Origin of the sequence: Allohahella marinimesophila, assembly GCF_039538005.1 — a bacterium.
Classification (GTDB): Bacteria; Pseudomonadota; Gammaproteobacteria; order Pseudomonadales; family Oleiphilaceae; genus Allohahella; species Allohahella marinimesophila.
In genome coordinates, this window is record NZ_BAABBO010000005.1 from 57,672 (window position 1) to 99,867 (window position 42,196).

Below are 42,196 nucleotides of genomic sequence, written 5' to 3' on the forward strand. Positions count from 1 at the left end.
TCGTCCTGCCCTGCTCGGAGAAGAGACCAGCAACATCCTCTGGATAGGCCGTCAGCTTCTCGCTGAACTTGCTGCTATTGAATTCGAGCAGACCGGTGGTGGCGTTGGTCGACACACCGATTTCGGCCAGTGACCGCACGTTGGCTTTCTCGAGGCCAGGCACCATGTTGCCGATGACGCTACGCATGTCTGCAGCGATGGAGCGAACCGCCGAGTTGCCCAGCAGCGAACCTTTCTCACCACTGCTGGCATTGAAGGCGGTCACTTCATTGATGATTTCTTTCAGCGCATTGTATTTGTCGACAAAGTCCTGCATCCGCTCGGTCGCTTTTTCGCTATCAGCGCGGATGGTCACGGTGGCCGGTGCGGTAGTGACGTCTGTCAGCTTCAATGTCGAGCCGGGGATAACGTCGTCGAAACTGTTGGTCGGACGCGTCAATGCCAGGCCGTTCACCCTGAACTCGGCATCCTGACCAGGCATGGTCTCGGTCATGTTCGGGTTGGTAGCATTGGAATTGAACTGTGACAGCCCGGCAGTGTCAGCGCTATTGCCATCACTGTCTGTCGCGGTAATCGTTACAGCATTGGCCAGTCCGGTCTCTTTCGAAGCGATAACGAGCTGATAGCCGGTACCATTGAACAACACAGAGGCGTTCGCACCACTATTTGAATCGTTGATAGCTTTTGCCAGTCCGTCCAGGGTATTGCTGCTGCTATCGATCGTGACATTGGTCAGCTTGTCGCCAACCTGTATCTGCAGCGTACCTGCACCTACGGGTGTTGTATCCTTGTCAGTGAATGAGGCAGATGCGAGCGACTGTGCGGTCGCCAGCTTGCTCACTTCGATCTGATAAGAGCCCGGCTTGGCTGCAGAACCCGCTGTCAGTGCGACTGCATCGGAAGTCGACTCGCCCACAGCAGCGCCGAAGGCATCCGCAGTAGCCAGCGTTCTGGCGCTGAGACGGAGGTCCGAGACTGCGCTCTTGATGCGACCGAAGTCGCTGAGCTGGGTTTCAGCTTTTTCAGTTTTGACATCGAGTCGTAATTCGGTGGGCTCACGCTCGGCAGACGCCAACTTGTCTATCAAATCACTGGTGAGTACACCAGATCCTATACCGACTGAAGAAATTGCCATTGTGCTACCCACTCAATTGCTATTGGTTAACTATCTCTGCTGCGCTTGCGGCGCCTTTCTGCGTTAGTGCTTTTTTTAGTTTTGGCGATCTTTTTTAGTATTTCTTGCTGCTAGGAACTGTATCGGCAAAAAGGGGCAAAACTTTGCCCCTTTTGTGTTACTGATCGTAAGATGACTCTTCCGCTTCAGTCTGTAGCCACACTGCCGGGGCCCCGCTCAGGCCTTATGGTTCCTGATGAGGCCGTCGGGCCGGTATGGTGTGCAGCGCTTTGGCTACATCAGATTCTGGCGTCGAGCAGTCTCATCGATTCGTTATTCTGCAAATTGCGCGCCAGCTCCAGAGCGAGATCATCTGGCAGCTGCCTGACGACTTCCTTGGTGTTGCGGTCGATGACGGTAATCACGGAATGGCCGGATTCTTCGTCGAAGGAAAATTCGAGGTCACGCTGCACTGACTGGACGTAGTCGTTCAATCGTGTCACTGCGCTTCTTAGCGGATTCTGCTCCTGCGCAGAGCTTGCAACTGCACTCTCGTCTGCCGGGCCCGCGACCTGCTCTATCGAAGCTGCGGCGGCTGATGCTGCTGCACTGATTTCAGTGACAACAGAGGGCACGGAGGCTCGCGCTGCGGTCGGTGTGGCGATCACGCCGTCACGTTGATTCACCTGTTGACCAGAACGCGCAAAAGCCGGCGCCGAACTGGCCCGACCTGTCTGTCCTGCATCAAATGCTGGTCTGTCACTCATACGTTACCTCACTGCCTCTATTCACAACTTCAAGCGGTAACTTGATTAGTACGTTCTGTGTTTGTAGCCGCGGCTCGCATGACCGCTTATACCTCGAAAGCACCCTCGCGGTTGCCCGCAGGGTGCTGTGGAAGTACTTGAGGGTTCCGCCAACCCTGCCCTGAGGCAGAGAAGGCGTATCCCGTTGGGTTATTAGCCCAGGAGTGACAGAGCCTGCTGTGGACGGGCGTTGGCCTGGGCCAGGATGGAAATACCAGCCTGCTGCAGTACCTGAGTCCGTGACAGTTCAGCTGTCTCTTTCGCGAAGTCCGCATCCTTGATTCGTGAGTTGGCAGCTGAGAGGTTCTCGCTACGTGACTCAAGATTCGAGATGGTCGCTGTGAAGCGGTTTTGAATCGCACCCAGCTCAGCCCGCTTTGAAGAGATCGTCTGTACTGCGTTGTCTACAGCCTTGATCGCCTTGTTGGCACCTTCGACAGTCGAGATATCGATGTCTGACAGCTTGGTGCCGGATTCTGCGCCACCGAACTTGCCTACGCTGAGGCCAGCCTTGTCATTCGCGCCAGTTTGCGTACCGATTTCAAACTGACCAGCAGATTGTAGCGATACCGAACCAAATTGGGTTCCCGCAGTGATCGCTGCAGCGAAACCGCTGTCACCACCCGTGCCAGTAATGGTTATATTTCGGCCATCGGCAGCAACCAATGAAAGTTTGTCGCCTTCCAGAGCTTCCGCCGTAACCCCAGTCTGGCCTGACTTTGCGTTGATCGCATCGATAAGCGAAGTCTGGTTTGCACCCTGATCGCTAGCTACCGTTGAACCAGTAATAGCTGTACCGTTGATGCTGAAGGCCATCGCTCCACCAGTAGTACCGATGGCTGCGCTGTTCACTGTGTTCACGTTCGCTTTAGCGGTAACGCCAGTCTGCTCAGAGATTCTGTTAATTGCAGCAGCTTTGGCTATGCCGCTTGACTCAGCCAGCAAGGTGGAAGATGTATCGTCCGAAGCCTTGGAGACGCCTACACTGACTCCGTTGATAGTGACGTCGCCAGCAGCAAGTGCACCAGTAGCGACGTTGTCGCCAACAACTCCACCTTGTGAACCGCTGAAAGTACCGACTTCAAAACCGGCGTTGTCGATATCGCCTGTTGTAGTGCTCAGCTTAATATCGCTACCGTCATTGCTCTGCAGTGTATAGTCGCCTACGAAAGTAGTTGCCGTGGTGCCTGCAGCGGCAAGACCGAAAGTGTTCGCGTCTGATGATGCAGCAGTGAGCTGGATATTTCGACCATCTTCAGCCGTCAAGTCGATGCGCGCACCGCCGTCAGTTTTGACGACTGCGGCTGAAACTCCAGTCGCTCCAGTTTTAGCATTGAGCGCATCGGCAACACCGGCTAGGTCAACTTCAGCATCACCGGTACCAGATTTGGTGAGCGCTATAGCTACACCATTTACTGTCACGTTAATCGCAGTGCCTATTGCAGCCGCGCTGTTCGCAACTGTGGTACCTTCTACCGTATTCGCATTTGCAGTCGCAGTGACTCCCGTCTGGGCGGAAACAGCATTGATAGCAGCCGCTTTTGATATAGCACTTGAAGACTGTTTCGCTGTTGAAGCTGTATCTGACGCTGCTGCGCTCGCTGCAATTGCGACTCCGTTGATAACCAGGTCGCCAGCAACCAACGCATCATCTCCGGTAGTCAGGCCGGTCTTGCTCACATTGGAGGACAGACCGGCGGTGAGCGCAGTACCCAGTGAATCCTGGTCAAGCTTACCAATGCTGACCTTTACAGTGTCACCAACGTTGGCACCAGTCTGGAACTGCGCGCTTGAGAAAGAGCCGTCGAGCAGGTTCTTGCCGTTGAACGAAGTGGTCTTCGCAACGTTTTCAATTTCCGAGACCAGCTGGCTGACTTCTTCCTGAAGGGCCTGACGGTCAATGGCAGAGTTCGTGTCGTTAGCTGACTGCAGTGACAGTTCACGAATACGCTGGAGTGAAGTGTTGATGGAGTCCATCGCGCCTTCAGCTGTTTGCGCCAGAGAGATACCGTCGCCTGCGTTACGGATGGCAACGTTGGTACCACGGATCTGTGAATCAAAACGGGTGGAGATGGCCAGACCAGCAGCGTCGTCTTTGGCGCTGTTGATACGCAGACCTGATGACAGACGCTGAAGAGCTGTATCAGAAGCACGCTGTGTCTGGTTCAGGTTACGCTGAGCGTTCAGCGAGGCAATGTTGGTGTTGACGATTGAAGGCATAATATTCTCCGTTACTTCTACTACGAGTTGCAGGTCACCTGCTTGTGTGTTCAGACCGAACCAAGACTGAATCTTGTATGCTTGTCTGTTGAATAGGTTATCGGTGCGGCGAAAACTTTCTTTATGGTGTTTTTGAGAGTGTTGTGTAAAACAATGTAAGCCTTTCGGATGATGTCGCTGTCTTGCCGCTTCGTCCCTTCATCTATGGCTTCTATCGGCAGAAAAGCGGCAAGACTTGAGCGCCAGTTCCGCCAACTGCTTCATATATCCCACCCTCCCCTTGCCGCTTTTTTGACGCCAGCGAACGCCACATTCCCTTAACCCTCTCCAGGAATAAGTTTACTTTCAGTGACTTGCCGCACGCCCCAGGACATGCCGATAGAGTTGGCATCATCTGTGCTTTACCCCTTCCCAACAGGCCTCCTTTGAGGTCACGGCTTAACGACCAGCGCTACAGAGCGTCAAAGGGGAACAACATGCCACAGATCATCAACACCAACTCGGCTTCCATCAACGCCCAGCGCAACCTGAACCAGTCGCAGAGTGGATTCCAGACTGCACTGGAAAGGCTGTCTTCTGGCTTGCGTATAAACAGTGCGAAAGACGACGCCGCTGGTCTGGCCATTTCAACCCGCTTCACCTCACAGGTTCGGGGTCTTGAAGTGGCCATTCGAAATTCAGGCGATGCCATCTCCCTGGCACAAACCGCTGAGGGTGCACTGGGTGCAATGACCGAAAACCTGCAGCGGATTCGTGAACTGGCACTGCAGTCGGCCAACGCCACCAACTCTTCAGTTGATCGCCAGGCACTGAATACAGAAGTGAATCAGCTGCTGGAAGAAATCGAGCGCGTGTCGACTCAGACCAACTTCAACGGCACCAACCTGCTCGACGGCACTTTCTCTGCAGTAACCTTTCAGATCGGTGCCAACGAAGGTGAATCTGTCAGTTTTGGTATTGACGGTGCCACAGTCGACAAGCTCGGTGCTGCCAACACAGACGGCATTTCATCCGAACCTGAAGCGGCTGCCATGCTGCCAGGCGACCTGAAGATAAATGGCTTTGCCATTGATGGCTCTGCGGCGAGTGATGACACGATTTCTCGATTTGATCAGGCGCAGAGTGCGATCGCTAAAGTAGCGGCTATTAACAAGTCAACCGAGCAGACGGGCGTCGAGGCTGTGGTCAACGGCACCTTCGTGGACGGTACTGCTTATCCGCCTGCGCCAGCCACTGCACCGGCGGATGCTGCCAGCGCTGTGACGATCAATGGCGTCGCTGTTGCGCTCGAAACCAGGGGCGCGCTGAGTGCCCAGGTCAACCTCGAAAACGTTGTCTCGGCGATTAACGAGAAAACAGGCCAGACTGGTGTCACAGCCGTGTTCAGTGGCAACCCCGCATTGGGCGTGCAGCTGACGGCGGCCGATGGCCGAAATATCACACTGGGAACAGCTGGCACGAATACTGATGATTTTGGCCTCGCGACTTCAAGCGCAGCGGTACCGCCAAGTGGCGGTACAACCTATGCCGGCACCTTCACACTTGTGTCAACAGACGGCTCGGCCATCGATGTAGATACCGATACCGGCAATATCGGCAACGCAGGCCTGACGGTCGGCAACTTCAGCGGCAATAATAGTGGCGCCGTCAGTGCTACTGTCGCAGAGGCGGCTTTCGCTGCGGGCGATCTGGTCATTAACGGCGTGCCAGTGGGCCCAACACAACCGAACTTCGATACGGCTTCTGATGTCAATCCATCCTTCAGCGCGATCGCCAAAGCCAAGGCAATTAACGAGCTCTCTGAACAAACCGGCGTAACCGCCACCGCAAATCCGACCGTACAGAACGGTGGTGCGATTACAGCTGGCGGCGCCCTCGCTGCGACCTTTTCATTGAATGGTGTGGCCTACGCGGTGTCCACAACGGCGACTGACACGGTCGCCGACATTCAGCGCGCGGTAGTCTCTGCCGTCAATAACAAGTCGGGACAAACTGGCATTCGCGCAGAAGCGTTCAATGACTCCTACCGGCTGCTGGCCGATGACGGCCGAAATATCAGCATTACGGCCCAGAATGGAGATGCGGCCACGATGGGCCTGCCAGCCGACGACACCTACTACAGCACACTGTCGCTGGAATCAGCTGGCCAGATCGAACTGGGCTCACTGACCGGCAACATTGCGAATAGCGGCTTTACCGCCGGCACCTTCGGCTCAAATGAACAAGGCGGCCTGGTTCGGGACCTCGACATATCAACAGTAGAAGGCGCCGTCAAAGCGCTGAACACCGTCGAAAATGCATTGAACACCATCAACTTCCAGCGCGCCAATCTGGGCGCCATCCAGAACCGATTCGAGTCCACCATAACGAATCAGCGAATCACTTCTGAAAACCTGGAAGTGGCGAACTCGAGAATCCGCGACGCAGATTTTGCTGCAGAGACAGCCAGGCTGTCCAAGGAGCAGGTGCTTCAGCAGGCGGGTCTTTCGATTCTGGCTCAGGCCAACGCCCAGCCACAGCAGGTGCTTCAGCTGCTACAGGGTTAATTTCTCAACTGATCAGACTAGCAGTACCAGTTAACGAGGTGTCGAATGTACGTTGAACAAGCCAGGTCAGAATCTACAGCCATGCCAGCCGCAAGCCAGGTGCTTGCGGCCAACCAGCACTACTCGGCGGGCAACCGTCCGGGCATCGATGCTGAGGTGAAGCGTGACTGCTTTGCCAGGGCTGAACAGTTGCTGGCCGATGTGCTGCGGCAGTCGCCCGAGCATTCGCAGGCCCTTGGCCTGCTGGGCAGAATCCGCCTGGACAATCGCCGCCTCGAACAGGCGCGTGAGCTCTTCACCAAAGCGGTCGAGCTGGCGCCGGAAGATCCGCAGCTGCTGTGCAACCTTGGCTACCTGGCACTTATCGAGCAGCGCTTCGGCGATGCAGAAGGTCATTTTCGTACGGCATTGAAGCTGGACAATCGCAACGCGTCGGCATTTCTGGGTATTGCACACGTGCTGGCTGGTCAGGAACGCTTCGACCAGGCCTACATGCACTATCGCAGAATGATCGAGCTCGGTTACGTGTGGCCCAGCATATTCGCTGGCATCACCCACTGCTGTGAACACCTCGCCATCGACCATTACAACACCATGATTGCCGACGACCTGCTATTCCTGCTTCAGCATGAGCAGATCACGCCGCAGCGCCTGGCCACCGTCGTCGCCGATATTCTTGAGCACAAATATGCAGCCTTACCAGCGGATACCGAGCTGCTCGAGGTCGCAAGAATCGATCAACTGCTACTGATAGCCTGCGATCGCATCCTGTTACCATCAACCGAACTCGAGACCCTGCTGGTCTATCTTCGAAGCCGGATATTCGAGGCTGTCTGCCAGAGCGGCACACTGGCCGACGATCACCAGCAGCTGGCGCTGGCGCTGGCCAGCTACCAGGTGCGCAGTGGCTGTCTACTCGAGACCAGCGAACAGGAACGCCTGCAACTCGACATCATTCATCAGCAAATCGCTCGTGCGGCTACTGCCGGATCGATTGCGAATGGCTCTATGGCTGAAGAGCTGGCCGGTGCGTGCATCGTTGTGTCGATGTTCGACATACTCTGGCGTCAGCCCTATTCACTGTTGCTGGCCGCGCTCGATGTGACTGACTGGCCATTGCAGTGCCGCGACCTGTTACAGCGCAGCTTCTACGATTTCATGACTGACGAGAACTTCAAGCAGCAGTTTGCCGAGAAGAAGTCTGAGCTGCTGCTCGCGGCGAACGATATTCCATTGCCCTACCCGACCTGGCAATCACTGCCGGTGCAGGACGAAGGCTTGCTGACTGAAGCCCTACAGCACCGTTTCGATGTCGATCTCAAGACTGACACTGTGATGGTGGCCATTATCGGTGCCGCAGCCGATCCGCAGACGCTGGCCTTTGCCAAGAGCTTTACCGACAGCACTGTGCTCGTCGTGGACTTCGATCTGTGCGATCTCGCCTATGGTGCCCGGAAGGCGCAAGAGCATGGGCTGGACAATATCGTATTCTGGCCGCTGTCGATGTTCAGCCAGTATATCGAAGACGGACATCGCTTCGACTTTCTGCGGATAGATCAGTGGTCTGCCAACACCGAAACTAACGAAATTTTACTCGGCTTGTTGCGTGATGCCCTGCGTACCGAAGGGGTGCTCAATATCAGGCTGAATCATGCGCATGACGCCTTGAATGCCTTCGGTGCTGATCACTCGACGGGGCATGCGATCTGGCAGGAAGAATCTCCCGGCCACAATACTCTGCAACAGATTCGCGCAGGTTATCTGGCTGCCATTGCGCAGGGCGACTGTCAGGCACTGGCGCGGACACCCGAATTCTACAGCCTGCACGGCTTCAGAAAGCTGCTGAGCGCACGGGCTGTGGCGGAAGATCTGCCACGCCTGCTCGGGGCGCTAGCCAACGAAGTACAGTGGAAAACGCTGGAAGCCCAGAATATACAGGGACACTCGACCCATCGACGCAACAGTGCCCAGGCCTGGCAGCGAATGACGCATCTCGAATGGGATGCGCAGACTGGCTCGAGCTGGTATTTCAGGAAGCGCTAGGCGATGTGTCGGTCGCTGCAGCCTGCCAACGCTGCAGCGCCGGCCATTCATCAATATCCTCTAGGGGCGGCAGTTCTGCCCAGCGAACGCCTGCCTGACTCAGACGCTCACGGGTCGCAGCCATCAACTCCGGTGTGCTCCACGGCATGCCGCCAAACACATCGCAACCCGATGTCATAAAATGCCTGTTCACGCCAATCAGTACATAGCCGCCATCCAGCGCGGGCACCAAGGCACAATCTACTTCATCAAGAGCGGCTTCAGCTGCAGCGAGTACCTGCTCATCCAGATAGGGGCAGTCACTGCCCACGATGATCAGACGGTCACCAGCTCTACGTTCCGAACTGAAATGCTGACCCATGACCAGCCCCATTCGGTCACCAATCGATCCCGCGCCCTGTTTGCCATCCACCAGCCAGCCACGCTCTTCCACCGTACGCGAACCGTTCGCGCTGGGCGCATCCCAGTCGATACGAACATGTCTGTGCGGCGCCGCTCGGGCATAGCGACGGGCATGATCAATCTGAAGCTGCAGTAACTGTTGATAGATCGCCAGGGCCTCGACCGGCCCCGTGTCTGCGGCAAGTCGGGTTTTGACAGCGCCAAGCTTTGGTCGCTTGGCGAGAATGACCAGTTGGGTGGATGATTCAGCGGGCATAGCGGCGCGCGAGCGTTTCAGGTGAAGCGCCAAAGAAATACGCCAGACGTAGCCGCCACATCAACAGAATGGTTCGCCAGACACCATGCTCCTCCCATCGACGGCTCGAGGTGTGCGCGATCAGTGGCAGACGTTTTGGCCAGGCAAGGCGTCGAAGCCGCTTGCTGATAGCAACGTCTTCCATCAAGGGGATGGCGTCGTAGCCTCCGAGGTGTTCAAAGACCTCGCGCCTGATCACGAGTACCTGATCGCCTGTGCAGACGCCACTGATTCTGGATCGCCATTCCATCATGGTTTCGATCACCCGGAAGATCCGGCGGCTTCCAGAGAGCTGAACGCGACACCGACCCCAGCTTGCCCCTGTGCGGGCGAAGAGGTCGAGTTCATGCAGGTTCCCGGTCAGTTCGGTATCAGCATGCAGGAATACCAGCAGCTCGCCTCGGGCGGCAGCGGCCCCCAAGTTCATCTGTCGGCTACGCCCCCGATGCTCTGGCGGCGCCACGATGACCTGACTGGAAAATTCAGCTGCCAGTGCTCTGGTTTGATCACGACTCGCGGCATCTACGGTGATGATTTCGAACCGCTCCTCTGGCCAGGCCTGCCTGATGGCATTGAGACTGCGACCTGGCCGCCCCCTGAAAGCCGCTTCCTCATTCAGTGTCGGCACGATGAGGGAGATCAATTCGAGCCTACTGCCAATGGATGATCGGCTCACCATTGCGGGCTCTGAGAATCTGCAGGTCTATCTGACGCAAACCCCGTGGCGGCTCAGACACCAAGCCGTTGGTATCTACCAGACGAACCATCTGCAGGCGCGCCGTGGCAGACATATTGTCACCTGCCATCTGAAAACGCTCACCTTCCACCTTGCTCGAAGCAAAGCTTTCGATAAGATAGTTCAAGTAGGTATGCCGACGCTCACTCAACAGCGCAATCCGATTGATCGACCCGGCATCAAGTGTCTCGAGCGAATTACGAAAGCGGCGAAGAATGGCTTCGACCTCAGCCCGCTGCAAGGGTGTCTGACTCAAATTAGGGCCCTGATAGGCAGCTTCGCCAACCTGCTCGGAGATCTCGGATGATTCCTGCTGCGTTCTGTCCTCGAGACGCTGAAGCTCCTCCTGGCGCCTCGTATCGATATCCTGCTCCGGGGCAATCACGCCATCAGGCGCCGTCACAGTCTCCGGCTCGGATCCACCCACTTCATCCACGGGAAAGCCGCTGTCGCGGTCGATACTGCCAGTATTGCCAGTGCCTAATGGCTGTTCAGGCTCAACCGGATCGCTGAACTGAATATTGTCAGGCAGCGCATTCTCTTCCTGCACCGGCGCTACTGGGGGCTCGGGTTCGATGAGACCAGCCTCGCGCTTGATGATCTCGACGCCTTCGGTGATGGAGATATCATTGACGAACATGATACCTACGCCAAGCGCCACAATCAGCAGCAGCGCACTGGCCACCACAGCAAGCCAGCCACCCTCTTCTTCACTATCACGCCGTACGCGACCGCGGCTGCGGGCAGCCTGATTGAAGCGTGAGGAGTTCTCAGACATCCGCTCGGCATAGAGATCCTCATCGCTGCCATGATCATCTTCGGCGAAAAAGCCCTGATCGTGGTCAGCGTATCGAGGGGCTGGCGGTGGTGAGGGACGTGACTGTTGCTGAGGTGCCGGTTTTCGGGCCGCAGGCTGCTGCGCGGTTTTTTTCGGGCCAGGCTGGTGTGTCGCAGGCTTCTGCGAAGTCGGCTTTTTCTGCGCAGCACTGGCCGGGCTGACGCGCTCGCGCATCTGGGGCACACTCGGCAAGGCGTCGGCATGCCGCGCCTCATAGTCCTCATCATCGACTTCAGCAGCGGGCGTCGCTGCGGGCTTTCGCTTGACAGGTTGATCGGCCTGCCCGGCCGTCGAGCGTTTGACGACTGGGGGTGCTTCCGATCTGACAGGCTCAGCTGCCTGGGCAGGTGTATCGGCCGTAGAATCGGTGCTTTGGAGTGTGGGCGCTTCTGCCTCTGAGCTCAGTTCAGGTGTTGAAACGGCCTCCTCGTCCACACCTGCCGCATCCGCCGGCTCCTCGAGCACAGGGACAGGCCGCTTCGGTCGCGTGCCGGGAAGCTTGGTATTCGCCAGCGCCGAAGAGCCGAACAGGGCGCCTACCCATGGCTCGAGGTTCTGCGGGCGGTCGTAATGAAAGTAGGTCAGCCCCTTGTCGATGAGGCGCAGGAATTTGCCTTCGAAGCGGCCGTCGGCTGAATTGGCCAGCCAGAGCAGCGGATCGATCTCCTTGTCGTAGGGTTCACCGCTGGCGACACGATCCTTGGCGCCCACCGCGGTATGCCCGGCTACGCACAGGTACATCACACCCGCGACACTATAGATATCGGTCCATGGGCCCTGCCGTCTCAGATCGACCGAAAATTGCTCGATCGGTGCGAAATCAGGATCGAGCTGTGCGTTGGACATGGGAACACGGCGGTCGTCGAACGGATCTGCAGACTCGGTGTCCGGCAATTCCTCGATCGGCAGCAGACGCCACTGACCACTGCTCTCGCGATAAATGGTATCGGGATTGACCGCGCGATGGACCAGACCGCGCTGATGCAGGAGGGCGAGCTGTTTGAGGACGGGCAGGAATATCCTGCGCATCTCCGTAACATCCAGCGTCTTGCTCGACACGAAATCGCGAAGCGTGAATAAAGTGTCGGACTGTTCGTTAATAAAACTCTCCCGGCTTACGCCCACCATCTACAAGGTCTTGCAGGCAGTCTATACATGCCCACCCATCATGTCAGTTCCAAGGTTAACTCTGAAAAGCTACATTCTAGAGAAGCCGACATCACCAAGGCAATTAATCTCCTCTCATGGTACAGCCTTTGCTGGGTTGATCGTAGTACGCGGTTGCCGTCGCGCGCGCAACGATCGATTCGCCAAAAGACGACGTACCTGCTGAATCAGGACTTCCGGACCAAAAAAGGAAAGCATGCATGACAAGAACATTGATGACCGTCGCACTGACTACAGCAATCCTGGCACCCATGGCTCAGGCCGAGATCGAGATCGACAGGATCGAAGACGCCCTCAAAGCCGCTGAAGACTATGGCTTCAAACACTATACCGAGATCGAGTTCGAAGACAGCGGCAATATCGAAATCGAGGGCTGGGTCGATGACAGCACCGAGGCCGAAGTTGATCTATCTGCCGAAGGCAAAGTGAGCAATGAGGACCGGAAGAACAGTGACGGTGGACCGACCGGAGCAACAATTGAAGATATCCGCCAGGCTATCGACACTGCGAAGGCGCAAGGCATGACCAAGGTTGAAGACATCACTAGCGAAAAGGCGGGTGAGGTCGAAATCGAAGGTGAAAAAAGTGACGGCGAGGATCTGGAACTCAATCTCGTTACCGCTCAGCGGAAATGATCTGTTTCGGGGCAGCACTCCGATGAGTACTGCCCCTGGAAGCAAGGGCCGCCTGAACGTTGGCGAGCCTGTCCCAGCAGGGGCTAAACGCCTGCTGCGTTCTGGACCTGCCGCTCCAGTTCGGCCGCTAGCGCGGGCTCAAGCTTCAGCGCTGAAGCCAGCTGGGTAAGCCAGGCTCGCTCCATCGGGTTCTGCTCATCCACCATCGCGACACTGACCACATAAATTTCCCGTGCGGCCTGTGGCGAATCGGCTTCCCGCGCCAGTAATTCTGCATCGAGCGGCGCTTCGAATTGTCGCTGAACCCAGGCATGCAGCTCGGCATCCGCACCCAGTTTCTCGATTTCCTGACCCAGCTGCGCCCGCTCGTTGGCGTCAATATGACCGTCTGCCCGAGCCGCCATGATCATGGCCTGCAGAATTTCCTGACCACGTCTTTCCTGCGCAACACCCTGAAGGTTTTCCCAGGGCTCGCCCTGCTGCGGCGAGCCTGCGCCTTGAGCACCCTGGCCAGTCGCCTCACTGGACTGATAGTTCTGGTAAGCCTTCCAGGCAAGCGCGCCGACTCCAGCGAGGGCGCCGTATTTCAAGGCCTTGCCGCCCATGCTACGGCCACGCTTGGAGCCGAACAACATGCCCAGCGCACCACCGCCAAGAATGCTCTTCATATCAATACCGCTGGAGCTTTGACCACGACTCTGATTGCTGCCCCCACCAAACTGTGAAGCAAGACCGCCGACAATCTTGCCAAGGTCGAAGTCCCCGACACTGTTCTGGTGGCGGTCCTGGCCGTGGCCCTGTTTGTTGTAGCTGCCCTGTGACTGCGCTTTTGAAGCCTGCTTCATGAGCTGGCCAAGAATCATCTTTGCATTCATACCGCATTCCTTGTGGGTTGTACCATGACTCATGATACGTGCCGGGCGTGCAGTGAAGATAATTAACACGTGTCCACGTGGCGGTGGCGGTGGCGTCCTGCCAGAGGTTATCCGCACCGTGCAGATAGTGGGAGGATCAGAAAGATCCCTTCGACCGAATGCTTATCTCACAGGCGCAAGCCGCGGGTCTCTATCTACTGACTAGCGACGCCGTGTTTTCGCAGTATGCGGTTCGTCTGATCGACGCAAAAAACTAAATCACACTTTGGCGGACGACATCCTCTGTCAGAACATGAATGCTCAGGCGTCTGCCGCTACCGGTGTCTTCACCTTTTTCGAGCGTGGCTTCAAGGCGTAGTCGTTCAGACCGCTGAGGTGGATGTGTCCAAGATAATGTGTCCAGTCAATATCAGCAGTAGATACCGGAAAGGCAGCTCGATCTGCGGCACTTAGTCTGGCTGCCAGGGACAGCAGCTCGCTGTTGTCGAAGGTGTAGCGCTGCGTCGTGTAAAAGGCGAAGACTACAGCCAGTCTCACGGTCGTCTCCATCTTCATCAATGTTCGCTTGCTGGTGCTCAGGCCGAGTGACTTGCGCAGACGGTAGCTCCAGCGTTGATAATTCAGGCCGCCGCCAGTAATGAGTTTGAAAACGGGCGCGGGCACCATGACAAAGGCTTTCTGCGGCTGTCGCGGAAACAGCCTGTCCAGCCCGGAGCCTGGTGTCGTCGCCGCTTTGCGCACCAGTCGAATCAGCGTCTTCATCGTGACCGGGTTCTCAGCACTACTGCCACACTGGTAGAACCGATGCTGGCATGGTGCGGTGAGTGCCTCTGCGGCACTGATGAGTATGCTGTTCGCCACATAATCGACAGGAATGATGTCGATCGCCGCCGAAGGCCTGCCCGGGAACAGCATGACGTGCTCTCTGGCGTAGGCCATGATGACGGCATCAGCCACCTTCACGCCCTCTATCCAGCCGGGGGTCGGATCTTTCAATACGCTTTCGATGATGGAGGGACGTAGCACGGTCAACGCCCTGCCCTGCAAGGCATTGAGCAGACGCTGTTCGCCGAGCCATTTGGTAAAGGTGTAGGTGTCGTTCCAGCCAAAGGTATTGGCGATCTCAAGACCGAGATCCACCAGGGCGGTCTGACGCTCCTCGATACCACTGATGCTCGCATAGATCACAGAAATTCTGCTTTGCAATGTCGCGACGACGGCATCTGTATCCACGTAACCGGTGCTCGTCAGCGGCAGCTTGCCACGCAAGGCGACAACATTGGCTTCACTGCAAAAGCCGGTATGGTGGCCGTGGACGTAGCAGGTCGACACGTGGATCAGCGGACAGTGCGGTGTGAACTTGGAAAAATCTATCAGGCTGTCGAGCGCCAATGTGTTGGTGTTCAGAGCGTCATCGAGCGGCTCACGAAAATCGACACTAGCCGCTGCATTGATGATGAGGTCGAGGGAAAAAGCGGTAGCTGCGAAGGTGTCCTGATCGAGACCGAAGCGCGGCTGTGTCAGGTGCCCCTCGAGACAGTGCAGTTTCTTCAGGCAATTATCCAGAAAGACATCGCCCTGCTCTGCTCTGAGTTTGTCGAATAATGAGGACTGCAAGACCTCATGGTAGAGCCGGTCTTCTGCTGAGGGGAAGCGTCGGTTGCCTCGCATGAGCAGGAGAATGCGACCATTGCCACCGATGCCACGCAGCAGTTTCTCCAGTACAACCTTGCCGACGAACCCGCTGGCACCCGTCAGAAGAATCGTCTTGTCCCGCAGGGTCTCAAGGCTTACTGAAGATTCAAAGGCTTCTGGCACTTTCATTAGTCCGGCACTCCCTTGCTTTACGATGAGTTCCTGCGCTGCCCTGATGTCGGCTGAACAGCAAGCCGACAGCCAGTTCTGCAGCAGTGGTGTTCGGTTACGCGGCTTCCGTACGTGCCAGCAGATTCATGACATCCTGCACGTTGGTAATCTTCTCAGCTTCCTTGTCTTCGATTTCGAAGCCGAACTCCTCTTCCAGCGCCATGACCAACTCGACGGTGTCGAGGGAGTCCGCGCCGAGGTCTTCGACGAATGTAGCCGTTGGGACGACGCGTTCCTTATCGACGCCCAATTGATCAGCGACGATGGCAATGACACGCTCTTGTTGCGTAGACATGGTAGTGCTCCTTTCTTCCAGTTGTTGACTTGATTGATGTGGCTTGAAATTTGCCCGTTTCAAACGGGTAGAACCGTCATTACATATACAGGCCACCGTTGACGTGGAGGACCTGCCCGGTGATGTAGCGTGCCGAATCTCCGGCGAGGAAGGTGACGCAGGCGGCGATATCTTCAGGAGCCCCCATGGTCCCAAGCGGGATCTTCGCCAGTAGTGCTGCCTTGGCTTCTGCTGAGAGCTCTTCAGTCATATCGGTGGCAATAAACCCTGGTGCAACGGCGTTGACCGTAATGTGCTTTCGAGCCAGTTCGAGCGCCAGACTGCGGGTCATGGCTTCAAGGGCTGCCTTGGATGCAGCGTAGTTACACTGGCCGGCATTGCCGCTGCTGGCCACTACGGAGCTGATGTTGATGATGCGCCCCTGCTTCTTTCGCAACATTGGTCGCAGCAGTGACTGCGTCAGCCTGAAGGTACCGTTGAGGTTGGTGTCGATCACCCGACTCCACTGGAAGGGCTTCATGGCCAGTGCAAGCTGGTCATCGGTCACGCCGGCGTTATTGACGAGCACATCCACTGGTATCGATTGCTGTTTCAAATTCTCGACCAGTGCGGGCACGCTCGCTTCTGCTTTCAGATCCAGCAGCATGGCCTGACCTATGCCACCATTTTCATCGATAGTTTGCGCGATCTTCTCAAGCCCGGCTTGTGAAGTTGCTGTACCAATGACGTAGGCATCCATGGCACAGAACTGCTGCAATATCGCTTTACCAATCCCTCTGCTGGCGCCGGTAATGAGTACCACGGTGCGCTTGGCCTGGCTCGCGCCGGAAGCCTTGTCGTCTCGTTCATTCGATAGATCCATTATTTCATTTCTCCCTGTGACATCGATGGCTGCCCTCAGGCAGCGCGGCAAGGCTTATTTGCTTTCGGCAAAAGACTCACTTTCTTTTTCGCTGCTGCCAGACACAGCGTCTTTCTTCTCGGCAGGCAATGGGCTGAGTACAAACAGCAGGTCACCCGTATTCACTGGCTGACCGTCGTCGTTCATGACTCGGTTGACCCGGTAGCGGGTGCCATCGGCGTAGAGTTGCTCGCCAGCCTTATTCAGGTGCCGCAGTTTGAGTGGTGAATACATTTTCATCGCCTCCATCAGGCACAGCGTCTGCTGGGTGTCCACGACATCTCCCTCGGTGACGAATGGTTTCTCATCAGGCGTTGGCGAGCGGTAGAAAATGCAGGAGGCAGGCGCCAGCACTTTCAGTTCTTCCGTACCCGGAATGGAAATATCGTCGCCCTTCGCGGCAGCGCCACGGCCAGCAGGTTCGCGCTGCAGACTGCTGGCATCGATGCGGGAACTGAAGCCTTGCAGGAAGCCGGTATCGAAGGTCCCTCCACGGAAAACCTCGTCTTCCAGGATGGCGACGATAAAGTCGAGATTGGTGATGATGCCTTCGATGCGGGTCTGGCGCAGGAAGCCGGTCAGTCGCTCGATGGCCTCAGCCCTGTCCTTCCCCTTGGCGATGATCTGCATCACCAGGCTGTCGTAGTACGGGGCGACCGCCTTGCCCTTGTCGATGCAGCTGATCACATCGACATGGGCATCCTTCGGCATCACCAGATCCAGCACCAGACCAGGTGAAGGCTGGCAACTGAAGCTACCGTCACGCAGCGATACCTGTTCTGCGTTGATACGGGCTTCGATGGCATAGCCTTCTTCCTTCGGTGCGAGATCTGCGATCGATGAGCCCGAGGCAATCCGCAGTTGCTGCGCCACGATATCAATGCCACTGACCGCTTCGGTCACTGGATGCTCGACCTGTAGCCGGGTGTTCATTTCCATGAAGTAGAGGCATTCGTGATCGAGGTCGTAGATGAATTCGACCGTACCGGCGCCGACATAGTCGACGGCATCGGCAATGCGCTTCGCATAGGTCAGCGCGTTCTGCTTCAGCGTGTCGCTGAGCATGGTCGAGCCTGACTCTTCGAGCAGCTTCTGGTTGTTGCGTTGCACACTGCAGTCCCTGATGCCTGGCAGACTGCAATGGCCATGACTGTCGCGCAGCACCTGCACTTCGATATGGCGCATGTGTTCGACGAAGCGCTCCATGTACAGCGCGCCTCGGCCGAAGGCGGCTTCGGCTTCACGACGCAGACGGGTGTAGGTCTCCGCCAGATCGTCCATGCTGGTGAGCTTGGCGATGCCTTTTCCGCCGCCGCCAAACGCTGCTTTCAATAGCAGGGGAAAGCCAATGTCTTCGGCGAGTCGGCGAGCGTGCTGTGCGTCCGAGATAATGCCGTGACTACCCGGCACCACTGGCACATTCGCGGCCATCGCAGCATTCAGAGCGCTGGCCTTGTCGCCCATCACGCTCATGGCTCGGTAGTCCGGACCGATGAAGTTGAGACCACGAATCTGGCAGCGCTTGGCGAAGTCAGGATCCTCCGAGAGGAAGCCAATGCCAGGGTGCAGGCTGTCCGCACCGGTCATGCTGGCGACCTTCAGCACACTGTTGGCATTGAGGTAGCTCTCGTCCGGTGTGTTGCCACCGATGCAGACCAGTTCGTCTTGTGAGCCAAGCATCTCTGCGGGCACGGAGGCCATATCGGGATCGGACTGCACCAGAACCACCGGTGTACCGTTGCGCTGGGCATCCCTGATCAGTTTCACAGCAGTGCAGCCGCGGGCGTGTATCAGCAGTTTCTGCACTGGTGCGAAGACCTTGTCGACCCGGCTGTGCTCGTCCTGCAGCTTCAGCGCCTTCGCATCATCATCGCCCTCGGTTCGGGCCTTGGGCAGCTCCCCACCGTTGAGGCGAGCCTTCAACATGTCCTGCAGACTGCAGCGCGGCCGGGTGACCTGCGAATCGATCTGCAGCAGTCGTCTGTCGAAACTGTCGGCGAAGGGATGGCTGAGCAGGCCAGTCATGGTCGCGTCGTTGGTCGGCTCCGTCGGCGCATTCCTGACCAGATAATTCGCAAGCGTACAGGTCGACGGCAGATAGCTTGGCACCACGATCTGTCCGGCAAAGGGGATGTTCGCGCCGCTGATGTACCAGGTTTCCACGAGCGGATGGGTGACGAAGCTGGCCTGTGCACCGCCTGTACAGTCGCCGAAGCCGACCATGATTACGGGCAGCCCGGTAAGCTGACGGAAGCGGGTCAGGGCTTCGTTGACGGCCGCCATTGCAAACAGGGAACCTGCGCCTTCCTTGGTCTGCATGCCGCCAGAGGAGACGAGCCCGACAATAGGCAGCCTTTCGTTTTCACAGCGCTGAATCAGCGACAGCAATTTACGGGCACTGGCCATATCCAGCGCACCGGCCTGAAAGGCCAGGTTGGAAATGAAGAGCCCGACAGGCTGCGAAGCCACTTTCAGGGTTGCTGTGCCGGTCACGATACCTGCAGGCACCTTGCCCGCACTGATCTGCTTGTGAATACTTTCGAGGTAGCCCGGAAAGCCGCATGGATCGCAGGAGACCCAGTCATCATGCTGCGGGGTGAAATCATTGCACAGCTCATCGACCCAGCCGGTCCATTCTGGCCACTGGCTCTTGTATTCCTTCTGCAGTGCCTGAATCTGCAAATCGCAATAGGCGATGGACAGGCGATGCCAGAAATCCTTGCGTCGGCCGATCCAGGTGGGATTGATCTTGCCATCGAAGGCTTCGCCACCGGCCTGCGCCTGCATATAACGCGGTATCAGGTTTTCGAAGAGATAAGTGAGGAACACGAACAGGCTTTCGGAAAGACGGGCATGCTGCCGTTGCTTCCACTCGGAGACCTGACGCAGGAACCATTCGACATCGTCGAAGTCATTCAACTGTTTCAGCCAGGTGGAGAATTCGCCAGCATGTACGTCGACCCAACACACATCAGTCTGTGTCCCTTTCAGCGCGGCATCGAGTAGCTGAGCCATCGACTCTTCGCTCAGACTTCGATAACGATTAGCCTCACTGGCCACCAGTTCGAGCTCGCCGAGAATGCCGTCGTAGAGCGCATCGAAGAACTGCAACTGCAGGCTTATCGGGGCGAGGTAGGCATTGAGCTCTGGGAGATGCAGCAGCTGTGGCAGCGTTACTTCCTCTTTCGGTGGCAGTTCGCCAGTGTCCACGGCTTGCCTGGGCTTCGTTTTCGCCGCCTGCTCCGCAAGAAACTCGCTCATTGCAACAAAACCTTCCGCCGCCTGAGCCTTCCACCGGTTGTAGAGATAGAGCCCCAGTTCAAAGGCCAAAGCCTCTGCGGCCTGCTTGTACTTTTCCTGCGGACGGCCGAGCACCAGCGCCGCCAGAGCGCTTCGGTCTTCGTCCTTGGCCTGCCGGGCCTTCTGGAAGCGCTCGTAGCGGTCAAGCAGACGCTGTTCGTAAATCAATTTTTCGCCGCGCTGGCACCAGTCGGCGAAGACGCCAACCTTGTCGCTGCTCTGCTGCTGCGGCTTGATAGGCGCCACGCTGCCCGCTGCTGGTAGAGATGAGATGGTGGTGAAGCTCAGGCGCGAGGCTACCTGCTGCTGGCGCATATGGCGCAGCGTAAAATCGAAGATGCTTGGACACTGGGTCAGTGTGTCGCCGTAATAGCTGTTATTCAGACCGCTGAGTCGCTCTGGTGTCTCGAGAAACACCGCGAGGCTACGTTGATATTCTCCGGCCACAGGCGCGAACGCCGCCGCGCCTTCAGGCTGCACGAAGGCACTCAGCTGCTTGTCGAGGAACGACAGCGCACCGAGCACGGCAGTCCTGAGATGCTCCATGCCCTCACGCTGATCACTTGGCGAATAATCGATAATACCGTCAAGCCAACCTTTGATGGCCGTCTCGCAGGCTGATACGCCGACACGTTGTGCACATTGCTGCCACGCGAGTTTCTGTTTGCGCGCAATGCTGGCCAATCCCTGGGGCTGAATGGTACTGAACAGCCCATCACGCACTGACAGCAGCAGGTTTGTGGCCGCCAGTGGTATGGCACCGCCCGAATAGGCAGTGCCGAGAATGATACCCACGGTGGGCACTGGCAGCTGAGCCATGACCGTAATCAGCTTCGAGATACTGTGGGCTTGATCCTGCTGGTTTGCCGTCTCACCGGCATCGGCGCCTGGCGTATCGATAAAAGTAATGACCGGCATTCGCCTGCGACTGAACTTCATGGCCAGCTCGGCCGCCTGACGATGATGTTCAGGCCCCCAGACGCCCTGTCGGTTTTCCCGGTTCTGCCCGATCAGCCCCACCCGCACACGCTTGCCTGCCTCATTCGTCATGTAACAGTCGAGGGCATAGAGTGGCCCTTCGTCTGTCTCCTTGATGACCTTCTGAGCCAGTGCCTTCATGATCTTGCGGGCACTGAAGCGCTGACTCTGTCGAACCGGCTGTATCACAGCCTGCTCGTAATCCTCGATGGGCAGTCGTTTGATCCTGGCGACTTCAGCCTCGATGGCCTCAGGCGTCAGCAGTCCAGGAATTCCAGCCGCCACGGTGTCGATATCGAACACATGCGCGCGGTCGACCATCCCCGGGGCTTTGGTGTTATTGGAGTTTTTTGCGCTGGTCATGTCTGATCCTTGTTGTCCATTTGCAAGGCGGCTTACAGTAGCGCCCTGGTGTGAGCCCGACCCGTTAGCAGGTCGATATCCTGATCATAATCCACATCAGCGCAGGCAAAACCAAAAAGCTTGAGAAAATCTTCGCGATAACCCCTTAAATCGGCCAACTCCGGCAGGCTATCGTCGGTGACGACCTGCCAACGTCGGGCCACTTCATTCTGCACCGAGTCAGCCATCTCCAGGTCGTCCACCCGCATGCGCACGCCACCTTCGACGCGCCGATCCGGACTCAACAACTGCTCGTCGAAGAAACGCAGAATTTGCTCGATGGGGCTTTCATGGCTGCCCTCTTCCTTCATAACGTCGTACAACATGGCGATGTAGAGCGGCATGATGGGGATGGCCGATGAACTTTGCGTGACAACCGCCTTGAGCACACCAATGAAGGCTTTGGCGTCGATATCCGCAAGCTGCTTGTTGATAGCGTGGGCAGTGTCTTCAAGGTGCGCCTTCGCCCGGCCAATCGTCGCCTGACCATAGATTGGCCAGGTCAGCTCTCTGCCGACGTAGTGATAGGCGACCGTTTCGCAGCCAACAGCCAGCAGATCTGCAGCGTGGAGTTGACTCATCCAATCTGCCCAGTCTTCACCGCCCATGACCTTGACGGTCTGTTCAATTTCATCGTTGGTCGCAGGCTCGATGCTCACTGACTTGAGTACTTCGTTGTCCGTATCGAGCGTAATGCCTTCGAAAGGTTCGCCTATGGGTTTCAATACCGACTGCCAGATCTCGCCCGTGACCGGATCCTTGCGGCGTGGAGCCGCCAGGCTATAAATGACCAGGTCGAACTTGCCATAGTTCTGCGTCGCCAGGTCGATAACCTGATCCTTCGTCTCCTGACTGAAGGCATCGGCATTGATGGTGTGGATCTGCTGGTCCGGGTGTTCGGCTTTCAGCAGAGCCTCGGCGGCCATATTGTTGTACCAGCCTGCACTGCCACAGCGAACCTCAGTTGCCGGCTTTTCGAACATCACACCCAGCGTGGCTGCATCACAAGTTATGGACGCCGCTATTCTGCTGGCCAGGCCATAGCCCGTGGAGCAACCGATGATCAGCACGTTGTGAACGCTCTTTTTCATCGGCAGCGCTGACTTGGCCTGTTCGATCTGCTCTGCCACCTGTTTGCGACAGCCAACCGGATGCGCCGTTGTACAGATAAAGTTCCGTATCTTAGGTCGCACGATCATGATTGGCCCTCCATGGCAGCTTTCTCCCAACGACTATTTTCCCAGTTATCAAACACGAGACAGGCATTAGTCCCCCCAAAGCCGAAGCTATTGGACAGTACTCGCCTGACATCGATGTCGTATTGCATGTCCGTGAGTATCGGGAATCCTGCTGCGGCCTCATCGACGGTATGCAGGTTGTCTGATCTCACGAGGAATCTGTTGCGCATCATCAGCAGGCTGTAGATAGCCTCCTGCACGCCGGCCGCCCCCAGGCCGTGGCCTGAAATTGCTTTTGTAGAACTGATGGCGGGCATATCGGCCAGATGGTCGCCAGTATTGCCTGCGAAGGCGGCTTTGATAGCTCTGAGTTCAGCGATATCACCGACCTTGGTGCTGGTGCCATGGGCATTGATGTAGTCGACCGGGCGCTTCTGAATGGCGTCGGCCTGTCGGACCGCATCCAGCATGCAGCGCGCTGCGCCCTCGCCTGACGGCACAACCATGTCGTCGCCATCGGAGGTAGCACCGAAGCCAGTGAGCTCGGCCAATATCGTGGCGCCGCGCGCCTGTGCACCTTCCAGGGATTCGAGCACCAACACACCAGCGCCGCCTGAGATGACGAAGCCATCGCGTTCGGCATCGTAGGGTCGTGAAGCTTCTTTCGGTCGGTCGTTATAACCGGTAGACAAGGCGCCCATGGCGTCGAAGAGACAAGACAGCGTCCAGTGGCAATCTTCAGCACCGCCTGCGAACATGATGTCCTGCAGACCAAACTGAATCTGTTGCGCAGCGGCCCCGATGCAATGAGCACTGGTGGCGCAGGCGCTCGTGATCGAGTAGTTCACGCCCTTGATGGCAAAGGGCGTAGCCAGGTTGGCATTGACCGAACTGTTCATGGTTCTGGTCACGCGATATGGCCCGACTTTACGAATACCCTTTTCTCTGAGGATATCGATGGCGTCCATGACGTTCTCAGTTGAAGCGCCACCCGCGCCCATGATCAAGCCGGTACGCTCGTTGGATATTTCCGCTGTGGTCAGTCCCGCCTGTGCAATGGCTTCCTTCATGGCGATGTAGCTATAGACAGAGGCGTCGCCCATGAAGCGCAGCAGCTTGCGATCGACGTGTGCAGCGAAGTCGATATCGATCTGGCCGGAGATATGGCTACGAAGGCCGTTTTCGATATGACCGATATTGGGTCCGATGCCTGATCGGCACTCCGCCAGTGAATGATGTACTTCCGTCTGATTGGATCCGAGGCTCGAGACGATGCCGATACCTGTGACGACGACTCTTCTCATGACGGTATCCCCGCAGAGCAAGTATGAGCCGGTCTCGTGAATGAGTAAGCAATCATTTGCGACATGAGCTGTATCCCTGTGTATGAAGCACGGGGCAATCATGTCAGCATTGATTTACAAGCACTTGACAATCGGTAGCAGAAATTTGACGCATTCGTGCAAGTTGCAAATTTTTGCAAGCCGCATCTTTAATCGTTAGTGCGAATACAGACCCCTTGGCGGCATTGCCGTGGAAGTGATACAAGTTGGCCAATGATCACACCCAATAATTTGAAAGGTCGTACTCGTGCCCTGTTCTCAAACAGTTCCGTTCAAAGCAATGTCATCACCCATACATGTGCGCTCTGCGCGTGCCGACGACATTGACCTCGTCGTCGATATTCTGGCTGACGCCTTCAAGGATGATCCTGTTCTTTTGTGGATTTCCTCGCATGCCGACTTTCCGGTTTTCAATTTCAAAGCCGTCATACAGGCGTTCATCGACGACAGGGGTATACTCGTCGACGACAGTGGATCCGCTGCTGCACTGTTTCTCCCACCCGGCAAGACGATGAGCTCAGTGATCACTGCCGGCGTTGCGTTGAAGGGCTTGTGGACCTTCGGCCCTGGCGCCCTGTTGAAGGCCGTCAAACTACTGGATCTGTTCGAACAGCATCACTACCAGGGTGATCACATCTACATCTTTGCCATTGGCAATCGCGCTACTGCCCGGCAACAAGGGTTTGGATCTGCGGTGATGAAGCACCTGCTCTCGCTGGCGGGCGCTGATCGCTATCCCGTCTATCTGGAGAATTCCAAACCCGCCAATGCTCAGTTCTATGCAAAGTTCGGTTTCGAGCCAGTTGTTGAGATTGCACTACCCCGTGGTGGGCCACCTGTCACCTCGATGTTGCGGAAGGCACCCACGGTGTGACACACAATTGCAATAAAACCGAAACATTCGCTTCACCTTCCCCCGCTAGTGTCAAAGCCAGCAGCGGGGAGAAAGTGTATGACGATGCAATGGCAGCCCAACGGCGAACCGCAGTTCCGCAAAAGTTTGAGAGCAGAGTTCGATGAGTTCATTAGCCGGCAGGCACGGCGTTTCAAACCTGAAGACTGTTTGCGAATCGACTTTCATTGTCATGACCTCAACAGTGATGTACCTGATGAACTCTGGGGGCGCATCCTGCGTCTGCCCGAGACCTGGCTGAAAACGAAGAAACTTGTCGGCGTCCTGGAGCAGAACGGTAGCTCAGTCATCACGGTCACCAATCACAACAACGCACGCTCCTGCTGGGCATTGCAGGACAAGGGTGTGGATGTACTGGTGGGCTGCGAGTTCACCTGCTACTTTCCCGAATATGAGCTGTTCATCCACGTGCTCACCTACGGCTTCACCCGAGAACAGGAAGCTGTTCTGTTCGAGAAACGCCAGAACATCTACGACTTCCTGCGCTATGCGGCCAGCCACGACATTCCGGTCATCCTGCCGCACCCGCTTTACCTCTACAGCCGCAACGACCGCATTGATCTGTGTTTATTTGAAAAGCTGGCGGTGATGTTCTGGCGCTTCGAAGTACTGAATGGCCAGCGGGATCTGTGGCAGAGCGTGCTGACCCTGAACTGGGTCGAAAGTCTCACGCCTGAGCGGATTCGAGCCTACGCCCTCAAGCACAAGCTGGACCCAGCTGAATTTGGCGTGGATCCTGATCAGCCCAAAGTACTCACCGGCGGCTCCGACGACCACACCGGCATTTTCGCAGGCCTTTGCGGCTCACAGCTCCATGTGCCCAACCTGCAGGCGCGGCTGAAGACTGAGCGCGCCTCTGATCTGGCGCTGGAAGCGCTGCGCAAGGGCCAGATCGCGCCTTATGGCACAGTCGGCGAGAACCAGAAGCTCAACATTGCCTTGCTGGATTATTTCTCCCAGGCGGTCGGTCGAATCGAAGATCCGGGCATGCTGCGTATCCTCCTTCATCGAGGTTCGAACTGGGACAAGATGGGTTGTTTCGTCATCGCCAACCTGTTTCTGGAAATGCAGAAACACAAGAAAACGATGAAATTCTTCTCACTGGTTCACGATGCACTGCAAGGAAAGAAGCCACAACGCTTTCTGAAGTGGCAGGCCTCGAAAGACTACAAGTTCTGCATCGAGCAACTGGAAAAAATCGCCGACAGCAAACGCAACAATCCAGAAGCTTTCGTGGATACGGTGAACCAGAGCATCGGCGAGCTGTTCAATCATCTGAATCACCTGATCGCCGCAAGAATCCGCAAAGCGCTGGATAATAATCCGGGCCCGAGACTGAAGGATTTTTCCACCGAGGAGCTGACTCGCAAGTTGGAAATTCCCAGTCAGCTCACGGCGCTGTTTCTGGGTGATGCCAAGCGCAAGGACAACATGAGCAACATCAACCTGGCTGAGATGCTCGATGCCCTGTCCTTTCCAGTGCTCATCAGCATTGTGCTGGCAGGTGCCACCCTGGCATCGACTCGAGTACTGTACCAGAACCGCGACCTGCTCAACCGCTTCGCCCGGCAGCTCGGCAAGAACGAGCATTCCCGGCGTGCGCTCTATCTCACCGATACCCTGCTGGACAAGAACGGCGTCTCGACTTCACTGACCGGCAAGCTGCAGGAGATCAGTCGAACCAATCTGCCGATCGATTTCCTGATCTGTCACCCCGATGCCGCCTGCGAGCCGCACCTTCATGTAGTCCGCCCCATCGCGGATATCGACCTGCAACCTTTCGGCGAACAGACGCTATGGGTGCCCGACGTCATGGAAATTGCGCGGATTTTCTATGAAGGGGGCTACGACCGTATTGTCTGTTCAACCGAAGGGCCCATGGCGATAGTCGCGCTGTTTGTCCAGCAGATGTTCAAGGTGCCCAGCTACTTCTTCATGCACACGGACTGGATTGATTTCATCACCCACACCACCAGCCTGAACCGACACGAGCGAGACCGTTTACGCCGGCTCATGCGCATGCTCTACGGGCAGTTCGACGGTGTTTTCGCGCTCAATCGCGAGCACAAGGCCTGGTTGACCGGATATGAAATGCAACTGCCGAAAAGCCGGGTATTTCTGACCGCTCATCACACCGCACCACGAAATCTACAGGTGCAAGCCATTCGCAAGTCAGACCTGATCCCTGGCGCCAACGACAGGACGCCGGTGCTGTTCATTGCCAGCCGTCTGAGTCGCGAAAAAGGTATTTTTGACCTGCCCATCATCATGGCAAAAGCCCGGCTGTCGGTGCCTGGGCTAAAAATCGTCGTAGCCGGTTCAGGCCCTGCGAGTAAAGAACTCCAGCAGGCCATGCCCGATACCGTATTCCTCGGCTGGCAGACCCAGGAACAACTGGCGGCCTTGTACCTGGGGCTGGACCTGTTCGTATTTCCTTCACGCTTCGACACCTTCGGCAATGTGCTACTCGAAGCCCTGACCCATGGCATGCCGGCGCTCGCCTACAACTGCAAGGGCCCGAAGGACATCATCGAGCACGAGGTCAGCGGTTACCTGGTTGACGATCTGGACGCTATGGTGGATGCCGTGGTGCGTTTCTTCAGTGAACCTTCTGGCCGAAGCGCGATGGCGGAGCAGGCTCGTAAACGCGCGGCACGTTATCAGGCTGAGCCCATCATGCGGCAGTTCCTGACGGATCTTGGACTGGAGTATCCGGATCAGGCATACGTTGAAGTGACGGTCGCCTAGGCGGACCCAAGCCGTACCCAAGCCGTACCTACGTCCCAAAAATACCCATTCAGCCTATGCCATTCAGACTGGTTCTGAGATGATTGTTTTCGCGCGATGTACGCTCGCTCCAACTCAAAACAATCTCGACAAAACAATGGATGTTAGTATGAAACAATTCAGACTTACCTCACTCACAGTCGCACTGTGTGGCGCACTGCCAGCCTTTCTTATTTCGCCCCTTGGGCATGCTTCGTATTTCCCCGGTGCCTACGCATACTGCAGCGATAGTTCTGTCGAACCGATTGATATCGGCGAAGCGAAAGAACTGTGCGGTTCAAGCCGCAGCGAGCTGGATTCCGATGGCACGTACGGCTATGACCAGTTTGTCGAAGTCGATCACACCACCGGTCATATGAGCCTGCACTCGGAATTCACAAACTTTGCCACCACCGTCGATCCGCTCAAACACGCGACAGCGAATCTTATCGACCATGTCTGGTTTACAGGCGGCGAGTTTTCAGGCGCCGCTCATTTGCGCGTCAAAGGCTCACTGTTCGGCGAGATGCCAGACCAGCTTGATAACTTTCTGGGCTTCTGGATTGATCTGTCGAATACCGACAATGCCACCAACACGGGTGATTTCGGCCACCTCAGTGTTCAGGGTCACATGGTGAACGGCGGGCTCGAGACAGAATTCGTATCGTATCCCTCAGCTACCCTCGACGCCGAGTTCGTCACCCACTGGCTCGATAGCGACAGTTTTGATATCGAGATGGCGATCTCTTTCGACTGGACCGCTGAGACTCAGGCCTTTCAGCTCACGTCCGGGGTGAACGCCACGATGTTCACCGGTATGATCGGCACCTTCGGCCTTGATGTCAGCAGCGCCGATCTCTGGTTCGATATGCCAGAGGATGTCGCCATGCACTCGGGTTCCGGTTACTTCCTCTCGGGCGATACCAACAGCGTGCCCGTCCCTGCCACGCTATCACTACTCGGTCTGGGTCTGGCTGGTCTGATCGCACGCCGCCGCAGGCGCTGATATTCGCGAACTCGATACCCCAGAGGAGGAGGTTTGGAGATCGACCTCCCCTGCCCAGCAATTTGCAGATAATCAGCCTCCAGGGCTGACATATGGCAAGCATCCGAATATACTGCCGTCCTTCCTTTCAAGATGTCCTCGTAGCTCAGCTGGATAGAGCGACCGCCTCCTAAGGAATTGACTTATCCCCGTTTCAGACCTAGCCTTAAGCAACAGCTGGGCCATCTATTTTCGCCATCGTTATATATCAATAACATACAAAACATGAAAAAGTTGATAATTGAAACACTTTGTTACGACCTAACAGTTCTCGACTAAATAATCCACTTTTTTTAATACATTTTTGACCTAATTATGACCAATAGACTCCCTTTTGGTTATCAAAAGCGGTCCGTATGTTTTTAGCAGTAATGAATGACCTACATTTGACCACGTTTGACCACGCCTCGGAGCAGTAGAGAATGGCTAAGCAGAATAAGACGGTTTTGAGCGATACGGCAGTACGTCGAGTGCCATTTCAAAAGGATGATGAGAAACCCCGGGAGATTTATGACAGCTCTTGCCCTGGACTTGTTTTGCGAGTCACTCAGCAAACGAAAACGTTCTACGCAAGGTACATGCATGCAGGAAAAAGACAACGAGAAAAGATCGGGATCGCGTTCGTCCGCAACGGCGATCTTGGGATTTCGTACGCGACAGCTGTAGAGCGTTGCCAGACAATTGTAGAACAGAAATCTCATGCCGGCGCGAGACACGGCAACATCTCAACACTGCACTATCTCGACAACCTTTATAAACTCGACAGAGCATCATGCACAAGAAAATCCCGGCCAGTCTCTTACGACACGATAAGAGACATCAAATTGTGCTTGTCTGAAAAAGCCCTGAAGGGTCGAATCAGAAATCTTTCAAATGACGACTTCGAAGACTTCTTGAGGCGTAACGCAGAGCGCGAAAAGCCAATCAAAGATGTCAGCATTCGAAAGCTTTACTACGGCCTCAACGCAATGCTCAATACGATGGTCGAAGCTGGACGAATACCCGTAAACCCACTCAAGAAAAAATCGTACCCGAAGGACAGCGGCAGCAACGTTAACACCTATCCTGTCGATCTCATTCCGGAAATCGTTGCGGATTTGCTCGACCCCGAATTTGGGAAAGACAAGAAGGGAGCCAAGCCCTTCGGAGTCGCTGGCAGACTTATCCTCGCGACAATGATGGATACTGGATGCAGGCCTGGCGAAATCAGATTGAATCGCGCAAAGAATTTCCGCTTCGGTGCAGATCCGTGGTTCCACGTCCCAGCTGAAATCTGCAAAACCAACCAAGCACGAGATGTAGTTATCACGTCTCAAGCAGTAGCGGATGCCCTGGAAAGCTACATTGCAATGATAAGACACCGGGCACCCGACGATCGTCTCTTCATACAGCGGAGTGGCAAGTTCGTTTCTGATTCTATTTATCGCAGGCTGTGGAAAAAGGTCGCTGAAAAATATGAGCTTACTGGAAAGGCATATGATTGGCGCCACACCTATTCGACCTGGCTTTATGAAGAGACTAGTGATATCAGATTGGTCTCAGAGATGATAGGAGACAGCATTGAGACAGCTTCGAAATATTACATCAAGAAAGGTGGAGTTAAAGCGAGAAAAAGAATCAGAGAGCTAAGAGCCAAGGGCTTGCCTGACATCGCTGATCAAGTAGACGAACATAAAGATAGATAATACCGATATTCTGATATTATTCGTGATCATGAAAAATAGAAGCCTACTTATAATGTGTTAGATCTGGATATTATAGTGAGCTTTTCTGATTATTGTATCCAGTTCCGTACTCACACCACTCAGCAACCTCTCGCACAACATCCTCAGAATTATCACAAAAAATATATTATAATGTTGTATGTTTTTTGCTCAATTGATGCGATAATATATGTATGGTTGAGCGACGTACTGAGTGCGAAATTAAATAAAGAAGATTGGCCAGCTATGTTTTAATATTATTCTCCTATCACCTTCGGAGCTATCGAATAACATTAAAACGCAGGATCCTCAAACCCTGACGGGTTCTGCGGTGAAGTGATTAAGAAGAATGCTAATAACAACAATAATAATAGGAAAGCATCACGTGACAAAGAAATACGGAAGACCCGAGATAAAAGACAGGGCAAAAGCCAAATCAAAAACCGTTCAGGTTTGCATGACCCCGGAAGAGCTCTTAGAAATTGAGAGTCGGGTTGCTGCTTCGGAATTTAAAAAGATCAGCCACTACCTCAAAGCGGTTATCTTCGCCGGCGATACCCAGGAAATCAAAACCAAGCGCGAGCTGGTGGTGGCTCTTAACAAATCAGCAAGAAGACTAAAGGAATTGCGGGCGGCAATGCCTGATGACCCCTGCTGGATGGGTGATCGTCACTTCGTAAAGCTAGCAAAGCTAGAGCTCAAAAATGTCACCGACCTTCTGACTAAGGCTTTTGGAGGTGCCGCGTGATCCATTCTAAAAAAGATTTCTCATCAAATGTGCACGGCCGGCTGAACTATGTATACGGCGGAGCAGGACACGAGCATAAAGTAGATCACGTCCGGCCGATCGGCGGCACTTGCATTGCAGAGCCAGAACTAACATACCACCCGGACGGCACTATCGCTGCAATCGATTTCTCAGCAATTCAAGCCGAAATGGAATTGGCCGCCAGTTGCCACACGGGCAAGGGAGAACAGCTCTACGCGCATTACATAATAAGCCTGCCCGAGAGCGAGTCGTTGAACGATGAGCAGTGGAGCGATGTTCTCGAGGACTACATGACGCAAATGGGCTACGACCCCGACCTAACGAAATATAGCGCAGTCGTGCACGGTGATACCAAATACCAGCACATGCACATTGTCGCTTGTCGAGTTCAATTAGAGCGTGGCGGCCCGCTGATATCTGATAACGCTGACTATGAGCGCGGCATGATCTCGATGCGCAGACTCGAAGCGAAATACGGACTCCAGGCTGTCGCTAATCCCGAAGACAATTTCGGCAAGCATTTTACCAAAGACGAAATGAAAGGGTATTGCAGCAGGCAGAGCGTTGAGCGCAAAGACCCCGCCGCAATCATGCGCACCAGAATCGACAAGGTCTGGCGAACTTCAAAGCCAACCACGATGCGTGCTCTCGTCGTTGAACTCAAAAGAGTCGGAATTGATACCAAGTGCAGACCTGGCACCGATGGTCTCGCCTCAGGTATCTCTTATAAGCTTGACGATTGCGAGACGTGGATCAGCGGCTCAAAGATCAAGAGCACCCGACTGACCTTCCACGCCCTGCAGCGCAAAGAAGGGATCAGCTACCTGGCGAGCCGTGACGATGCTTTTCTTGCGCTCAATGGAAGGCTACCCAATCTCACTAAATTCCTTAAGCCTGCGGCTGCTGAGCCGGTTCGGAAGGAAGAGACGTTGAAACAAAAACGGAAACGGGTTGCGCTTAAAGAAGCTCCAATGAAGTTGGATCCTGTTGAGATGATGTGCGGGTATCGAGTTTATATCCCCCTTAATAATTTGCACATTAGTGCTGCTGCTCGAAATGGTTGGGAGATGCCACTTTACAATTCGACCGGCAATAAACGTGCGACTTACACTTCGTGGGATTTCATTTTTGACATGGCCGTGAACTTTTCAAAATCAAAGAGAGATCGGGCGCTTGAGGCGAAAATGGCTGAGCTGCTGCGCTTTGTAGAAGAGATCATAAAGTTGATCTTTGGCACATTTCCCAGCGAGTCTGTTGTAATCACATACGGCGCAGAAGCTGAACAAGTTTACCGCATTAATAAAGTCAAAGAGCGTGAAGCGAAGTGTGTTCAAGACAAAAAAGCAAAGGAGATCGCAGACGAGATCAAGAAAGAGGAAGCGTGGATCGACGGAGCAAAGCTTCAAGAGATTCCTGACTCTCGCTACGACTGGGATGCTGATAACTCAATGGCTCTTGTTCCTCGTCAATTTCAGCAGCGTTGGCGCTGATTCCTCTTGTGCGTCGGCCTGCGAAGGTCGGCGTATGCTGCCTTATCTCGGTTTAAGCTCCTATTATTTAATAACAGATAATTTTTAATTGTCATTTTATTTTATTTTCAAATCCAGATGGTTACGGTTTCCGGCTAATAGCGGAGGCAACCTAATCATCAAGAGCGTGATGCTGATATGTGATCAACTTTGTGATCATCAAAAACCCTTCTCAATTATTATTAAATTAATTGTATGCATTATGATCAATTGTTGATATAATTATTGAGCAAGATTTATACAATATAAAAACAACAAAGAAGGAATATAGCATGTACGCACGTCTTAACTCCAAGGCCACCTCTTTCAATCTCTACCAGTCAAAGTCTGAATATGACGGTCTCGTCGAGCACAAAGGTCGACCCCGCAAGATCTATCGCACTGACAACAACAAGCTTGCAGAGGTCGACTTATCTGCAGATATCGACGCTCAGCTTGAAGCAGTGATTCTATGTTGCGGCGGACAGATCAGTAAATCAAAAGTCAAAACGTTCTCAGCCTGGGCTAGATCACAAGTCGAGTTGATCGAGAAAGCTTACTTACGTAATGCCAAGCTGGGTCTATTCGGCGGCACGCCGGTTATCAAGAGCGGAAAGCGCGATGATGACAAGTATTCGTCTGAGTCCTGCTACATCATATCGAGCAAAATCGGAGAATTTTCGGGCGTCATCAAAGATGCGAAGCGTATCGGACTGTCAGGCTCAACAGAGAGTGCACACAGCAACCTGGCTAGCGAGATTGACGCAATGATCGCTTCTGGGCGTTTCGACGAGCTCTGCGACCCCATCATTCAGGGCCTGCTGCGTCACATTAATTCTAGCCATGGCAAAGTTCATGAAATCTTGTCAGATGAGCAAGCGCAAAAGCTGTATGTAGCTGAGCGACAGCTTTATAAGTTTGTCACGCGCGGTCTCAGTCGCAAGAACTCAGACTTGCAAGACTCTGCGAAGCTAGCTGCTGAAGAAAAGTTTAAGAATCTGAAACAGACCCGTGCGGGCTACTGTCTCTGCAAAGTTAAAGCGATAGCAACTCTAAAGCTCGAAGCAGAGTACAAGATTCTCAAGTCCTGAAACTTCATATGGCTCTCGTGCTGAGAGCCTAGCAATTAATAAAAACAATAAAAGGAAATCAATATGAACATCATCAAAGTAAGACTTGAGGACGATGACCTGCATGTTTACATGTCAAACTGGTCGGGGGACCAAGCCTTTTCAGACGACATGACTTGCGCAATAGAAATGATTCGCAAATGCATCTGCATGCATGATGTAATCGCAATTGAGGTTGACGTGTATCAGGGCGGATCTAGAGCTTACGAACCTGCAGACGAGCGTGGTTGGGTCGAGGAGGTTGCAACCTTGGCTGAAGCTTCTGGCGCGTTGCGACAGGAAATAGAGCAATTGATCAGGCTCAATGAAGTACCGTTTGGGAACGACGAATTGCAGGACTTGATCGCTGCTGCAAAACACGACGCCTGGACAAACGAACGGCTAACTCATCTAGTGAACGTCAAGATCAATCACCTGCTTTCGAGGGGAGCTGGGGGTGATAGTGAGTCGATGAAAACACTCATTCGATTAATACTCGGGCCCGATGAAATCGCGGTCCCGAAACGAGTACCCAGGGTTGTGCCTGCCTACCTTGCGTTGGTTAAGTAGTATTCTCGGGAGTAGTATTTCAGGGGCGCTCGCGCAGGATGATGCTGTGCCACTACCCCTTCAGGAGGAACCTTCGAGCAAAAGTCCAAGACCGGTAATATGTGTCCACTGCTTAAAGTATGTCGACTATCGAGACTGGGACCATATGCTATCAGTCAGCTGGTATCCAGATTCGACACCGATGGATGTTGGAAAAGGAAAGGCGCCCTCATGCAGAGACTGCAATGCGAGGCATGGAAAGTTTGAGCGGGACTTATTGATCGCGTTTGGCTTGTGCTTAAACAGCGATGAACCCGGACTAGATTCAATCAAAAAGAGCAAGGCGATCAATTGACCCGCAGGCGGCGGAGAGCAAGGCAGATAGTGCTGCCAGCGCACGTGCAATGAAGAGGGTCTTGAAGGATATCCGCAGCCGCTCAAACCACAGATCAGGGTGCATCCAAAGGGGAACAATAGTTCCTAAAGCGACATACCTACCCTTCCCTCACCGGCTCAGACATCCAATCAGATACCTGTTATCAGCGTTACACGCTTCCCGCGCGCCCTGCTATTGCAACAGGACCTTAACCTTCCCCCTGTTTTAGTACCACGCCTGGATGAGATTCCTCACAGTTTAAGCTGCCCATTCTGCAAAGACAGCCGGTGGTAAATAGTTCAGAGAGCTGTGTGGTCGGACCTGGTTATATTGCTGCCGCCAATTCCTTATTCACGCTGGGAAATCACAGGAAGATACGCATGATCAAGAGCGCCGGAGATCAACTGGACGTGATGTTAATTGCGCTCATTTCCATAGCCACCGCACTGTTTTTTGCTGGAGTAGCTATGTTCATGACAGCTCCTGAAGTCAAAATCATCCAGGAACTTCGGCTGCTTGACGCTCCCGGAGCGGGGTCAGTTCGAACCCGGGGCGGTTCAAAACAGAATAACTAGTGGCCTGCTCTTAAACCGGAGGCGGGTCAGCCGCGTTAAGCTACTGATCACCCACTAAACGCATCGATATCGATGGTTAGACTTGATTCGTCGAAACCGCTTCGAGCCGACAGCCCATTCCTAAGGAAAAATGCGCCCTGCTTCTCAGCATTTAAACGAACCCAACCCCATTTCAACGCTCAAATTGTAAACAATTGTCAAAGCCATCGCGGCGCACTATTGCTTTGCATATTTTTCAAATAAAGTGCGCACCCTAAGCACTGAGCGTACGAAAATCACCCAGATTGTACGTTTGGATATTCAAGTGCATCCCTAGATAGTGGTCAGGGTAAACATGTCCGATACGAAAGACAGGTCAATAGATTCAGGGCTGAGCAGCCTGGTAATGCTTGCCCGGTACCATAAGGTGGCTGCAGACGTCAGCCAGCTCAAGCACCATTTTGGCTGCACTACAGAAGCGCTTACTTCATCAGACCTGCTCCGAGCTGCCAAGAGTCTTGAGCTCAGGGCGAAGTCGGTCAAAGCCAACTGGTCACAACTGTCAGCTTGCGCACTTCCTGCCTTGGCCAGAATGAAGAACGGCGAGACGGCCATTCTTGCTAAGGCTGCACCCGACAAGGTTCTTGTACAGGATTACGATAAGCCGTCGCCACGTGTTCTGACCCAGGAAGAATTCCTGAGCGAATGGTCTGGTGAACTGATTCTCGTGACCAAGCGCAGCATCCTGCCAGGCATGAGCGCCAAGTTTGATATCAGCTGGTTCATCCCTGCCCTGCTGAAATACAAAGGCCTGCTTGGCGACGTCGTTTTGGCCTCGTTCTTCATCCAGATCTTCGCACTGCTAACACCACTGTTCTTTCAGGTCACCATCGATAAAGTGTTGGTGCACAAAGGCGTCTCAACGCTCGATGTTCTCGCCATCGGTCTTGTGGTCATCGCCATTTTCGATGTCGTATTGAACGGCCTCCGCGACTACGTCTTCACCCATACCACCAATCGAGTTGACGTGACGCTCGGCGCAAAGCTGTTTCATCATCTAACACAGCTGCCGATTGCATACTTTCTCTCCCGGCAAGTGGGCAACACCGTGGCGCGAGTGCGGGAGCTGGACAGCATCCGCAACTTTATCACCGGCTCCGCTCTCACGCTGATCATCGACCTTTTTTTCACCATCGTGTTCTTCGCTGTGATGGCTTACTACAGCATGACGCTGACCTGGATTGTCTTGGGGTCGATCCCTTGCTACGTAATTCTCTCCATAATCATCACACCAATTCTCAAGAAGCGGCTGGATGAGAAATTCGCTAGAGGCGCTGAGAATCAGGCTTTCCTGACTGAAAGCATCGCTAGCATCGAGACTGTCAAGGCTATGGCGGTTGAGCCGCAGATGCAGCGCAAGTGGGAGGATAATCTTGCGGCCTACGTCGCGGCGGCGTTCAAGGCCAACAACCTCGGTAACATTTCAAGCCAGGTGGCCCAATTCATCAACAAGATTGTGACCGTTCTCATTCTATGGTTCGGGGCGACTTTGGTGATGAGCAACGAACTCACCATCGGTCAGCTCATCGCTTTCAACATGATTGCGGGGCGTGTCAGCGGACCAATTCTGAAGCTCGTCCAGTTATGGCAGGACTTTCAGCAAGCCGGCATCTCAATTCAACGCCTGGGAGACATTCTTAATACGCCTACTGAGCCTGGCCACAATCCTAACCGCACAACCTTGCCCCGCATTCAAGGCCGCGTGACCTTCGACAAGGTTTCCTTCAGGTACAAGCCTGATCAACCCCAGACACTGAAGCAGATTGCGCTGGATGTAAAAGCCGGGGAAGTAATCGGGATCGTGGGTCGATCAGGATCTGGCAAGAGCACCTTAACCAAGCTGATACAGCGTCTCTATGTTCCAGAGACAGGCCGAGTGATGGTAGACGGCATCGATCTGGCCCAAATGGAACCGGCATGGCTCCGCCGGCAAGTAGGCGTGGTTCTTCAGGAAAACCGTCTATTTAATAGTAGTGTGAAAGACAATATCGCCCTAACCGATCCAAGCCTTCCAATGGACGCGGTAGTGAGAGCGGCAACACTGGCCGGCGCGCATGAGTTTATCGTCGGTCTGCCGGAAGGCTATGACACGATGGTGGGCGAACAGGGTGCAGCGTTGTCTGGCGGACAGCGACAGCGCATTGCAATTGCCCGGGCGCTGATTACAAATCCGCGAATCCTGATTCTGGATGAAGCGACCAGTGCGCTGGATTACGAGTCAGAGCGGATTATCCAGGAGAACATGCGACATCTGTGCAAGGGCCGTACGGTATTCATCATTGCGCATAGGCTTTCGACGGTCAGACAGGCTGACCGAATTCTGGTTGTGGAGCAAGGTGAGATCGTTGAAAGCGGGAGCCATGATGAGCTGATACGTCTGAACGGCTATTACAACAAGCTCCATAGCTATCAGAGCCACACACCGGCGATAAGACAGGTGCCTCAAAGCAACGAGCAATCGGGGCAGCTCAATCCGCCACAAGATGGATTATCACCTGTCGCAGGAATAGGACGATGAGCGCAGTTATCAAGCTCTTTCCAACTATTGGCATTTTGAGCGACAGAGATATTCAGGCGTTTCAGCCTGCAGCTTTGGAGGTTGAACAAACTCCTGCCTCGCCGATTGGACGCGCGATCATCTGGGCAATCGCGTTGCTGGCTGTGATTGCTGTCGCCTGGTCATGGTTTGGACATATCGACATTATTGCGACTGCTCAAGGCAAGATCATCCCCACTGAGCGAGTCAAAACGATTCAACCAATGGAGACTGCGCAGATAGCCACCATTCACGTGAAGGATGGGCAACGCGTCAAGGCGGGTGACCCGTTGATCACGTTCGACAGAACCGCCACAGAAGCTGACGTCCAGCGACTAAGCCAACAGTGGGCGAACGCACGCGCTCAAGCGCTTCGTTTGAGTTCGCTGGCGAGCTGGCTCGAGGGGAACAGAGTGACGCTCCCTGAGATCGATACTGCGGGTGCTAATGATGCGGATTTTCAGCGCCGACTCACACAGCAGCAGAGCAGGCTTGATCACGAAGCACAGATGTTCAGCACAAAGATGCAAGGGCTGGAGCAGGAACTCGCTCGCCTGAAGGCTGAAAAGCTTATGGCAGAGTCGGAAAAAGATCGTGCCACACGCCTGACAACAATCCTTCAGGAGCGAGTACAAGCTTTGCAGACCCTTTCTCAAAGCAAAATGGGATCACGAACCCAGTTCCTGGAACTGAAGCAGCAACTGGTTGGCGTGGAGCAGGACGCGGCGAGCCAGACGGCAAGACTTCAACAGATTCAGGCCAGCATTGCCGCCATTAATACGCAACAGCAGGCCCTGCTCCATGAAAGCATGTCGACCACATATTCCCAGCTGCAAGAAGTTTCCACTGAAGCTGAGATGCTTCAGCAGGAAGTCCTCAAGGCGAACCAGCACCATGAGCAATTGGTACTCACAGCGCCGATTGATGGCACTGTTCAACAGCTTCAGGTTCACACACTCAAAGGCGTCGTCACACCAGCTCAGGAGCTCATGCAGATCGTTCCAGCTGGCAGTGCACTTGAGGTCGAAGCGCTAATTCTCAACCAGGATATTGGGTTCGTGGAGCTAAATCAGTTGGCCGAGATCAAGGTCAATACCTATAACTTTACCAAGTATGGCGTTATTGACGCGGAACTTGTCAGCATTGACTCCGATGCGATTGAGGATGAGCAGCTCGGCTTGGTTTACAAGGCTATATTCAAGCTGAAGTCAGAGAGTTTGGGCGGTCAGGATCGGGAGCTTCTTATCGCTCCGGGCATGGGGGTCACTGCGGAAATAAAAACCGGAACGAGGCGGCTGATAGAGTTCTTTTTATCTCCGTTGATCAAGGCTGGCTCAGAAAGCTTAGGGGAGCGGTGATATATTTTGAAGTCGGATCTTAAAGTAGCACTGCCGCAAATGATGGCTGTGCACGGCAATTTCGCTCACGGCGAATGAAGCTGCCATAACCACCATTTTACACTCTAAATAAAATCGAACGCTTAGGTGACAAATGTATAGCTCGAGATTTATAAAGTTGGTATTTGGCTCATCAGCTTCACTACTACTAGTTATGGCTTTTTTCAGCCTAGCATTTTTGACTGACGTGTCAGATGCGATTATCCAATATATACCAAACTCATACACAGGCTCGCTAGAAAAGATCGCATCTAAGTACGAAAACAGTTTAGAGGTAAGATCTGCTTTAATTTTAATACTCATTTACACTCATATAATGTTCATCCCATCCGTTATTTTAGCGTATTTGGATGTCAGACTAGGCTCGTCTCAGCCGAACACTCCCTTGCGGCTACTAGCTTTCATTGTCTTCTTTCCACTCTTCTACTATGTAGCCTTCCTGTCCGGAGGGGCGAAGAGTAATCACTCCATATTTTTAAACCTTCAAAAAATCGAGTTGGTTCATGTCATCTTCTCGGCTGGACTAATAATGATGCTTTATGTGGCAACCTCACAAATTGTTTATTTCTGGAGAAAATACAATGACAGGTTCTGATATCGTAGTAACTAATGAAGAGTATGCGTGGAAAGCAGTTACGACACTTGCCAACCTCACAGAAAACCCATTTTCTTTTGACGAAGGCAAAAATGCTTTTGAGGCAGCGCTTTTAAAGCTGGAAACGTTTGATTCACAGAATAATAATATCAGCAGTTTTCAGGCTGGCCGCCTAAAAGATCTGGCCAACGACCCGGCTCTTCGCAGCGTATTAGAGCAAAGTTTTGCTGACGTACAGAGAATCGCACAGGACGTCGTTGCAAGCGTCGAGGCGCAAGCGAGGGATGCTCAAAGCGTCCTTAATGACGCGGCCAAGGGCAACCTTGCGGTCGATGCGTTGAAAGTATTAGGTGATGCTGCCAAGGCGATAGATGGTCCGTTAGTAGCGATCGATATTGTGGTGGCAACCACAGAGCAGGATTATTTAAAGCTCTTTAATGCGTTCGCGGGCTTAGGTGTCACTGCGCTTTTGGCTACCGTCAGCTTCCCGCTTGCGCTTATCGCAACTCTGGTATTCACAGTCGCTATGGATGAGGCTGGTGGTGCTGCTTTCGATGCACTTGTTGGCTTTGCCACAGACTTATTCGAATGGTGGAACGATGACATCGACGCTTCCGTCAACGGAGACTACAACGCGGCACTCGGCTGGGTCGCCCCCCGCCGCGATCCGCTGGTCCTCGACCTTGACGGGGACGGCATAGAAACCATCGCTGTAGATCCGCAAACTCTGTTTGACCAGAATTCTGATGGCATCAGAACCGGCACCGGCTGGGTCAACTCCGACGATGGTGTCCTCGTCCTCGACCGAAACTCCAACGGCACCATCGACAACGGCGGAGAACTCTTCGGCGACCAGACCGTTAAAGCTGACGGAACGGTGGCTACCGACGGCTTCGATGCCTTGGCAGACATGGATAGCAACGGCGACAACATTGTCGATGCTTCTGACGCGGCCTTCGCAGACCTTCGTGTCTGGCGTGACCTTAATCAGGATGGAATAAGCCAGGCGGACGAACTCTTTACTCTTGAGCAGGCAGGTGTGGCCAGTATATCTGTCGAAGCTGTCGATCATGCAGATACTGCAACGGCAGGCGGCATGACAACCCACACTGGCAGCTTCACGAGAACTGACGGCACAACTGGCACAGCCGCAAACCTCGACCTGGACAGTAACGGCTTCTATCGCGAATTCACCGATGTGGTTGAAGTTCCTGCTGAGATCGCAGCCCTACCGGACATGCAGGGCTCGGGCATGGCTCGAGATCTCCGTGAGGCAGCATCACAGAGTACGCGTCTGGCTGGTATTCTCGAAGAGTATGCGGTAGCTACCACGCGAGACGAGCAGCTAAGCATGATCGACGATTTCCTCGATGCATGGGCCGATTCGGCGCAGTTCGAAGACTGGATCGAGCGCTTGAACAATACGTCTATCGGATCGACTTATCTCCGTTTCGGAATAGGCGGCACTACAGAAGAGACAGAAGCGTTTACCGCTATAACGACAGAAGATTCCACTACCAGCAGCACTCAGTCTGGTATGGGTGAGTACCTTCCTAGCGGAAGCGATCTACACGTCGGCCAGTATGACGACGCGGTACTGGAAACATTGGCAAAGATCCGTGTTCTCGAAATATTCAACGCCAGCGAGTTCTTCAGTTTCGAACAGACTGAAACTGATGGGACCACGAACAATTTTCTATCAGTTCGCACGGGCGCCACTACAGGTGGATTTTCGTACTCACGAATGGCAATGGGTCCAGTAACAATATCCCAGAAAGCCTTCACATTTAGCCCAGAGCAAATTGCACTCATTGGTAGCTCCTACGATCAACTGAAGAACTCTATTTACGATGCCCTACTCTCGCAGACAAGGCTGAAGCCTGCATTTGATAGTATTCAACTCAAAATCGATGATGCGGGACAACTTGCTCTGGATCTAACTGGATTTGATGCCGTTCTTGCTGCCAACATACAAGCGGACCAAGCCAACGGTCTGCAGGATTTCATCGATATCGCAAGAATTCACGGTGAGCAGCTGAAAAGTCAAGGCTGGCAAGAGTACGGCGTACTGATTGCGGCTCTAGATGGAAGGCCTCTTACCGATGAGAGCGCAGCTCTTCTTTCCGATCTTAAAATCGACGTGCTTAGCAGTGACGGAACCGCTCAGTCGATCACACAAAGTGACCGTATCTCGCTTGCCGACAATGCTAGCAATGTTATCAATGGCAGCGTAGGAAACGACAAGATTTTGGGCAACGGTGGTGACGACATCATCAATGGCCTAGGCGGCAACGACATCATCGAAGGCGGTAGTGGTAACGACATTCTCAACGGTGGTGCTGGCGCCAACCAACTCTTCGGTGGCGATGGCAATGA

The 42,196-nt window shown here is 54.4% G+C and carries 29 protein-coding genes (1 of these 29 running past the window's edge); 15 read left to right on the plus strand and 14 right to left on the minus strand.

Going from position 1 to position 42,196, the window contains the following annotated elements; translation table 11 throughout:
• The 3 genes from fliD to ABD735_RS05515 all read right to left on the minus strand — a co-directional run.
• A protein-coding gene (gene fliD / locus ABD735_RS05505; protein ID WP_344804140.1) for a flagellar filament capping protein FliD crosses the window boundary here: on the minus strand, positions 1–1,135 show its 5' portion. 830 nt of this gene lie to the left of the window's left edge; only the first 1,135 of its 1,965 coding nucleotides appear in the window; its start codon is at positions 1,133–1,135; its stop codon lies off the left edge, out of view.
• A gap of 278 nt (positions 1,136–1,413) precedes the next feature.
• Positions 1,414–1,881 (minus strand): flagellar protein FlaG, encoded by a 468-nt coding sequence (locus ABD735_RS05510; protein ID WP_344804142.1) that lies wholly within the window; start codon positions 1,879–1,881, stop codon positions 1,414–1,416.
• 192 nt (positions 1,882–2,073) lie between these two features.
• A complete protein-coding gene (locus ABD735_RS05515) occupies positions 2,074–4,140 on the minus strand; it encodes a flagellin N-terminal helical domain-containing protein (RefSeq protein WP_344804144.1) in 2,067 nt (688 codons plus the stop codon).
• Between the two features lie 476 nt (positions 4,141–4,616).
• Between ABD735_RS05515 and ABD735_RS05520 the strand changes: the two genes are divergently transcribed.
• Positions 4,617–6,686, plus strand: a complete 2,070-nt coding sequence (locus ABD735_RS05520) for a flagellin N-terminal helical domain-containing protein (RefSeq protein WP_344804146.1) — start codon at positions 4,617–4,619, stop codon at positions 6,684–6,686.
• An 81-nt stretch (positions 6,687–6,767) separates the two neighbouring features.
• The gene (locus tag ABD735_RS05525; protein ID WP_344804148.1) at positions 6,768–8,729 is read left to right on the plus strand and encodes a tetratricopeptide repeat protein; all 1,962 of its coding nucleotides are present in this window, start codon (positions 6,768–6,770) and stop codon (positions 8,727–8,729) included.
• Here the strand turns inward: ABD735_RS05525 and ABD735_RS05530 are convergent.
• From ABD735_RS05530 to ABD735_RS05540, 3 genes are read right to left on the minus strand one after another with little or no spacing between them, the layout of a single operon-like run.
• Positions 8,716–9,387 (minus strand): TIGR04282 family arsenosugar biosynthesis glycosyltransferase, encoded by a 672-nt coding sequence (locus ABD735_RS05530; protein WP_344804150.1) that lies wholly within the window; start codon positions 9,385–9,387, stop codon positions 8,716–8,718. The genes ABD735_RS05525 and ABD735_RS05530 overlap by 14 nt on opposite strands.
• Complete coding sequence (locus ABD735_RS05535) at positions 9,377–10,105, minus strand: TIGR04283 family arsenosugar biosynthesis glycosyltransferase (RefSeq protein WP_344804152.1); 729 nt, start codon at positions 10,103–10,105, stop codon at positions 9,377–9,379. Before ABD735_RS05535 ends, ABD735_RS05530 begins: the two co-directional genes overlap by 11 nt.
• Positions 10,077–12,128, minus strand: coding sequence for a serine/threonine-protein kinase (locus ABD735_RS05540; protein ID WP_344804154.1), 2,052 nt, complete (start codon positions 12,126–12,128; stop codon positions 10,077–10,079). The genes ABD735_RS05535 and ABD735_RS05540 overlap by 29 nt, the downstream gene beginning before the upstream one ends.
• 239 nt (positions 12,129–12,367) lie before the next feature.
• Here ABD735_RS05540 and ABD735_RS05545 point away from each other — a divergent pair, with 239 nt between their 5' ends.
• Positions 12,368–12,802 (plus strand): PepSY domain-containing protein, encoded by a 435-nt coding sequence (locus tag ABD735_RS05545; RefSeq protein WP_344804156.1) that lies wholly within the window; start codon positions 12,368–12,370, stop codon positions 12,800–12,802.
• An 83-nt stretch (positions 12,803–12,885) separates the two neighbouring features.
• Here ABD735_RS05545 and ABD735_RS05550 read toward each other — a convergent pair whose 3' ends face one another.
• From ABD735_RS05550 to ABD735_RS05580, 7 genes are all read right to left on the minus strand, one after another.
• Positions 12,886–13,677: a tellurite resistance TerB family protein gene (locus ABD735_RS05550; RefSeq protein WP_344804158.1), complete on the minus strand. Its 792-nt coding sequence runs from the start codon at positions 13,675–13,677 to the stop codon at positions 12,886–12,888.
• A 300-nt stretch (positions 13,678–13,977) separates the two neighbouring features.
• Positions 13,978–15,501 carry a fatty acyl-CoA reductase gene (locus ABD735_RS05555; RefSeq protein ID WP_344804160.1) on the minus strand — a complete coding sequence of 508 codons (1,524 nt, stop codon included), beginning with the start codon at positions 15,499–15,501 and terminating at the stop codon, positions 13,978–13,980.
• 97 nt (positions 15,502–15,598) lie between these two features.
• Complete coding sequence (gene acpP / locus ABD735_RS05560; protein WP_344804162.1) at positions 15,599–15,838, minus strand: acyl carrier protein; 240 nt, start codon at positions 15,836–15,838, stop codon at positions 15,599–15,601.
• A gap of 79 nt (positions 15,839–15,917) precedes the next feature.
• Positions 15,918–16,700, minus strand: a complete 783-nt coding sequence (fabG, locus tag ABD735_RS05565; protein WP_344804164.1) for a 3-oxoacyl-[acyl-carrier-protein] reductase — start codon at positions 16,698–16,700, stop codon at positions 15,918–15,920.
• A gap of 54 nt (positions 16,701–16,754) precedes the next feature.
• Positions 16,755–21,380 (minus strand): ATP-binding protein, encoded by a 4,626-nt coding sequence (locus tag ABD735_RS05570; RefSeq protein WP_344804166.1) that lies wholly within the window; start codon positions 21,378–21,380, stop codon positions 16,755–16,757.
• 32 nt (positions 21,381–21,412) lie between these two features.
• The gene (gene fabV, locus ABD735_RS05575; RefSeq protein WP_344804168.1) at positions 21,413–22,618 is read right to left on the minus strand and encodes an enoyl-ACP reductase FabV; all 1,206 of its coding nucleotides are present in this window, start codon (positions 22,616–22,618) and stop codon (positions 21,413–21,415) included.
• Positions 22,615–23,901, minus strand: a complete 1,287-nt coding sequence (locus ABD735_RS05580; RefSeq protein ID WP_344804170.1) for a beta-ketoacyl synthase N-terminal-like domain-containing protein — start codon at positions 23,899–23,901, stop codon at positions 22,615–22,617. The genes fabV and ABD735_RS05580 overlap by 4 nt, the downstream gene beginning before the upstream one ends.
• 319 nt (positions 23,902–24,220) lie before the next feature.
• On the opposite strand from ABD735_RS05580, the gene ABD735_RS05585 reads away from it, so the two are divergent.
• The 8 genes from ABD735_RS05585 (at position 24,221) to ABD735_RS05620 (ending at position 34,323) form a co-directional block, all read left to right on the plus strand.
• On the plus strand, positions 24,221–24,814 hold the full coding sequence (locus ABD735_RS05585) for a GNAT family N-acetyltransferase (RefSeq protein WP_344804172.1): 594 nt from the start codon (positions 24,221–24,223) through the stop codon (positions 24,812–24,814).
• A 78-nt stretch (positions 24,815–24,892) separates the two neighbouring features.
• Positions 24,893–27,601, plus strand: a complete 2,709-nt coding sequence (locus tag ABD735_RS05590) for a glycosyltransferase (protein ID WP_344804175.1) — start codon at positions 24,893–24,895, stop codon at positions 27,599–27,601.
• Between the two features lie 148 nt (positions 27,602–27,749).
• Complete coding sequence (locus ABD735_RS05595; protein WP_344804177.1) at positions 27,750–28,625, plus strand: PEP-CTERM sorting domain-containing protein; 876 nt, start codon at positions 27,750–27,752, stop codon at positions 28,623–28,625.
• A 461-nt stretch (positions 28,626–29,086) separates the two neighbouring features.
• Positions 29,087–30,349, plus strand: coding sequence for a tyrosine-type recombinase/integrase (locus ABD735_RS05600; protein ID WP_344804179.1), 1,263 nt, complete (start codon positions 29,087–29,089; stop codon positions 30,347–30,349).
• Positions 30,350–30,752: 403 nt separating this feature from the next.
• A complete protein-coding gene (locus ABD735_RS05605) occupies positions 30,753–31,115 on the plus strand; it encodes a hypothetical protein (protein WP_344804181.1) in 363 nt (120 codons plus the stop codon).
• A complete protein-coding gene (locus ABD735_RS05610; protein ID WP_344804183.1) occupies positions 31,112–32,626 on the plus strand; it encodes a relaxase/mobilization nuclease domain-containing protein in 1,515 nt (504 codons plus the stop codon). The genes ABD735_RS05605 and ABD735_RS05610 overlap by 4 nt, the downstream gene beginning before the upstream one ends.
• A gap of 311 nt (positions 32,627–32,937) precedes the next feature.
• Positions 32,938–33,735, plus strand: a complete 798-nt coding sequence (locus ABD735_RS05615) for a hypothetical protein (protein ID WP_344804185.1) — start codon at positions 32,938–32,940, stop codon at positions 33,733–33,735.
• A 63-nt stretch (positions 33,736–33,798) separates the two neighbouring features.
• Positions 33,799–34,323: a hypothetical protein gene (locus ABD735_RS05620; RefSeq protein ID WP_344804187.1), complete on the plus strand. Its 525-nt coding sequence runs from the start codon at positions 33,799–33,801 to the stop codon at positions 34,321–34,323.
• 613 nt (positions 34,324–34,936) lie between these two features.
• Here ABD735_RS05620 and ABD735_RS20120 read toward each other — a convergent pair.
• Positions 34,937–35,029 carry an integrase core domain-containing protein gene (locus ABD735_RS20120; RefSeq protein WP_425548577.1) on the minus strand — a complete coding sequence of 31 codons (93 nt, stop codon included), beginning with the start codon at positions 35,027–35,029 and terminating at the stop codon, positions 34,937–34,939.
• 29 nt (positions 35,030–35,058) lie between these two features.
• On the opposite strand from ABD735_RS20120, the gene ABD735_RS05625 reads away from it, so the two are divergent.
• The 4 genes from ABD735_RS05625 to ABD735_RS05640 form a co-directional block, all read left to right on the plus strand.
• A complete protein-coding gene (locus tag ABD735_RS05625; RefSeq protein WP_344804189.1) occupies positions 35,059–35,253 on the plus strand; it encodes a hypothetical protein in 195 nt (64 codons plus the stop codon).
• A gap of 334 nt (positions 35,254–35,587) precedes the next feature.
• Positions 35,588–37,810 carry a type I secretion system permease/ATPase gene (locus tag ABD735_RS05630; protein ID WP_344804191.1) on the plus strand — a complete coding sequence of 741 codons (2,223 nt, stop codon included), beginning with the start codon at positions 35,588–35,590 and terminating at the stop codon, positions 37,808–37,810.
• The gene (locus tag ABD735_RS05635; RefSeq protein ID WP_344804193.1) at positions 37,807–39,186 is read left to right on the plus strand and encodes an HlyD family type I secretion periplasmic adaptor subunit; all 1,380 of its coding nucleotides are present in this window, start codon (positions 37,807–37,809) and stop codon (positions 39,184–39,186) included. The genes ABD735_RS05630 and ABD735_RS05635 overlap by 4 nt, the downstream gene beginning before the upstream one ends.
• 620 nt (positions 39,187–39,806) lie before the next feature.
• A partial coding sequence (locus ABD735_RS05640; protein ID WP_344804195.1) for a calcium-binding protein occupies positions 39,807–42,196 on the plus strand: 2,390 nt, incomplete at its 3' end.

Excerpts from the sequence above, each read along its gene's own strand:
- ABD735_RS05595 (WP_344804177.1), top strand. The coding sequence starts at position 27,750 with ATGAAACAATTCAGACTTACCTCACTCACAGTCGCACTGTGTGGCGCA.
- ABD735_RS05580 (WP_344804170.1), bottom strand. The coding sequence starts at position 23,901 with ATGAGAAGAGTCGTCGTCACAGGTATCGGCATCGTCTCGAGCCTCGGA.
- ABD735_RS05545 (WP_344804156.1), top strand. The coding sequence starts at position 12,368 with ATGACAAGAACATTGATGACCGTCGCACTGACTACAGCAATCCTGGCA.
- ABD735_RS05525 (WP_344804148.1), top strand. The coding sequence starts at position 6,768 with ATGCCAGCCGCAAGCCAGGTGCTTGCGGCCAACCAGCACTACTCGGCG.
- ABD735_RS05530 (WP_344804150.1), bottom strand. The coding sequence starts at position 9,387 with ATGCCCGCTGAATCATCCACCCAACTGGTCATTCTCGCCAAGCGACCA.
- fabG (WP_344804164.1), bottom strand. The coding sequence starts at position 16,700 with ATGGATCTATCGAATGAACGAGACGACAAGGCTTCCGGCGCGAGCCAG.
- acpP (WP_344804162.1), bottom strand. The coding sequence starts at position 15,838 with ATGTCTACGCAACAAGAGCGTGTCATTGCCATCGTCGCTGATCAATTG.
- ABD735_RS05590 (WP_344804175.1), top strand. The coding sequence starts at position 24,893 with ATGACGATGCAATGGCAGCCCAACGGCGAACCGCAGTTCCGCAAAAGT.
- ABD735_RS05515 (WP_344804144.1), bottom strand. The coding sequence starts at position 4,140 with ATGCCTTCAATCGTCAACACCAACATTGCCTCGCTGAACGCTCAGCGT.
- ABD735_RS05615 (WP_344804185.1), top strand. The coding sequence starts at position 32,938 with ATGTACGCACGTCTTAACTCCAAGGCCACCTCTTTCAATCTCTACCAG.
- ABD735_RS05520 (WP_344804146.1), top strand. The coding sequence starts at position 4,617 with ATGCCACAGATCATCAACACCAACTCGGCTTCCATCAACGCCCAGCGC.
- ABD735_RS05620 (WP_344804187.1), top strand. The coding sequence starts at position 33,799 with ATGAACATCATCAAAGTAAGACTTGAGGACGATGACCTGCATGTTTAC.
- ABD735_RS05510 (WP_344804142.1), bottom strand. The coding sequence starts at position 1,881 with ATGAGTGACAGACCAGCATTTGATGCAGGACAGACAGGTCGGGCCAGT.
- ABD735_RS05540 (WP_344804154.1), bottom strand. The coding sequence starts at position 12,128 with ATGGTGGGCGTAAGCCGGGAGAGTTTTATTAACGAACAGTCCGACACT.
- ABD735_RS05585 (WP_344804172.1), top strand. The coding sequence starts at position 24,221 with ATGTCATCACCCATACATGTGCGCTCTGCGCGTGCCGACGACATTGAC.
- ABD735_RS05570 (WP_344804166.1), bottom strand. The coding sequence starts at position 21,380 with ATGACCAGCGCAAAAAACTCCAATAACACCAAAGCCCCGGGGATGGTC.
- fabV (WP_344804168.1), bottom strand. The coding sequence starts at position 22,618 with ATGATCGTGCGACCTAAGATACGGAACTTTATCTGTACAACGGCGCAT.
- ABD735_RS05550 (WP_344804158.1), bottom strand. The coding sequence starts at position 13,677 with ATGAATGCAAAGATGATTCTTGGCCAGCTCATGAAGCAGGCTTCAAAA.
- ABD735_RS05635 (WP_344804193.1), top strand. The coding sequence starts at position 37,807 with ATGAGCGCAGTTATCAAGCTCTTTCCAACTATTGGCATTTTGAGCGAC.
- ABD735_RS05535 (WP_344804152.1), bottom strand. The coding sequence starts at position 10,105 with ATGGTGAGCCGATCATCCATTGGCAGTAGGCTCGAATTGATCTCCCTC.
- ABD735_RS05625 (WP_344804189.1), top strand. The coding sequence starts at position 35,059 with ATGATCAAGAGCGCCGGAGATCAACTGGACGTGATGTTAATTGCGCTC.
- ABD735_RS05555 (WP_344804160.1), bottom strand. The coding sequence starts at position 15,501 with ATGAAAGTGCCAGAAGCCTTTGAATCTTCAGTAAGCCTTGAGACCCTG.
- ABD735_RS05630 (WP_344804191.1), top strand. The coding sequence starts at position 35,588 with ATGTCCGATACGAAAGACAGGTCAATAGATTCAGGGCTGAGCAGCCTG.
- ABD735_RS05600 (WP_344804179.1), top strand. The coding sequence starts at position 29,087 with ATGGCTAAGCAGAATAAGACGGTTTTGAGCGATACGGCAGTACGTCGA.